Annotated in this window: 55 protein-coding genes, 1 tRNA gene, 1 other RNA gene, 1 pseudogene and 1 riboswitch (2 of these 59 only partly in view); of the genes and pseudogenes, 28 read left to right on the top strand and 30 right to left on the bottom strand. The window is 67.2% G+C overall.

What is annotated here, in order from left to right; genetic code table 11:
* The 3 genes from lnt to trmB form a co-directional block, all read left to right on the top strand.
* Window positions 1-686 carry the 3' end of an apolipoprotein N-acyltransferase gene (gene lnt, locus RLN94_RS20715; protein WP_350125603.1) on the top strand. 823 nt of this gene lie to the left of the window's left edge, so 686 of the gene's 1,509 nt are visible here — the last part of the coding sequence; the start codon falls outside the window, past its left edge; the stop codon is at window positions 684-686.
* A gap of 37 nt (window positions 687-723) precedes the next feature.
* Window positions 724-772: riboswitch (SAM-SAH riboswitch) on the top strand.
* 6 nt (window positions 773-778) lie between these two features.
* Window positions 779-1,960, top strand: a complete 1,182-nt coding sequence (metK, locus tag RLN94_RS20710; RefSeq protein ID WP_350125600.1) for a methionine adenosyltransferase — start codon at window positions 779-781, stop codon at window positions 1,958-1,960.
* 174 nt (window positions 1,961-2,134) lie between these two features.
* Window positions 2,135-2,851, top strand: a complete 717-nt coding sequence (trmB, locus tag RLN94_RS20705) for a tRNA (guanine(46)-N(7))-methyltransferase TrmB (RefSeq protein ID WP_350125597.1) — start codon at window positions 2,135-2,137, stop codon at window positions 2,849-2,851.
* Window positions 2,852-2,964: 113 nt separating this feature from the next.
* On the opposite strand, the gene argE is transcribed toward trmB, so the two are convergent.
* Window positions 2,965-4,128 (bottom strand): acetylornithine deacetylase, encoded by a 1,164-nt coding sequence (gene argE / locus RLN94_RS20700; protein WP_350125594.1) that lies wholly within the window; start codon window positions 4,126-4,128, stop codon window positions 2,965-2,967.
* A gap of 302 nt (window positions 4,129-4,430) precedes the next feature.
* Between argE and RLN94_RS20695 the strand changes: the two genes are divergently transcribed.
* Window positions 4,431-5,687 carry a M24 family metallopeptidase gene (locus RLN94_RS20695; RefSeq protein WP_350125591.1) on the top strand — a complete coding sequence of 419 codons (1,257 nt, stop codon included), beginning with the start codon at window positions 4,431-4,433 and terminating at the stop codon, window positions 5,685-5,687.
* Window positions 5,688-5,935: 248 nt separating this feature from the next.
* Here RLN94_RS20695 and rnpB read toward each other — a convergent pair.
* The 6 genes from rnpB to RLN94_RS20665 all read right to left on the bottom strand — a co-directional run bounded on the left by rnpB (window position 5,936) and on the right by RLN94_RS20665 (window position 10,304).
* An RNA gene (gene rnpB, locus RLN94_RS20690) (RNase P RNA component class A) lies at window positions 5,936-6,320 on the bottom strand.
* 13 nt (window positions 6,321-6,333) lie between these two features.
* A complete protein-coding gene (locus tag RLN94_RS20685) occupies window positions 6,334-6,945 on the bottom strand; it encodes an N-acetylmuramoyl-L-alanine amidase (protein WP_350125627.1) in 612 nt (203 codons plus the stop codon).
* Window positions 6,946-7,024: 79 nt separating this feature from the next.
* Window positions 7,025-7,789, bottom strand: a complete 765-nt coding sequence (locus tag RLN94_RS20680) for a hypothetical protein (protein ID WP_350125588.1) — start codon at window positions 7,787-7,789, stop codon at window positions 7,025-7,027.
* Window positions 7,790-7,824: 35 nt separating this feature from the next.
* A complete protein-coding gene (gatA, locus tag RLN94_RS20675; protein WP_350125585.1) occupies window positions 7,825-9,312 on the bottom strand; it encodes an Asp-tRNA(Asn)/Glu-tRNA(Gln) amidotransferase subunit GatA in 1,488 nt (495 codons plus the stop codon).
* Window positions 9,313-9,314: 2 nt separating this feature from the next.
* On the bottom strand, window positions 9,315-9,602 hold the full coding sequence (gene gatC / locus RLN94_RS20670) for an Asp-tRNA(Asn)/Glu-tRNA(Gln) amidotransferase subunit GatC (protein ID WP_350125582.1): 288 nt from the start codon (window positions 9,600-9,602) through the stop codon (window positions 9,315-9,317).
* Between the two features lie 39 nt (window positions 9,603-9,641).
* Complete coding sequence (locus RLN94_RS20665; protein WP_350125579.1) at window positions 9,642-10,304, bottom strand: ceramidase domain-containing protein; 663 nt, start codon at window positions 10,302-10,304, stop codon at window positions 9,642-9,644.
* Between the two features lie 58 nt (window positions 10,305-10,362).
* Between RLN94_RS20665 and RLN94_RS20660 the strand changes: the two genes are divergently transcribed.
* Complete coding sequence (locus RLN94_RS20660) at window positions 10,363-11,055, top strand: metal-dependent hydrolase (RefSeq protein ID WP_350125576.1); 693 nt, start codon at window positions 10,363-10,365, stop codon at window positions 11,053-11,055.
* A gap of 102 nt (window positions 11,056-11,157) precedes the next feature.
* Here the strand turns inward: RLN94_RS20660 and RLN94_RS20655 are convergent, their stop codons facing one another.
* Entirely contained in the window at window positions 11,158-11,607 is a 450-nt protein-coding gene (locus RLN94_RS20655) for a nucleoside deaminase (protein ID WP_350125573.1), read from the bottom strand.
* Between the two features lie 62 nt (window positions 11,608-11,669).
* On the opposite strand from RLN94_RS20655, the gene RLN94_RS20650 reads away from it, so the two are divergent.
* Complete coding sequence (locus RLN94_RS20650) at window positions 11,670-12,476, top strand: pseudouridine synthase (protein WP_350125571.1); 807 nt, start codon at window positions 11,670-11,672, stop codon at window positions 12,474-12,476.
* Between the two features lies 1 nt (window position 12,477).
* Here RLN94_RS20650 and RLN94_RS20645 read toward each other — a convergent pair whose 3' ends face one another.
* The gene (locus RLN94_RS20645) at window positions 12,478-13,500 is read right to left on the bottom strand and encodes a GlxA family transcriptional regulator (RefSeq protein ID WP_350125568.1); all 1,023 of its coding nucleotides are present in this window, start codon (window positions 13,498-13,500) and stop codon (window positions 12,478-12,480) included.
* Window positions 13,501-13,602: 102 nt separating this feature from the next.
* On the opposite strand from RLN94_RS20645, the gene RLN94_RS20640 reads away from it, so the two are divergent.
* The 3 genes from RLN94_RS20640 to RLN94_RS20630 are packed head-to-tail and all read left to right on the top strand — an operon-like array spanning window position 13,603 to window position 14,954.
* Window positions 13,603-13,959 (top strand): cupin domain-containing protein, encoded by a 357-nt coding sequence (locus tag RLN94_RS20640; RefSeq protein WP_350125624.1) that lies wholly within the window; start codon window positions 13,603-13,605, stop codon window positions 13,957-13,959.
* A gap of 1 nt (window position 13,960) precedes the next feature.
* Window positions 13,961-14,398: a D-aminoacyl-tRNA deacylase gene (gene dtd / locus RLN94_RS20635; RefSeq protein WP_350125565.1), complete on the top strand. Its 438-nt coding sequence runs from the start codon at window positions 13,961-13,963 to the stop codon at window positions 14,396-14,398.
* Between the two features lie 55 nt (window positions 14,399-14,453).
* Window positions 14,454-14,954, top strand: coding sequence for a DUF2244 domain-containing protein (locus tag RLN94_RS20630; protein WP_350125562.1), 501 nt, complete (start codon window positions 14,454-14,456; stop codon window positions 14,952-14,954).
* 469 nt (window positions 14,955-15,423) lie between these two features.
* On the opposite strand, the gene RLN94_RS20625 is transcribed toward RLN94_RS20630, so the two are convergent.
* Window positions 15,424-15,882 carry a GatB/YqeY domain-containing protein gene (locus RLN94_RS20625; protein ID WP_350125559.1) on the bottom strand — a complete coding sequence of 153 codons (459 nt, stop codon included), beginning with the start codon at window positions 15,880-15,882 and terminating at the stop codon, window positions 15,424-15,426.
* A 199-nt stretch (window positions 15,883-16,081) separates the two neighbouring features.
* On the opposite strand from RLN94_RS20625, the gene carA reads away from it, so the two are divergent.
* Complete coding sequence (gene carA / locus RLN94_RS20620; protein WP_350125556.1) at window positions 16,082-17,230, top strand: glutamine-hydrolyzing carbamoyl-phosphate synthase small subunit; 1,149 nt, start codon at window positions 16,082-16,084, stop codon at window positions 17,228-17,230.
* A gap of 93 nt (window positions 17,231-17,323) precedes the next feature.
* Window positions 17,324-19,243: a glycosyltransferase gene (locus tag RLN94_RS20615; protein WP_350125553.1), complete on the top strand. Its 1,920-nt coding sequence runs from the start codon at window positions 17,324-17,326 to the stop codon at window positions 19,241-19,243.
* On the opposite strand, the gene RLN94_RS20610 is transcribed toward RLN94_RS20615, so the two are convergent.
* Entirely contained in the window at window positions 19,217-19,861 is a 645-nt protein-coding gene (locus RLN94_RS20610) for a GntR family transcriptional regulator (protein ID WP_350125550.1), read from the bottom strand. The two genes, RLN94_RS20615 and RLN94_RS20610, sit on opposite strands and share 27 nt — an antisense overlap.
* Window positions 19,862-19,982: 121 nt before the next feature.
* Between RLN94_RS20610 and RLN94_RS20605 the strand changes: the two genes are divergently transcribed.
* The 4 genes from RLN94_RS20605 (at window position 19,983) to RLN94_RS20590 (ending at window position 22,837) form a co-directional block, all read left to right on the top strand.
* Window positions 19,983-20,627 (top strand): pyrimidine 5'-nucleotidase, encoded by a 645-nt coding sequence (locus tag RLN94_RS20605; RefSeq protein ID WP_350125547.1) that lies wholly within the window; start codon window positions 19,983-19,985, stop codon window positions 20,625-20,627.
* A gap of 86 nt (window positions 20,628-20,713) precedes the next feature.
* Window positions 20,714-20,929 (top strand): hypothetical protein, encoded by a 216-nt coding sequence (locus RLN94_RS20600; RefSeq protein WP_350125544.1) that lies wholly within the window; start codon window positions 20,714-20,716, stop codon window positions 20,927-20,929.
* A gap of 28 nt (window positions 20,930-20,957) precedes the next feature.
* A complete protein-coding gene (locus RLN94_RS20595; RefSeq protein WP_350125541.1) occupies window positions 20,958-22,151 on the top strand; it encodes a UbiH/UbiF family hydroxylase in 1,194 nt (397 codons plus the stop codon).
* 47 nt (window positions 22,152-22,198) lie between these two features.
* On the top strand, window positions 22,199-22,837 hold the full coding sequence (locus RLN94_RS20590; RefSeq protein WP_350125621.1) for a M50 family metallopeptidase: 639 nt from the start codon (window positions 22,199-22,201) through the stop codon (window positions 22,835-22,837).
* A 4-nt stretch (window positions 22,838-22,841) separates the two neighbouring features.
* Here RLN94_RS20590 and RLN94_RS20585 read toward each other — a convergent pair whose 3' ends face one another.
* The 3 genes from RLN94_RS20585 to RLN94_RS20575 form a co-directional block, all read right to left on the bottom strand.
* On the bottom strand, window positions 22,842-23,969 hold the full coding sequence (locus RLN94_RS20585; protein WP_350125538.1) for an aminotransferase class V-fold PLP-dependent enzyme: 1,128 nt from the start codon (window positions 23,967-23,969) through the stop codon (window positions 22,842-22,844).
* Between the two features lie 178 nt (window positions 23,970-24,147).
* The gene (locus RLN94_RS20580; protein ID WP_350125535.1) at window positions 24,148-24,606 is read right to left on the bottom strand and encodes an Lrp/AsnC family transcriptional regulator; all 459 of its coding nucleotides are present in this window, start codon (window positions 24,604-24,606) and stop codon (window positions 24,148-24,150) included.
* Window positions 24,603-25,058 (bottom strand): Lrp/AsnC family transcriptional regulator, encoded by a 456-nt coding sequence (locus tag RLN94_RS20575; protein WP_350125532.1) that lies wholly within the window; start codon window positions 25,056-25,058, stop codon window positions 24,603-24,605. Before RLN94_RS20575 ends, RLN94_RS20580 begins: the two co-directional genes overlap by 4 nt.
* A 128-nt stretch (window positions 25,059-25,186) precedes the next feature.
* Here RLN94_RS20575 and ilvC point away from each other — a divergent pair, with 128 nt between their 5' ends.
* The gene (gene ilvC, locus RLN94_RS20570; protein ID WP_350169524.1) at window positions 25,187-26,209 is read left to right on the top strand and encodes a ketol-acid reductoisomerase; all 1,023 of its coding nucleotides are present in this window, start codon (window positions 25,187-25,189) and stop codon (window positions 26,207-26,209) included.
* A 72-nt stretch (window positions 26,210-26,281) separates the two neighbouring features.
* Window positions 26,282-27,196, top strand: a complete 915-nt coding sequence (locus RLN94_RS20565; protein ID WP_350125527.1) for a DMT family transporter — start codon at window positions 26,282-26,284, stop codon at window positions 27,194-27,196.
* Here RLN94_RS20565 and folP read toward each other — a convergent pair.
* The gene (gene folP / locus RLN94_RS20560) at window positions 27,193-28,203 is read right to left on the bottom strand and encodes a dihydropteroate synthase (protein ID WP_350125525.1); all 1,011 of its coding nucleotides are present in this window, start codon (window positions 28,201-28,203) and stop codon (window positions 27,193-27,195) included. The genes RLN94_RS20565 and folP overlap by 4 nt on opposite strands.
* 146 nt (window positions 28,204-28,349) lie before the next feature.
* Window positions 28,350-29,278: pseudogene (locus RLN94_RS20555) on the bottom strand (dihydroneopterin aldolase).
* Window positions 29,279-29,941: 663 nt separating this feature from the next.
* Here RLN94_RS20555 and RLN94_RS20550 point away from each other — a divergent pair.
* A complete protein-coding gene (locus RLN94_RS20550; protein ID WP_350125519.1) occupies window positions 29,942-30,724 on the top strand; it encodes an MBL fold metallo-hydrolase in 783 nt (260 codons plus the stop codon).
* A gap of 463 nt (window positions 30,725-31,187) precedes the next feature.
* On the opposite strand, the gene RLN94_RS20545 is transcribed toward RLN94_RS20550, so the two are convergent.
* The 3 genes from RLN94_RS20545 to RLN94_RS20535 all read right to left on the bottom strand — a co-directional run bounded on the left by RLN94_RS20545 (window position 31,188) and on the right by RLN94_RS20535 (window position 33,676).
* Entirely contained in the window at window positions 31,188-31,502 is a 315-nt protein-coding gene (locus RLN94_RS20545) for an outer membrane protein (protein ID WP_350125516.1), read from the bottom strand.
* A gap of 16 nt (window positions 31,503-31,518) precedes the next feature.
* Window positions 31,519-31,827, bottom strand: a complete 309-nt coding sequence (locus tag RLN94_RS20540) for a hypothetical protein (protein ID WP_350125513.1) — start codon at window positions 31,825-31,827, stop codon at window positions 31,519-31,521.
* Window positions 31,828-32,002: 175 nt separating this feature from the next.
* Window positions 32,003-33,676, bottom strand: coding sequence for a cytochrome c oxidase subunit I (locus RLN94_RS20535; protein ID WP_350158776.1), 1,674 nt, complete (start codon window positions 33,674-33,676; stop codon window positions 32,003-32,005).
* 326 nt (window positions 33,677-34,002) lie between these two features.
* On the opposite strand from RLN94_RS20535, the gene RLN94_RS20530 reads away from it, so the two are divergent.
* Window positions 34,003-34,380 (top strand): hypothetical protein, encoded by a 378-nt coding sequence (locus RLN94_RS20530; RefSeq protein ID WP_350127931.1) that lies wholly within the window; start codon window positions 34,003-34,005, stop codon window positions 34,378-34,380.
* Between the two features lie 93 nt (window positions 34,381-34,473).
* Here RLN94_RS20530 and RLN94_RS20525 read toward each other — a convergent pair whose 3' ends face one another.
* Window positions 34,474-35,358, bottom strand: coding sequence for a DMT family transporter (locus RLN94_RS20525; RefSeq protein WP_350127934.1), 885 nt, complete (start codon window positions 35,356-35,358; stop codon window positions 34,474-34,476).
* Window positions 35,359-35,676: 318 nt separating this feature from the next.
* Window positions 35,677-36,339, bottom strand: a complete 663-nt coding sequence (gene lipB, locus RLN94_RS20520; RefSeq protein ID WP_350127937.1) for a lipoyl(octanoyl) transferase LipB — start codon at window positions 36,337-36,339, stop codon at window positions 35,677-35,679.
* Window positions 36,340-36,516: 177 nt separating this feature from the next.
* Between lipB and RLN94_RS20515 the strand changes: the two genes are divergently transcribed.
* The 3 genes from RLN94_RS20515 to RLN94_RS20505 all read left to right on the top strand — a co-directional run bounded on the left by RLN94_RS20515 (window position 36,517) and on the right by RLN94_RS20505 (window position 39,573).
* Window positions 36,517-38,121, top strand: coding sequence for a peptidoglycan-binding domain-containing protein (locus RLN94_RS20515; protein ID WP_350127939.1), 1,605 nt, complete (start codon window positions 36,517-36,519; stop codon window positions 38,119-38,121).
* 214 nt (window positions 38,122-38,335) lie between these two features.
* Window positions 38,336-38,422: transfer RNA gene (locus RLN94_RS20510), tRNA-Leu, on the top strand.
* A 248-nt stretch (window positions 38,423-38,670) separates the two neighbouring features.
* The gene (locus RLN94_RS20505) at window positions 38,671-39,573 is read left to right on the top strand and encodes a DMT family transporter (RefSeq protein ID WP_350127942.1); all 903 of its coding nucleotides are present in this window, start codon (window positions 38,671-38,673) and stop codon (window positions 39,571-39,573) included.
* A 244-nt stretch (window positions 39,574-39,817) separates the two neighbouring features.
* Here RLN94_RS20505 and RLN94_RS20500 read toward each other — a convergent pair whose 3' ends face one another.
* The 3 genes from RLN94_RS20500 to dctP form a co-directional block, all read right to left on the bottom strand.
* A complete protein-coding gene (locus RLN94_RS20500) occupies window positions 39,818-41,173 on the bottom strand; it encodes a TRAP transporter large permease (RefSeq protein WP_350127945.1) in 1,356 nt (451 codons plus the stop codon).
* A gap of 3 nt (window positions 41,174-41,176) precedes the next feature.
* Window positions 41,177-42,397 (bottom strand): TRAP transporter small permease subunit, encoded by a 1,221-nt coding sequence (locus RLN94_RS20495; protein WP_350127948.1) that lies wholly within the window; start codon window positions 42,395-42,397, stop codon window positions 41,177-41,179.
* Window positions 42,398-42,480: 83 nt separating this feature from the next.
* Entirely contained in the window at window positions 42,481-43,584 is a 1,104-nt protein-coding gene (gene dctP / locus RLN94_RS20490; protein ID WP_350127951.1) for a TRAP transporter substrate-binding protein DctP, read from the bottom strand.
* A gap of 207 nt (window positions 43,585-43,791) precedes the next feature.
* On the opposite strand from dctP, the gene RLN94_RS20485 reads away from it, so the two are divergent.
* From RLN94_RS20485 to RLN94_RS20475, 3 genes are all read left to right on the top strand, one after another.
* Window positions 43,792-44,493, top strand: a complete 702-nt coding sequence (locus RLN94_RS20485; RefSeq protein ID WP_350127954.1) for an SDR family oxidoreductase — start codon at window positions 43,792-43,794, stop codon at window positions 44,491-44,493.
* A gap of 55 nt (window positions 44,494-44,548) precedes the next feature.
* Window positions 44,549-45,790, top strand: a complete 1,242-nt coding sequence (locus RLN94_RS20480; protein WP_350127957.1) for a lytic murein transglycosylase — start codon at window positions 44,549-44,551, stop codon at window positions 45,788-45,790.
* Window positions 45,791-45,976: 186 nt separating this feature from the next.
* Complete coding sequence (locus RLN94_RS20475; protein WP_350127960.1) at window positions 45,977-47,008, top strand: sodium:calcium antiporter; 1,032 nt, start codon at window positions 45,977-45,979, stop codon at window positions 47,006-47,008.
* 43 nt (window positions 47,009-47,051) lie between these two features.
* Here RLN94_RS20475 and RLN94_RS20470 read toward each other — a convergent pair whose 3' ends face one another.
* Window positions 47,052-47,489, bottom strand: a complete 438-nt coding sequence (locus RLN94_RS20470; protein WP_350127963.1) for a c-type cytochrome — start codon at window positions 47,487-47,489, stop codon at window positions 47,052-47,054.
* A gap of 134 nt (window positions 47,490-47,623) precedes the next feature.
* On the opposite strand from RLN94_RS20470, the gene idi reads away from it, so the two are divergent.
* Window positions 47,624-48,172, top strand: a complete 549-nt coding sequence (gene idi / locus RLN94_RS20465; RefSeq protein ID WP_350127966.1) for an isopentenyl-diphosphate Delta-isomerase — start codon at window positions 47,624-47,626, stop codon at window positions 48,170-48,172.
* A 162-nt stretch (window positions 48,173-48,334) separates the two neighbouring features.
* On the top strand, window positions 48,335-50,080 hold the full coding sequence (locus RLN94_RS20460; RefSeq protein WP_350127969.1) for a sugar phosphorylase: 1,746 nt from the start codon (window positions 48,335-48,337) through the stop codon (window positions 50,078-50,080).
* 104 nt (window positions 50,081-50,184) lie between these two features.
* On the opposite strand, the gene RLN94_RS20455 is transcribed toward RLN94_RS20460, so the two are convergent.
* The 5 genes from RLN94_RS20455 to RLN94_RS20435 form a co-directional block, all read right to left on the bottom strand.
* A complete protein-coding gene (locus RLN94_RS20455; protein ID WP_350127972.1) occupies window positions 50,185-51,405 on the bottom strand; it encodes a glycosyltransferase family protein in 1,221 nt (406 codons plus the stop codon).
* 14 nt (window positions 51,406-51,419) lie between these two features.
* Window positions 51,420-52,208 (bottom strand): HAD-IIB family hydrolase, encoded by a 789-nt coding sequence (locus tag RLN94_RS20450; RefSeq protein WP_350127975.1) that lies wholly within the window; start codon window positions 52,206-52,208, stop codon window positions 51,420-51,422.
* 67 nt (window positions 52,209-52,275) lie between these two features.
* The gene (locus RLN94_RS20445; RefSeq protein ID WP_350127978.1) at window positions 52,276-53,328 is read right to left on the bottom strand and encodes a YeeE/YedE family protein; all 1,053 of its coding nucleotides are present in this window, start codon (window positions 53,326-53,328) and stop codon (window positions 52,276-52,278) included.
* A 26-nt stretch (window positions 53,329-53,354) separates the two neighbouring features.
* A complete protein-coding gene (locus RLN94_RS20440) occupies window positions 53,355-53,639 on the bottom strand; it encodes an ArsR/SmtB family transcription factor (RefSeq protein WP_350128147.1) in 285 nt (94 codons plus the stop codon).
* A gap of 68 nt (window positions 53,640-53,707) precedes the next feature.
* The gene (locus RLN94_RS20435) at window positions 53,708-54,088 is read right to left on the bottom strand and encodes a hypothetical protein (RefSeq protein ID WP_350127981.1); all 381 of its coding nucleotides are present in this window, start codon (window positions 54,086-54,088) and stop codon (window positions 53,708-53,710) included.
* Between the two features lie 78 nt (window positions 54,089-54,166).
* Here RLN94_RS20435 and RLN94_RS20430 point away from each other — a divergent pair, with 78 nt between their 5' ends.
* Window positions 54,167-54,507: the beginning of a cytochrome c biogenesis CcdA family protein gene (locus RLN94_RS20430; RefSeq protein WP_350127984.1), read on the top strand. It continues 397 nt past the right edge of the window; only the first 341 of its 738 coding nucleotides appear in the window; its start codon is at window positions 54,167-54,169; its stop codon lies beyond the right edge, outside the window.

Genomic DNA, 54,507 nt, shown 5'->3' with positions numbered 1-54,507 from the left:
GCGCGGGCCCCGCGCTCGACGCGATCTCCGAGGCGGCGGGCGAGACGCCGGTCGTCCTCGGCCTGCAACGCTTCGAGGGGCGGCGCTATTTCAACTCGCTCATCCGCCTCGACCAGGGCGGCGAGGTCACGGCGCTCTACGACAAGCATCACCTCGTGCCCTTCGGGGAATACATGCCCTTCGGGGATTTTCTTGCAAATTTCGGCATTTACGGCCTCGCCTCGAACGAGGGGAACGGCTATTCCGCCGGCCCCGGCCCGCAGGTGATCGAGCTGGGCAAGCTGGGCCTCGCCCTGCCGCTCATCTGCTACGAGGGCGTTTTCCCGCAGGATGTCGGCGCCTATGACCGGCGGCCCGACCTCCTCCTGCTGATCACCAACGACGCGTGGTTCGGCAACATCCTCGGCCCCTACCAGCACCTGGCCCAGGCCCGCCTGCGCAGCGCCGAACAGGGGCTGCCGATGATCCGGGTGGCCAATACCGGCGTCTCGGCGATGATCGACGCCAACGGGCAGGTGACCGCGCATCTGCCGCTGGGCGAGGCGGGGCTGATCGACACGGCCCTGCCGCCGGCGCTACCGCCCACGGTTTACGCCCGCACCGGCGACGCGCCGATCGCCGGATTTGCCCTTTTTCTCCTCCTCCTGTCCTTTCTCCATCACAGGCGCAGGGGCGAAACCGTTTAGGCGTTGACGCTCCGACAGGGCCAGCCTAATCAGTCTTGACCCGTCACAACGGCTTCCTGACGTGACGGGAAAATCTTAATGGAGCGTTATTCATGTCCCGTCAGAACTATACCTTCACCTCCGAGTCGGTTTCGGAGGGGCACCCCGACAAGGTGTGCGACCGCATTTCCGATGCCGTGCTCGATGCCCTTCTGGCCGAGGATCCGCTGGCGCGCGTCGCCTGCGAGACCTTCGCCACCACCAACCAGGTCGTGATCGGCGGCGAGGTGGGCCTGACGGACCAGGACAAGTTGCGCGACTACATGGACCGGATGGAGGATATCGCCCGCGACTGCATTCGCGATATCGGCTACGAGCAGGACAAGTTCCACTGGCAGACCTGCAACGTGCTTAACCTGTTGCACGAACAGTCGGCGCATATCGCCCAGGGCGTCACCGGCGAGGGCAACCGCGACGAAGGCGCGGGCGACCAGGGGATCATGTTCGGATTTGCCACCAACGAGACCGACGCGCTGATGCCGGCGCCGATCCAGTTCTCGCACGCGATCCTGCGGCGGCTGGCCGAGGTGCGGAAATCGGGCAAGGAACCGGCGCTCGGGCCGGATGCCAAGTCGCAGCTTTCGGTGCGCTACGAAGGCGGCAAGCCGGTGGGCGTGACCCAGGTCGTGCTGTCGACACAGCACCTCGACGAGAGCCTGAGCAGCGACGATATCCGCGAGATCGTGGAGCCGTATATCCGCGAGGTGCTGCCGCAGGACTGGCTGTCTGACGAGACGGTGTGGCACGTGAACCCCACGGGCAAGTTCGTGATCGGCGGACCGGATGGCGACGCGGGCCTCACGGGGCGCAAGATCATCGTCGACACCTATGGCGGCGCCGCGCCGCACGGGGGCGGGGCGTTCTCGGGCAAGGACCCGACCAAGGTCGACCGTTCGGCGGCCTATGCTGCGCGCTACCTTGCCAAGAACGTGGTGGCCGCCGGCATGGCCGAGCGCTGCACGATCCAGCTTTCCTATGCCATCGGTGTGGCCGAGCCGCTGTCGATCTACGCCGAGACCCATGGCACCGGCGAGATCCCGGAGGAGGAGATCGAGAAGGCGATCCGCGCCTCGATGAGCCTGACACCGCGCGGCATCCGAGAGCAGCTCGAGCTCAACAAGCCGATCTACCAGCGCACCGCGGCCTATGGCCATTTCGGCCGCGAGCCGGAGGCCGATGGCGGGTTCAGCTGGGAACGCACCGACCTTGTCGAGACGCTGAAGAAGGCGGTCTGACCTTTCGGAGCAGGATGCAAGGGGCGGCGCCGGGCGCCGCCCTTTTCCGTGGAGGATGCATGGGTGAAGCTGGAAAACATCAAGGAAATTGGATTAATCTCCGGATTTGTTGGCTTTTAATGTTCGGGATGTGCAATTCCCGGAGGCCGATATCCTGCAGCAGCGGGGTCGCTCATGGCGGATAAATCCCATCCCTCCGGCGCGCCGTGGCGCAATTTCTACGGGCGGCTGAAGGGCAAGTCGCTGCGGAAATCGCAAAAGGTCTATATCGACGAGGACCTCGCCGCGCTGTCACCCGGCAAGGTCGACTGGGACGTGAACCCCGAGCGGGAAGCGATTGACCTGCAAGGGCTTTTTGGCGACCGGCCGGTCTGGCTGGAAATCGGCTTCGGCGGCGGGGAGCACATGGTGCACCAGGCCGCGCGGAACCCCGGAACCGGGCTGATCGGCTGCGAGCCGTATATCAACGGCGTGGCGATGCTTCTGGGCAAGATCCGCGACGAGGGCTGCGAGAATATCCGCATCCATCCCGGCGACGTGCGAGACCTGTTCGATGTTTTGCCAGCGAAATCAGTGGATCGCGCCTTTCTCCTCTACCCCGATCCTTGGCCGAAGAAGCGCCATCATCGCCGCCGCTTCGTGACGCCCGAGCACCTGGAGCCGCTGGCTGAGGTGCTCAAACCCGGCGCGATCTTCCGGGTGGCGACGGACATCCCCGATTACGTCCGCCAGACCCTGCAGCAGGTGCCGAAACACGGGTTCGAGTGGCTGGCGGAGGGGCCGGCGGACTGGCGCGAGCCGTGGGATGACTGGCTGTCCACCCGCTACGAGCAGAAGGCCCTGCGCGAGGGCCGCGTGCCGCATTACCTGACGTTTCGCCGGGAAGGTTAGGGTTTCAGGTCAAGGGCTTGGCGGGCGGTGCTCACCCCCCCCCGTCCCGGGCCTGACCCGGGACCTCCGCGTTCCGGCAAGAGGCCCCGGGTCAAGCCCGGGGCGCGGGGCCGTCAGGCCGCGAGCTTGCCCCCCAGCCGGTCCAGCATGTCGAGGCATTGCTGCAACTGGTCGATCGAGACGAACTCGTCGGGCTTGTGCGCCTGGTCGATCGAGCCGGGCCCGCAGATCACCGACGACATACCGAATGTCTGGAAGATCCCCGCCTCGGTGCCGAAGGGCACCACGTCGACCGAGTTGGCGCCGGTCAGCTCCATCACGATGTCCTTGGCCTCGTTTTCGTCAACCGGTTCAAGGCCTTCCACCTCGCCGATCACCTCGGTGACGATGTCGGCATCGGGGCAGACGGCCTTCATCGCAGGCAGCAGGTGGGTCAGGCAATACTCCCGCAGGTCGTCCTTTACAAAATCCGCATCCGACAGCTGCACGGGCCGCATTTCCCACTGCACCTCGGCATGGCCGGCGATGACGTTATGCGCCACGCCGCCCTGCAGGCTGCCGGTGTTGATGGTGGTCCAGGGCGGGTCGAAGCGGCTGCCGGCCGGGGCGCGGGCGCGCAGGGCGTCCTTCAGCTCCAGCAGGCGGTTCACGTAGCGCACCGCGTATTCCACCGCGTTCACCCCCCGGTCGGGCGCCGAGCCGTGGCCCGCCAGACCGGAGAAGCGGGTGGTGTATTCATAGCACCCCTTGTGGCCTTCGATGATCCGCATCGAGGTGGGCTCTCCGATCACCGCAACACCGGGCCGCAACCCCTTGGCCTTCAAGCTTTTCACCAGCGATTGCGCCCCGAAACAGCCGACCTCCTCGTCATAGGTGAAGGCGAAATGCACCGGCCGGTCCTTCACCCGCTCGGCAAAGACCGGGGCCATGGCCGTTGCGGCCGCGATGAACCCCTTCATGTCACAGGTGCCGCGCCCGTAAAGCCGGCCCTCGTGCTCGATCATCTCGAACGGATCGGAGACCCAGTCCTGCGGGTCGGCAGGCACCACGTCGGAATGGCCCGACAGCACGATGCCCCCATCAACTTCGGGGCCTATCGTGGCGAAAAGATTGGCTTTATGCCCGATCTCGTCGTGAAAGATATCAACCCGGGCGCCGGCCTCTTCCAGCCGGTAGGCCAAGAAGGCGATCATGTCGATATTGCTGAGTTCGGAAACGGTGGGAAAGGCGATCAAATCGCCCAGGAGCGCCACCGTATCGGAAAGCTGTGTTGTCACGCGCACCCTCCCGGCTGTTGGAAAACCTGATCGACTGTGTTGAGGCGGGGCTGCCCCGTCAAGTCAAATCTGGACAGAAATGTACGCCAGCGGGCGGAGAGGCGGGCAGGTGACAAAAGAACCATCGCCGGGCCCGGTGGATGCTCTGCCCGCGTACCGGGCGCGCCGGCCATGTCGCATGCCCGGCCGCGCGATGTCGATCCGGGATAGGCGGGGCCGGGCGGGGCGTGTTAGAGCGGCTCCGACTTCCCCGAAGTTTCAAGAGAATTGCGCGCGCCCCGTGCCGCGCAACAGGAGACGACATGGCAGAGTTCGACTGGCACGCCGAGCGCGCCGATCTGCAGGGCCTCGCCCAGCTTGACCGCAGCCCCGAGGACGAGGGCATCGATCTCAAGGCGGTGCGCCAGTACCGCCAGGCGCAGGTCCGCCGCGAAATGGAGCGCCACGGCATCGACGCGGTGATCCTGAGCGATCCGGTGAACATCCGCTACGCCACCGGCACCCGCAACATGCAGGTGTTTTCCATGCGGAACACACCGTCGCGCTACCTTCTGCTGACCGCCGACCGCTCGATCCTGTTCGAGTTCACCGGCTGCCTGCACCTGGCCCACGGGTTCGAGACGGTGGACGAGGTGCGCCCCGCCAGAACGGCGAGCTACGTGGCCGCCGGCCCGAAGATTGCCGAGCGCGAGGTGGCCTGGGCCAGGGAGATGGCCGGGCTGGTCGAGGAGCTGGCCGGCAAGCGCGCCACCCTCGGGCTGGAGCGGATGAACGCCGGCGCCGCCATCGCCCTGCGCGATGCGGGCCTTCATATCGTCGACGCGCAGGCCCCGGTCGAGATGGCCCGCGCCATCAAGTCGGCCGAGGAGATGAAATGCGTCAACGCCTCGCTCCGCGCCACAGAGCGGGGCGTGGCCAACCTGCGCGCCGCCATCCGCCCGGGCCTGACCGAGGCGGAACTGTGGTCGGTGCTGCACCAGTCGGTGATCGCGCAGAACGGCGATTACGTCGAGACCCGGCTTCTCAACGCCGGGGCGCGGACGAACCCGTGGTTCCAGGAGACGAGCGACAAGGTGATCGGGGAAAACGAGCTGATCGCGCTCGATACGGACGTGGTGGGCTGTCACGGCTACTACTCCGACTTCTCGCGTACCTTCCATTCCGGGCCGGGCAAGCCCACGGCGGAGCAGCGCGAGCTGTATCGCGTGGCGCATGAGCAGGTGTCGCACAACCTCGGGATCCTGCGGCCGGGCATGTCGTTCCGCGATTATGCCGAGGCCGCCTGGGACATTCCGGAGAAGTACCACGCCAACCGCTATTACCTGTCGGCCCATGGCTGCGGGATGACGGGGGAGTATCCCTACCTGTACCACCGGGGTGATTTCCCGGATGCGGGCTATGACGGCGAGATCAGGCCGGGCATGACGCTCTGCGTCGAGAGCTACATCGGCGAGGATGGCGGCAAGGAGGGCGTGAAGCTGGAGCAGCAGGTGCTGGTGACGGAGAGCGGGGTGGAGTTGCTGTCGCGGTTTCCGTTCGAGGAGGAATTGCTGGGGTAGATAAGCCGCGCGATTGCCAGACCGCGGGGTGGCGACCGACAGAAGTGGATGCCACTTTATATCTCCGCCACGATGAAACCTGCCGACGAAGCGCTCACCTCTCTCAATCGCCAGCCCGGGGGGCGGCCCCCCTCTCGGCGATTGCCTTGCAATCGCCTGCCGGGCAGCGGGCGATCGTGCGGCGGTGCGCCCATGGCGCACCTTGATTCCGCACGGTGCTCTGCGCCTTGTAGTGTATGAGCTGAAATATGCGCGGAGGGCCTGTAAGCCGGATTCTGTCCCGGGTTGCCCCGGGGATGACCATTCATCTGGGCCTGCTGTCGCCAACAGGCTCGTGCTGCCAACCCGGACCGCGGGGCCAAGGCCGGCCCAAAATGCGATCCCTATTCGGCATTGCTCCCGGTGGGGCTTGCCGTGCCGGTCCGGTTGCCCGTCCCGCGGTGGGCTCTTACCCCACCGTTTCACCCTTACCCGCGTGATCCGCGAAGCGGATTGCAGGCGGTCTGTTTTCTGTGGCGCTTTCCCTCGGGTTGCCCCGGCCGGGCGTTACCCGGCACCGTCGCCTTGTGGAGTCCGGACTTTCCTCCGTGCGATCCGCGTCAGCGGATTGCAGGCGGCCATCCGGCCCTCCGCGCATCTGTGGCAGTTAGGCGCTCGGCGCGTCCCGGTCAACGGGAAAGCGGCGGGCAAGGTCCGCGGCCATCGCGGCGTCGGTTTCATCGGCCGGCCCACTGGCCCAGGGGCGAAAGCGCAGGCGGAAGGCGGCGAGGGTCGCCTCCGGCGTGGCGTCGGGCGGATAGCCGAAGCGGCGCGCGGCGTCGAGGAAGTCGCCACCGCCAGCAGGCTCCGGCCAGACCGACAACCCCGACAGCGCCAGCCGCCGCCAGTCGAAGCGCGGGCCGGGGTCGGCCTTGCGCGCGGGCGCCATGTCGGAATGGGCGATCACCCGGTGCGCCTCGATCGACCAGCGCGCCATGATGCCCCGCATCAGCTCCTCGAGCACGGCCATCTGCGGCTCGGGGAAAGGCGCGTCGCCGGTATTGACCAGCTCGATGCCGATGGAGCGCGAATTGACATCCGTCACCCCGGCCCAGTGCCCCGCGCCCGCGTGCCATGCCCGCTGCGCCTCGGGCACCAGTTGCCAGAGCTTGCCGGTCTCGGAAATCAGGTAATGCGCAGAGACCTCGGCGCCCGGGTCGCACAGCCGCTCCTGCGCCGCGGCACAGCTTTCCATGCCGGTGTAATGCAGCACGATCATATCCGGCAGGGCACCTCGCCGCCGCTCCCCGCAATTGGGCGAGGGGTGGGGGGTGGCCGACGGGTGGTCGGGCGTCACGTCAGCCGTTCACCGCGATGCGGAAGGGCGCCGGGTTCCAGGCACAGGCATAGCCGTCGCCATCGGGGTCGAGGCCCATCTTGTCGCGGTTCGGGCCGCCATTGGCGAGGAAATCGATCTGCGCGCGGTCGGCCGAGGAATACTTGGCGCAGTTGCGTTCGAACCGCGCCTGCTTGTTCAGGCCGATGCGGTTGTAGACCTTGGTGCCGACCGGGTGGTTGGTGGCCAGCGCGTATTCCACGATGTTGGGCCCGGTATCGCCCGAGCGCGCGGGCAGGGCGGTGGGCTGGATCACCTGGTATTGCTCGCGGTTGCGGGCGATCAGCGCGGCATCGCTCTCGATCGAGCGGGCGTCGCCCACGGCGTTGAAATCGTTCTCGGTCGAGATGCCGGAGGCGGATTCGACGGTTTCCGGGGGCGGGTTGTTGGGATTGGCGCGCAGCGGTTCGTCGGCGGTGCCCGTTGTGCCGGACGTGCCAGAGGTTCCGGTACGGGTCGCGGCCAGCGCGGCCTGCGTCTCGCGGGCGAGGTCCTCGCTGTTGTCGGAGGTGCCGGTGGCGATGCGGCCGGACGTGTCGGTGCTCTCGTCCGACATGGCCCCGGCCGGCGGCACGGCGCTGGCGCCGGTCAGCAAGACCTCGCGCTCCTGCCGCCTGGCCTCGTACTCGCTGTAATCGTCGAAGCCGACGCCTGCCGCACTGTCGGGAATGCCGGGCGAACAGGCCGAGACGGCCGCAAGGGCCGCGACGAGGATCGTGAAACGCATCTGCTTAAGTCCTGCCATCTATCGTTTTCGACAGTTTACCACCATTTGGCCGGTTTTGCCACATATCCTGCCGCCTGCTCGAGCGCGTAGGCCGTGTTGAGCAGATCGCCCTCTTCCCACGGCCGCCCGATCAGCTGCAGACCCAGCGGCAGCCCCTGCCGGTCGAGCCCCGCCGGCACGGCGATCCCGGGCAGCCCAGCGAGGTTCACGGTCACGGTGAATACGTCGTTGAGATACATGCTGACGGGGTCCGCCTCGGCCATCTCGCCCAGCCCGAAGGCGGCCGAGGGCGTCGCGGGCGTCAGGATCGCGTCGATGCCCTCGGCGAAGACATCCTCGAAATCCTTCTTGATCAGCGTCCGCACCTTCCGCGCCTTGTTGTAATAGGCATCGTAGAACCCCGCCGACAGCACGTAGGTGCCCACCATCACGCGGCGCTGTACCTCGTGGCCGAACCCCTCGGCGCGGGTCTTCTCGTACATCTCGGTGATGCCGTCGCCCTGTTCCAGCTTGGCGCGGTGGCCAAAGCGCACCCCGTCATAGCGGGCGAGGTTCGACGACGCCTCCGCCGGCGCGATCACGTAATAGGCGGGCAGGGCATACTTGGTGTGCGGTAGGCTGATATCGCGGATCTCGGCGCCTGCATCCTTCAGCATCGCGGTGCCGTCGGCCCAGAGCTGCTCGATCTCCTCGGGCATTCCCTCCATCCGGTATTCCTTGGGAATCCCGATGACCTTGCCCTTGATATCGCCGGTCAGCATCGCCTCGAAATCCGGCACCGGGATATCGGCGGAGGTCGAATCCTTCGGGTCATGCCCGCACATCGCCCCAAGCATGATCGCCGCGTCGCGCACCGACTTGGTCATCGGCCCCGCCTGGTCGAGCGAGGAGGCGAACGCCACGATCCCCCAGCGCGAGCAGCGGCCATAGGTGGGCTTGATGCCGGTGATGCCGGTGAACGCGGCAGGCTGGCGGATCGACCCGCCGGTATCGGTGCCCGTCGCGGCCAGGCACAAGTCGGCGGAGACGGCAGACGCCGAGCCCCCGGAAGACCCGCCGGGCGTCAGCGCCGTCTCGTCATTGCCGCGCCGCCACGGGTTCACCGCGTTGCCATAGACGGAGGTCTCGTTCGACGAGCCCATGGCGAACTCGTCCATGTTGAGCTTGCCCAGCATCACCGCGCCCGCGTCGAACAGGTTCTGCGTCACGGTCGATTCGTATTCCGGTTTGAACCCTTTCAGAATCCCGCTCGCCGCCTGGCTCGGCACGCCCTTGGTGCAGAACAGGTCCTTGATCCCAAGGGGAATCCCGCACATGGGCGCATCGTCGCCCTTCTGCAGCCGGGCATCGGCAAACTTCGCCTGCTCCCGCGCGATCTCCGGCGTGTTGTGCACGAAGGCATTGAGCGCGCCCGCGCCCTCGATGGCGGTCAGGCACGCCTCGGTCAGCTCGCTCGACGTCACTTCGCCCGCGCGCAGCTTGTCGCGCGCCTCGGCGATGGTGAGGGTGTTCAGATCGGTCATGCTTACTCCACCACCTTGGGAACCGCGAAAAAGCCTTCGCGCGCGTCCGGCGCGTTCGACAGCACCTTCTTGGGCTGGTGCCCGTCGGTCACCTTGTCCTCGCGCCGTTTGAGGCGCATGGGCGTCACGCTGGTCATCGGCTCGACACCCTCGACATCCACCTCGTTCAGCTGTTCGATGAAGCCGAGGATGGTGTTGAACTCGCCCGCCAGCGCCGGCAGGTCCTCCTCGTCCACGCGGATGCGGGCGAGCTTGGCCACGCGGGCGGCGGTTTCCAGATCGATCGACATTTCGGGCCTCTTCGCGGTGCTCGGGTCTGACGCCAGCGTTTACCGCCCGCGCGGGCGGCGCGCAAGCATGTGACGGCGATAGACCTCGATCATCCAGCCCAGCAGCAGACCGTTGAGCAGATGCCACGTGAAATGGGTGCCAACGGGCCAGCTTTCGCAGAGCGGCATGTCGAGGCTGCGCAACGTGATCGACAGGAAGAGCAGCCCCGCGCCGAGGGCGAGGCCGCGCGCGGTTTCCGGCGCCCGGCGGGCCAGCACGACCGCGTAACCGGCGATCAGCACGACCACCGGCAGATACCCGGCCGAGGCCGAGAGCACCGGCACCTGCGCGAAAAGCGGCACGAGGATCGCGGCAAAGGGAAAGAACAGCCCGACCGACACCAGCGACCACAGCTTCGACAGCCCGTGATAATCGCGGCTCGAGGCATAGAGATAGACCAGGATGAAGGCCAGGATCGGCGTGGTATCGGCCAGCGCGGCCCAACGCTCGGCATGGGTGTGGAACAGGTAGCTGCCGATCCCGATCAGCGCCAGCAGCACCACCATCGCATTGGCCAGCGGCAGCTGCGCCCCGCGCAGCCGCCATGCCATCACCGCCGCCGCCACGAGGAAAGCGAGGTTCGTGACCGCGTTCACCGGCTCGGCCCAATAGGCGGGCCCGAGCCGTTCGCAATATCCGTCGATTGACGCAAACCAGTCCATCGGGCTTTCCTCGCGCGCAGGAGTCGCTACGTTACCTGCCAAAGATAGGGAGAACATCATGCAAATCACATTCCTCGGACACGCGTCCTTCAAGATCGCCATCGGCGGGCAGGTCCTGCTGATCGACCCGTGGCTGACCGGCAACCCGATGCTGACCGAGGATCAGCATGACGCGGCGGTCGAGGGGGCGACGCATATCCTGCTGACCCACGCGCATTTCGATCACGTGGCCGACACGGTCGGCCTGTCCCGCAAGCTCGATATCCCCGTGGTCGGGCAGTACGACCTGATGGGCCACTGGGAGGAGAAGGAGAAGATCGCCACCGTCGGCTTCAACAAGGGCGGCACGGTCGACCTTGGCGGCGTCAAGGTGACGATGGTCCATGCGGTCCATTCCTCGAGCTTCGGCAGCGACAAGGGCCCCAACGTGCCCGGCACGGAATGCGGCTTCATGATCGAGGGCGAGGGGCACACGATCTACGTCTCGGGCGATACCGACGTGATGGCCGACATGAAGGTCTTCCACGACCTGCACAAGCCCGATATCGGCATCCTCTGCGCCGGCGGGCATTTCACCATGGACATGAAACGCGCGGCCTACGCGGCCAAGACCTTCTTCAAGTTCAAGACGGTCATCCCCTGCCACTACAAGACCTTCCCCTTCCTCGAACAATCGGCGGAGGCGCTGACCAAGGCGCTGCCCGACGTGAAGGTGATCGAACCCGAGGTGATGAAGACGTTTGAACTCTAGGGGAAATTCGGGGCTCTGCCCCGGACCCCGGAATATTTGGGGCAAGATGAAGCACCTCCCGAAGCGCTTTCATTGTTCCAAAAATAATCAAAATCCGACGGCTCAACGCCGCGCGGCGAAGAAGGTCCGGAGCAACGCCTCGGCTTCCTCCGCCGCGATCCCGTCATAGACCTCCGGCACGTGGTGGCATTGCGGATGGGTGAAGATGCGCGGCCCCTGCGCCACGCCGCCCGATTTCGGGTCGGCCGCGCCATAGTAGAGCCGGGCGATCCGGGCAAAGGAGATCGCCGCCGCGCACATCGGGCAGGGCTCCAGCGTGACGTAAAGGCTGTAGCCGGGCAGCCGCTCGCTCCCCGCCAGTTGGCAGGCGGCGCGCAGAACCAGGATCTCGGCATGGGCCGTCGGGTCGTTCCTCTCGCGCGTGCGGTTGCCCGCCTGCGCCACGACGGCGCCCCAGGCATCGACGAGCACCGCGCCCACCGGCACCTCGCCCCGGTCGCCCGCCGCGCGCGCCTCGGCCAGCGCGGTCTCCATATGGCTCGTGAAGGTCATGCCCTTCCATGCCCCGCGCATGACGCTTTCGCAAGCGCGGCTTTTGCGCTAAGCGGCCTTCTATGAACAGCAAGACCCCAGATGGCGAGCGCATCGCCAAGGTGATCGCCCGGGCGGGCGTGGCCAGCCGGCGCGAGGCCGAGCGGATGATCGAGGCCGGCCGCGTGACGGTGAACGGCAAGGTGATCGACCGCGTCGCGCTGAACGTGACCGACAAGGACAAGGTGACGGTCGACGGCAAGCCGCTCGACGCGCCCGAGCCGCCGCGGCTCTGGCTCTACCACAAGCCCACCGGCCTCGTGACCACCACGAAGGACGAGCAGGGCCGCGCCACCATCTTCGACGACCTGCCCGAGGACATGCCGCGCGTCCTCAGCGTGGGCCGGCTCGACATCAACTCCGAGGGGCTGCTGCTGCTGACCAATGATGGCGGGGTGAAGCGCAAGCTGGAACTGCCCTCGACCGGCTGGATGCGCCGCTACCGCGTGCGGGTGAAGGGCCGGCCCAAGGACGAGACCTTCGAGCCGCTCCGCAAGGGGCTGGAGCTTGACGGCGAGCGGTTCCAGCCGATGACCGTGACGCTCGACCGCCAGCAGGGCGCCAACGCCTGGGCCACCGTCTCGATCCGCGAAGGCAAGAACCGCGAGGTCCGCCGCGCGATGGAGGCCGTGGGCCTCTCCGTCAACCGCCTGATCCGTGTCTCCTACGGCCCCTTCCAGCTCGGCCAGCTCAAACCCGGCGAGGTGGAGGAGATCCGCCCCCGCGTGATGCGCGAGCAATTGGGGATGAAAGAGGACAGGCCCGGCAAAAGTGGCAAGCCCGACGCCAAACCCGTCCCCCAGCGCACCCGCCGCCCGAAACGCCGGTAACTCAGCCCCCCGGCACCAGCTGCGTCCACCCCTTGCGATAGGCGCTCGGGCTCTTCCCGTACCGCTTCCGGAACCGCTGCGACAACTGCGACGAACTGGTGAACCCCGTCGCCGCCGCCACGTCGGCCACCGTCATGTTGGTCTCGTTCAGCAGCGCATGCGCCCGCGTCACCCGCAGGTCAAGGTAGAACTGCGCCGGGCTTGCCCGGATATAGCGCTGGAACAGCCGCTCGAGCTGCCGTTTCGACAGCCCGATATGATCCGCCACGTCCGCCATCTCCACCGGGTCCTCGAGATGCGCCCGCATGAACTCTACCGCCGCGATCAGCCGCGGATTGCGGCTGCCGATGGCCGAGGCATAGGCCGTCCGCTGCGGCACCGCGCGGTTCTCGGACCGGCTGTGCAGGCACATGTCGGCGGTGATCGTCGCCAGCTCGCTGCCGAAATCCGCCTCGATGATCGCCAGCATCATGTCCGTCGCCGCGCTCCCCCCGCCGCAGGTCAGCAGGCCGTCGTCGTTCTCGTAGAGGTTCTCGGTCGGCTCCAGGTCGAGGAAGGTCTCGACAAAGGCCGGCTGGTTCTCCCAATGCAGGGTGAACCGCCGCCCCTCCAGCAGCCCGGCGCGCGCCAGTGCAAACGCACCGGTACAGATACCGCCCACCCGCGCGCCGAAGGTCCGCTGCCGGCTGACCCAGCCCACCGTCCGGCGCGAGGTGCTCTCGTTGGGCTCGATCCCGCCACAGACGAACGCCGCCCCGCCGCGCGGCACGTCGCGCAGGGGGGTGTCGGGCGTGATGGTCACCCCACAGGAACAGGTGACCGTGGCATCGTCCTCGGTCATCACGTACCACCGGTAAAGCTCCTTGCCCGTCACCTGGTTGGCCACCCGCAACGGCTCCAGCGCCGAGGTGAAGGCCAGAAGCGTCAGCTTCGGCAACAGCAGGAAATGATAGTCGCGGGGCGGCCCGTCATAGGCGATCTTGAGGCTGGCGGCGCCCCGGGGCACAAAAGAGCGGTCTTGCATGGCAATGGCTTAGCACCCCGGCGCGGGAAAGTGCAAAATTCCTTGCGCCTACCGGGCGGCTTGGGCATGGCTGGGCGAAACAGGCTGTTGGCGGAGGCACTTGTGGGCACGATCAACCTAGCGGAAAAACTGAAGCGGTTCACCACGCACTGGGATCCGCACGTGGTGGCCGATTACAACGACAACGACGTGATGGTGGTGAAATTCCAGGGCGAGTTTCCCTTTCACAAGCACGATACGAGTGATGATTTCTTCCTCGTGCTCGAGGGCGAGATGGTGATGGAGTTCGAGGACCGCCCGAACCAGACCCTCCGCGCCGGGGAAATGATCGTGGTGCCGCAGGGCGTGGTGCACCGCCCGCGCGCCGAGCAGGAGGTCAGCGTGCTGCTGATCGAGCCCAGGGGCGAGCCCAATTCCGGTGATGCCGATCGCGCGCCGGCCCCGAAGCCGCGGATCTGACATGCGGGCGCTGCTGCAACGGGTGGCCCATGCCTCGGTCACGGTGGAGGGCGAGGTGATCGGGCAGACCGGTCCGGGGCTGCTGATCCTCGTCTGTGCCATGCAGGGCGATGGCGAGGCGCAGGCCGATCAGCTGGCGGCGAAGATCGCCAAGCTGCGGATCTTCCCCGACGCGGCCGGCAAGATGAACCTCTCGGTGCGCGACACGGGCGGGGCCGCGCTGGTGGTCAGCCAGTTCACCCTGGCCGCCGACACCAGCCGCGGCAACCGTCCCGGCTTTTCCGCCGCCGCGCCGCCGGAGGAGGGGGAGCGGCTCTACGCGTATTTCGCGGATCAACTGGCCGCACAGGGCGTGCCGGTGGAAACCGGGCAATTCGGCGCCGACATGAAGGTCGAGCTGCTCAATGACGGGCCGGTGACCATCTGGTTGGACGTCTGAGGCCCGCGCGGATTGCCGCGTTTCCCTTTTCGCGATCCACGCTAGGATAGACCCCATGCCTTACGAGTGGAGCGCCACCACAGACCCCCGCGGCACCGTGCGCCGCCTGCGCCTCTGGCCGCACCGGTCACTGCCGCGCCGGGGGTTTGCCGCCTTCATCCTGGCGACCTTCACGCTGATCACCATCCCGCTCTACCCGCTTCTCGGCACGATCGTGCTGTGGGGGCTTCTGCCCTTCCTGCTGATGGCGGTGGCCGGGGTGTGGTGGGGACTCGAGCGGTCCTATCGCGACGCCCGGCTGAACGAGGATTTGACGATCGACGCCGAACAGATCCGCCTGACCCGCACCGACCCGCGCGGTGCGACACAGGAATGGGAATGTCAGAGCTACTGGGCCACGGCCACGATGCACGAGAAGGGCGGGCCGGTGCCGCATTACGTGACGCTCAGCGGCAAGGGCCGCGAGGTCGAGATCGGGGCCTTCCTGTCGGAGGACGAGCGCAAGGCGCTCTACGGCGAGCTCTCCGATGCGCTGCGGCAGGCGGCACAGCCGTAGGGGGGAACGCTCCCGAGGACACGCGCGCCTTCTCGTACCCCCGTCCCGGCCCGCGAGCCGGGACCTCTCGCCGGCCAGAGGCCCCGGGTCAGGCCCGGGGCGGGCAGGGATGCGCAAATGCCGTTGTACGAACGAAATCCGCAGCGTTCCAGGCGTAAGGCATATCGGGAGGACACGCGCGCCTATTCGCATCCCCGTCCCGGCCCCCGAGCCGGGACCACGCGCCGGCCAGAGGCCCCGGGTCAGGCCCGGGGCGGATAGGGTGGGTGAAACCCACCACTCTCTGGACCAAAACGCTCCGTAAACCACCGAATTCTTTAAAAGAATTCGCCCCGATATCTTTTCAAGATATCGAACCACCCCCACAACGTCCGGAAAAAACACCGACAAAATACCGACGTTATACCGACGCGATACCGACGTGGCGTTCACCGCCGAATTCGTTAACGCGGCACGACGCCCGGCCCGGTCAGGCCAGCCGTTCCTTAACCTTCGGACCCACCGCGCCGAAATCCATCTGGCCGGTGTATTTCTCCTTCAGCCGGCCCATGATCTTGCCCATGTCCCGGATCGACGTGGCGCCGGTGTCCTGGATCGCCTTGTCGATGGCGGCATCCACCTCGGCCTCGTCCAGCGGGCGGGGCAGGAACTCGGCGATGATCCCGATCTCCTGCTGCTCGCGCTCGGCCAGGTCGAGCCGGCCGCCTTCCTCGTAGGCGCGGACGCTTTCCTGCCGCTGCTTGGTCATCTTGCCGAGAATGGCCATGATGTCGGCATCGGACAGGTCGGTGTCCCCGTCGGCGCCGCGCCGGGCGATGTCCTGGTCCTTGATGGCCGCGTTGATCAGCCGCAGCGTCGCCAGACGCGCGGTGTCCTTCTCTTTCATGGCCTGTTTCAGCGCAGTGTTGACCTGCTCTCTCATTCCCATCGACGTTTTCATCCCCATGGCCGCTGGCAAGACCGTCAACCTATCGGAAAGCGCAAGGGGTGGCAACCGCGCCCGACGCCACGGCATGCGGCGCGTGGACGCGGATGGCAGCGGTGCAACAGCGCGGTTGTGCCCTTGACCCTCGGGGGCGGCGACCATAGTTTCCGGCCAATTTGCACCCCCCGGAGATTCTTTCGCCATGGCCCACTCGCCCCAAAAGCGCCCGACCGCCTGCCTTGTCCTGGCCGACGGGTCCGTCTTCTATGGCAAGGGGTTCGGGGCGACGGGGCAGGTCACGGCCGAGCTGTGCTTCAACACCGCCATGACCGGCTACCAGGAGATCATGACCGACCCGTCCTATGCGGGCCAGGTGGTCACCTTCACCTTTCCGCATGTGGGCAACGTGGGCGTGAACCCCGAGGATGACGAAACCGCCGACCCGGTGGCCGAGGGCATGGTGGTGAAATGGGACCCGACCGAGCCCAGCAACTGGCGCTCGGCCGAAAACCTGTCGGACTGGCTGGCGCGGCGCGGCCGCGTGGCGATCGGCGGGGTGGATACCCGCCGGCTGACCCGGGCGATCCGCCAGCAGGGCGCGCCGCACGTGGCGCTGGCCCATGATCCGGAGGGGAATTTCGATGTCGGCGCGCTGATCAGCCACGCCCGCGGCTTCGCCGGGCTCGAGGGGATGGACCTCGCCAAGCGGGTGAGCTGTGCACAATCCTACCGCTGGGACGAGATGCGCTGGGCCTGGCCCGATGGCTATGCCCGCCAGAAGGAGGCGCGGCACAAGGTCGTGGCGGTGGATTACGGCGCCAAGCGCAACATCCTGCGCTGCCTGGCCAGTGCCGGCTGCGAAGTGACGGTGATGCCCGCCACCTCCACCGCCGAGGACGTGCTGGCGCAGAACCCCGATGGCGTGTTCCTGTCGAACGGCCCGGGCGATCCGGCGGCGACGGGAGAGTATGCCGTGCCGATGATCCAGGGCGTGATGGACAAGGGCCTGCCGATCTTCGGCATCTGCCTCGGGCACCAGATGCTCGGGCTGGCGCTGGGGGCCAGGACGGTCAAGATGAACCACGGCCACCACGGCGCCAACCACCCGGTGCAGGAGCTCGAAACCGGCAAGGTCGAGATCACCTCGATGAACCACGGCTTCGCGGTCGACAGCCAGACCCTGCCCAAGGGGGTGACCGAGACGCACGTGTCGCTCTTCGACGGCTCGAACTGCGGCATCCGCCTCGATGGCCGCCCGGTTTTCTCGGTCCAGCACCACCCCGAGGCCAGCCCGGGGCCGCAGGACAGCTTCTACCTGTTCGAACGCTTCGCGGCCTCGATGGACCGTTAACCTTTTCGCTGATTTGGCGTTAACCCCTTGTTTACCCTTCCTTAACCAAGTCCCTGCATCCTCTTGCCTGTTTGAGACCGCCAGGAGCGGCCCATGGGCATTTCGGAACTACGTCACCTTGGTCCAGTAAGACTCGCCGCCGGCACCGCGCCGTCGGCGCTGGAACGGGATCTTCTGACCCGGGGTACCGTCAGCCGGGACGATCTCGAGCGGGCGGGCTGGGTGCGGGCGCGGTCGGACGCGTCGCTCGACCGGATCCTGAGCGCCGAGGGGCTGGCGAGCGAGGCGGAGTTGCTGGAGGCGAATGCGCGGGCGTTCAAGTCGCGCTGCCTGACGGCGAGGGAGCTGACCCGGCTCACGCAGTTTCACGTCGACACGCCGGTCGAGACGCTGATCCGGCACGCGGTGCTGCCCGTGGTGGACCGCGACGGGAAGGCTGCCATCGTCTGCAGCGACCGGCGCAGCAGCGAGGCGATCCGGCCGCACCTGCCGGTGGCGCTGAAGCCGGCGCGGGTGCTGTTCGCGCCGCGGCCGGTGATCCAGGACCGGCTGGCGGAACTGCACCGGCCTGCGCTGACGCAGGCGATGGTGACCCGCGTGCCGGAAGAGGAAAGCTGCCGCAAATGGGGGCAGCGGCGGGAAGCCCGGCTGGTGGCGGTGGCGCTGCTGTTGCTGGCGCTGGCGCTGGTGACGGTGGTCTATCCACGGCTTGTTTTCGGGATGCTGGCGGGCTGGGCGGTGGTTACGCTGATCATCTCGGCGCTGTTCAAGATGGCGGCCTTCGTGACCGGCCTGGTGGTCGGCCCGCCCGAGCCTCCGGCGCCGCAGCCATTGCGGAAGCTGCCCCTGCCGCGGGTGTCGGTGCTGGTGCCGCTCTTCCGGGAAACCGAGATCGTGCACGAGTTGGTGGCCCGGCTGACGCGGCTGACCTATCCCAAAAGCCTGCTGGACGTGATCCTCGTGCTCGAGGAGGAGGATGGCGCCACGCGTGCGGCGCTGGCGGGGATCGACCTGCCGCCGTGGATCCGGGCCGTCGTGGTGCCCGATGGCACGCCGCGGACGAAACCGCGGGCGATGAACTATGCGCTCGATTTCTGTGACGGCGATATCATCGGCATCTATGACGCCGAGGATGCGCCGGCGCCCGACCAGATCATGCAGGTGGTGCGGAAGTTCGGCGCCTCGCCGCCCGAGATGGCCTGCGTGCAAGGCTATCTCGACTATTACAACCCGCGCCAGAACTGGCTGGCGCGGTGTTTCACCATCGAATACGCCACGTGGTTCCGGCTGATCCTGCCCGGCATGGCGCGGATGGGGCTGGCGATCCCGCTGGGGGGGACAACCGTGTTCTGCCGGCGGGAGGCGCTGGAACGAGTGGGGGCGTGGGATTCGCATAACGTGACCGAGGATGCCGACCTTGGCTTCCGGCTGGCGCGGCATGGCTACCGGACGGAGATGCTGGCGACCGTGACGGGAGAGGAGGCGAATTGCCTGCCATGGCCGTGGATCAAGCAGCGCTCGCGCTGGCTGAAAGGGTACATGACCACCTACCTTGTCCATATGCGGCGGCCGCGGGAGCTGTTGCGGCAGCTCGGCACGTGGCGTTTCCTGGGGTTCCAGGCGCATTTCGTCACGGCGTTGTCGCAGGTCATGCTGGCGCCGCTGCTGTGGTCGTTCTGGCTGGTGCTGGTGGGGTTGCCGCATCCGCTTGACCCGGTGCTGCCGCACTGGGTGATGGTGGCGCTGGGCTCGCTGTTCCTGACGATCGAGGTGATCAACCTGACGATCCATGCCACGGCGGTGGCGCGCGCACGGCACAAGCACCTCATTCTCTGGACGCCGAGCATGCATTTCTATGGCCCGCTGGGGGCGGTGGCGGCCTACAAGGCGCTCTACGAGCTGGTGCTGAAACCGTTCTTCTGGGACAAGACCACGCATGGGGTCTCGCAGGGGGTCGGTCACCTCCGGCGGGCGCTGCCGCGCGGGTCAGACGGTGCTTTCGACTTCCCCTGAATCGAGCTTCAGCCGCGTCACGAACGCCTTGGAAATATGGGCGCGCAGGGCCTCTCCGGCGGTGTCGGCGTCGCGCGCCTCGATCGCGGCGACGATGGCGTCATGTTCGCGCAGCGCGTCCTCGCCCCGGCCCCGTGCGGCCAGCGAGGTGGTCGCCATCAGGGCCATCGACCGGTGCACGAGGTCAAGCTGCTGGACGAGGAAGCGGTTGTGCGAGGCAAGGTGAATCTGCTTGTGGAACCGCCGGTTGGCGCGGGCCAGCGCCTGCGGGTCGCCGAGAAGCTGGCGGTCGTCATCGACCATGTCGCGCAGCACGCGGACCTCTTCCTCGGTGGCGTGGCGGGCGGCGAGGCTGGCGGCGAGCCCCTCGAGCTCGGCCCGCACCACGTAGAGCTCGGCCAACTGGTTGTGGTCGAGCGAGGCCACGATCAGGCTGCGGCCGTCGCGGGCCAGCAAAGACTGGGTTTCAAGCCGCTGCAGCGCCTCGCGGATCGGCGTGCGGGAGACGCCGAACCGCTCGGCCAGATCGCTTTCGACAAGGCGGTCGCCGGGCTTGAAGATGCCCATGTCGATGGCTTCGAGGATGAGCGTGTAGGCGTCCTTGATCGGCGATTTCATCGGCTCTGGTGTCCCTGCGGTGCGTTGGCATTATCGTTATCCGCCGGACCTTACGCGCGGGGCTGCACGGCAATCAAGCCTTGGCGTTGCAGCGGGCGGCGCGCGGGCCTATCCTGAGGCCATGCCGAAGCAGTATTTCACACATGTCGAAACCTGGGTTTTCGACCTCGACAACACGCTTTACCCGCCCCGCGCGCGGCTTTTCGACCAGATCGAGGTGCGGATGACGCAGTTCGTGATGGACGCGCTGAAAGTGGGCCGGGCCGAAGCGGACCGTTTGCGGAAGCAATACTGGGCCGAGCATGGCACCACGCTGGCCGGGCTGATGCGGGTGCACGGGGTCGATCCGGGGCCCTACCTGACCCATGTGCACGACATCTCGCTCGATCATCTGGAGGCCGATGCCGACCTCAATTCCCATATCCGGAGCCTGCCGGGGCGCAAGATCGTCTATACCAACGGCACCGCGCCCTATGCGCAGAAAGTCGTGGAAAAGCGGGGGCTTGGCGGGGCGTTCGACGCGATTTACGGGGTCGAGCACGCGGGCTTTCACCCCAAGCCCGACCGGGCGGCGTTCGACGCGGTCTTCGCACTGGATGGCGTCATGACCGAAAAGGCCGCGATGTTCGAGGACGACCCCCGCAACCTGACCGAGCCGCACGCCATGGGCATGCGCACCGTCCACGTGGCCGAGGCGCCGCACGTGGCCGATCATATCCATCACCATACCGATGACCTCACCGGCTTCCTCGCGCGGCTGATCTGAGGGCGTGCCTGCGGCGAAACGCGCATTTCGCACGGGCGGAAAGAGCTTATCTGTGCCCCGGGACAAACGCGAAGATGGAGAGTGAAATGGCGTATCTCGAAACGGCGGACGCGGTGGACATTCAAGGCCATGCGCAGGAGAACGAAGGGCGGACGGTTGCCTTTGTCCTGCTGGGCCTGCTGCTTGTGCTGGCGGCCTGGGCCGCGGCGGTGGTAACATGGAGCCTGCCGGGGCTTTACATTCCGGCGGTGGCCATGGTGCCTGTCTGCATGTTGACCATCGTGCGGATCACGCTGGGCTAGCAGGGCAGGGCGAAAGGACGCAAACGGCATGGACGCGGATTTCCTGATCTCGGGCGGCGGTGTGGCCGGGCTTGCGGCGGCGGCGATCTTCGGCCGGGCCGGGTTCCGGGTGATCTGTGTCGATCCCGCCCCGCCGGTGACGGAGCGGGATGCGGACGGGTCGGATTTGCGGACCACGGCGTTCCTGCAGCCGGCGCAGGCGTTGCTTGAGGAGGCCGGGCTGTGGGCGCGGCTGGCGCCGCAGGCCGAGCCGTTGCAGGTGATGCGCATCGTCGATGCCGGGGGCGAGGTGGCCGAGCCGCGGATCGTCAAGGAATTCGACGCCGGGGATATTTCCGAGAAGCCGTTCGGGTGGAACCTGCCCAACTGGCTGCTCAGGCGGGAGATGGTGGCGCATCTGGAGGGGCTGGAAAGCGTGGAGTTCCGGCCCGGAACGGGGGTGGCGTCGGTCTTTACCCGCGAGGCCGAGGCGCGTGTTGGCCTGTCGGACGGAGCGCGGGTGCGCTGCCGGCTGGTGATCGCGGCGGACGGGCGGAACTCGCCGGTGCGCGAGGCGGCCGGCGTGCCGGTGAAGACCACGCGCTATGGCCAGAAGGCGCTGGCCTTCGCGGTGACGCATCCCATTCCGCATGGGAACGTGTCGACCGAGATTCACCGCTCGGGCGGGCCGTTCACGCTGGTGCCCCTGCCGGATTACGAGGGGCGGCCCTCCTCGGCCATCGTGTGGATGGAGGACGGGCCCGAGGCGGTGCGGCTGAAAGACCTGCCCGAGGCGGAGTTCGAGGCGGCGATGAACGAGCGGTCGTGCCTGATGTTCGGGCCGTTGAAACTGGCCTCGCGGCGGACGATCTGGCCGATCATCAGCCAGGTGGCGGAGCGGATGTCGGCCGAGCGGGTGGCGCTGGTGGCCGAGGCCGCGCATGTGGTGCCGCCGATCGGGGCGCAGGGCTTGAACATGAGCCTGGGCGACATGCGGGTGCTGCTGGAACTGGCGCAGGCGGCGCCGGAGCGGCTGGGCGACCGCGAGATGCTGGACGCGTATCACCGGCGGCGGCATCCGGAGGTGCGGCTGCGGGTGACGGGGATCGACATGCTGAACCGGGCGTCGATGGTGCATGCGCAGCCCTTGCGGGATGCACGCGCCATGGGGCTCAAAGCGATCTATTCGCTGGCGCCGGTGCGCAAGACGCTGATGCAGATCGGGCTGGGGGCGCGGGGCTGAGCCTGCGGGGCGGCATAGCGCTGCTGAAGGGGCATTGGCAGTTGCTGGTGCTGGTGGTGCTGATTGCCGTGCTGTGGCGGACGCCGGTGGTTATTCCCTTGAAAATACTCGTTGTTTTCCTGCACGAGCTGTCGCACGCGGTGGCGACGGTGCTGACCGGCGGGTCGGTGGTGGGAATGACGCTGGACCCGATGCAGGGCGGTTCGGTCACCTCGCGCGGGGGATGGCGGTTCGTGATCCTGAGCGCGGGCTACCTGGGGTCGTTGCTGATCGGGGTGGCGCTGTTCCTCGCGGCGGTGAAAACGCGGTGGGACAGGGTGATCCTCGGGGGCCTGGGCGTTGTGCTGCTGGCGGTGACGCTGCTGTACTTGCGGAGCCTTTTTGCCATCGGGTTCGGGGTGGTGACGGGCGTGCTGATGATCGGGGCGGCGAAGTACCTTCGGCGGGACGTGAGCGACCTTGTTTTGCGGGTGATCGGCCTGTCCAGCATGATCTACGTGCCGCTCGATATCTTCAGCGACACCATCGCGCGGTCGCACCTGCGGTCGGATGCCCGGATGATGGCGGAGGAGTTTGCCGGCCCCACCCTGTTCTGGGGCGGGGCGTGGCTTTTGCTGAGCCTCTGGGTGATCTGGCTCTGCCTGCGCCGGGGCTTGGGGCAGAGCAGCAATATCAAGTGGCGGTGAGTGGTCAGAGCACCTTGTCGATCACGGCCTGAAGGCGGGCTTTGGCGGCGTCGGTATCGTAGAGCTTGTCGAGGCCGAAGAGGCCGAGGCGGAAGGTCATGAAGCCCTCGGGTTCGTCGCAGGCCAGCGGCACGCCGGCGGCGATCTGCATGCCTTCCGCTGCGAATTTCTTGCCGTTCTGGATCTCGGGGTCGCTGGTGTAGCTGACCACCACGCCCGGCGCGCCGTAGCCCTCGGCGGCGACGGAGGTCACGCCCTTTTCGGCCAGCATGGCGCGGACGCCGTTGCCGAGACCCCATTGCGCCTGACGGAGCTTCTCGAAGCCGTACTCCTTGGTCTCGAGCATGGTGTCGCGGAAGGCGCGGAGGGCGTCGGTCGGCATGGTGGCGTGGTAGGCGTGGCCGCCACCCTCATAGGCCTGCATGATCTGGTGCCATTTCTTGAGGTCGATGGCGAAGCTGTTGGAGGTGGTTTTATCCAGCCGTTCCAGGGCCTTGTCGGAAAACATCACCAGCCCGGCGGAGGGAGAGGCGGACCAGCCCTTTTGCGGGGCGGAGATCAGGACGTCGACGCCGGTGGCCTCCATATCGATCCAGGCGCAGCCGGAGGCGATGCAGTCGAGCACCATCAGCGCGCCCACGTCATGGGCGGCCTCGGCCAGTTGAGTGATGTAGTCGTCGGGCAGGATGATGCCGGCGGAGGTTTCCACATGGGGGGCGAAGACGGCGTCCGGCTTGGCCTCGAGGATCTTGGCGGTGACCTCCTCGATCGGGGCCGGGGCGAAGGGGGATTGCGCGCCGTTGCCGGTCTGGCGGGCCATGCAAACGGTTGTTTCGGCGGTGAATTTGCCCATGTCGAAAATCTGCGACCAGCGGTAGGAGAACCAGCCGTTGCGCACGATCAGGGCGTGGGAGTCGGCGCCGAACTGGCGGGCGACGGCCTCCATCGCGTAGGTGCCGCCGCCGGGGATAATGGCGGTGGCGCGGGCGTTGTAGACCTCCTTCAGCATGCCGGAGATGTCGCGCATCACCTGCTGGAAGGATTGGCTCATGTGGTTGAGCGAGCGGTCGGTGAAGACGACGGAATATTCGAGCAGGCCGTCGGGGTCTACAGTGTCGAGAAGGGCGGTCATGGTCAGGCTCCTGTCGGGCAAGAGGGGTTTGGCGGGAGGCTTAGCAGAGGCGGCGGGCGGTCACATCCGAAAAAAGGCGGCAGGGCGGGTGCGGTTTTCGACAGCGGGCGCGGTGGGGCCGAAATCTTGAAAAGATTTCGGGCGATTTCTTTTCAAGAAATCGTGTCCGGACAGATAGTTAGCCGATGGGGCCGGGGCGGCGTTCCTCGGAGAGCATGACGTTGGCTTCGACATCGCCCACGCCCGGCAGCATCATGATCCGGCGGCGCAGGACGCGTTCGAAATCGGAGATGTCGCGGGCCACCACGCGCAGGCGGTAGTCGTAGAGGCCGAGGATGTGCTCGACCGTCTGGACCTCGGGGATGGCCGAGACGGCGCGTTCGAAATCGTCGATGCTGACCCGGCCCTTGGTGGCGAGTTTCACGCCGAGGAAGACGGTGACGCCGAAGCCCAGCTGGTCATGGTCGAGATCGAGGCGCTGGCCCTTGATGACGCCGCTGTCGTAGAGGCGGCGGATGCGGCGCCATGTGGCGGGCTGGGACAGGCCCAGCTTGCGGCCCAGCGTGCTGGCCGGTTGGGTGGCGTCCTGGACCAGTTCGCGCAGGAGGCGGCGGTCGATGGTGTCGAGCTCGATCATAGGGGCAGGATTTCGTCGGTCTTGATGCGGGCCACGTGCATCAGACCCTCGATATCGGCGATATGGGGCAGGGAGAGGATCGCGGTGCGGTAGAGGTCCTGGTAATGGGCCATGTCGCGGGCGATGACGGACAGGCGCAGGTCGACACGGCCGAGGAAGGTCTGGATTTCCACGACCTCGGGCACCTCGCGCGCGGCGGCGAGGAATGCGTCAAACGCGCGCGGCTCGGATTTTTCGAGCGTGACGCGCAAGCTGACCTCGACCTCGTATCCCAGCGCGCGCCAGTCGATCACCGCGCGGTTGGCGCGGATGATGCCAGCCCCCTTCATCCGGTCGAGCCGGCGGGCGCAGGTGGCAGGCGTGACGCCCGAGGCCTCGGCCAGGTCGGCCACGGGCTGGGCCGCGTCGTGCTGGTAATGGCGCAGGATGCGCCGGTCGATGTCGTCGAGCATGAAAATTCACGTATCCGGGTTAACGGAGAATGAATACCACGTGGTTTTTCGAAAAGCACGGGTAAATGATGTGATTTTCCACGCTGACCGGCAGAGAGTGCGGCGAGAGTGTTAAAGGAGACTGAACCATGCGTGTCTATTACGATCGCGATTGCGACATCAACCTGATCAAGGACAAGAAGGTGGCCATCCTGGGCTATGGCAGCCAGGGCCATGCCCACGCGCTGAACCTGCGTGACAGCGGGGCCAAGAACGTGGTCGTCGCGCTGCGCGAAGGCTCGGCCTCGGCCAAGAAGGCCGAAGGCGAGGGGCTGAAGGTGATGGGCATCGCCGAGGCTGCCGCGTGGTGCGACCTGATGATGTTCACCATGCCCGACGAGCTTCAGGCGGAGACGTGGAACAAGTACGTCAAGGACAACATCAAGCCGGGCGCGGCGATTGCCTTCGCCCACGGCCTGAACGTGCATTTCGGCCTGATCGAGGCGCCCGACAGCGTTGACGTGATCATGATGGCGCCGAAGGGCCCGGGCCACACGGTGCGCGGCGAATACGTCAAGGGCGGCGGCGTGCCCTGCCTCGTGGCGGTGCACAATGACGCGTCGGGCAAGGCGCTGGAAATCGGCCTCAGCTATTGCTCGGCCATCGGTGGCGGGCGCTCGGGCATCATCGAGACCGATTTCAAGGAAGAGTGCGAGACCGACCTCTTCGGCGAGCAGGCGGTTCTGTGCGGCGGCCTGGTCGAGCTGATCCGGATGGGGTTTGAGACGCTGGTCGAGGCGGGTTACGCGCCCGAGATGGCCTATTTCGAGTGCCTGCACGAGGTGAAGCTGATCGTCGACCTGATCTACGAGGGCGGCATCGCGAACATGAACTACTCGATCTCGAACACGGCCGAGTATGGCGAGTATGTCAGCGGCCCGCGCATCCTGCCCTATGACGAGACCAAGGCGCGGATGAAGGCGGTTCTGGACGATATCCAGCAGGGCCGGTTCGTGCGCGACTGGATGAGCGAATGTTCGGTCGGCCAGCCGTCGTTCAAGGCGATCCGCCGGAACAACGACGCCCACCAGATCGAGGCCGTGGGCGAGACGCTGCGCGGCATGATGCCGTGGATTTCCGCCGGCAAGATGGTGGACAATGCGAAGAACTGAGGGCTATGCCTTTCACGAGCAGAGGGGCGCCCTTGCCGGGCGCCCCTTTTTCATTCCGGGACAGGTGAGACCATGCAGGATATCAGGCCGGTCAACTGGCTTCGGATCGTCGTTCTGGCGGCGATCTGGGGGGCGTCGTTCATGTCGGTTTCCGTGGCGCTGGAAGGCGTCGGGCCGCTGACGGTGGTGGCCGTGCGGCTGGGGCTGGGGGCGGCGTTCCTGGTGGTGCTGTCCTTTGCGCTGGGGCACGGGTTGCCGCCGGTCAGGGGGCGGCCGGCGGGGCGGATCTGGGCCTTCGTGCTGGCGATGGCGGTGTTTTCCAATGCGTTGCCGTTCCTGTTGCTGAGCTGGGGGCAGCAGGTGGTGGCCTCGGGGTTTGCCGGGGTCTGCATGGCCGTGGTGCCGCTCTTGGTGTTGCCGCTGGCGCATGTGTTCGTGCCCGGCGAGGTGATGAGCCTGCGGCGGCTCATCGGGTTCTGTATCGGGACGGCGGGGGTGGTCGTGCTGATCGGGCCGGGGGCGTTCGCGTCGACGGGGGAGAGTTTCGAGAGCCTGGCAAAGCTCGCCTGCGTGGGGGCGGCGTGCTGTTACGCGATCGGGGGCATCTTCACGCGGCTCTGCCCGGCGGTGGACCTGCTGGCGCTGGCGGCGGCGGTTCTGCTGGTGGCGGCGGTGCTGTTCGCGCCGGTGGCCTTGTATGTCGAGGGGTGGCCGACGGATGTGCCGGGGTTGAGCCTGGCGGCGCTGCTGTATCTCGGGCTGTTGCCGACGGGAGTGGCGCAGATCCTGTTGGTGATGGTGATTAGGGATGCGGGGCCGGTGTTCCTCGGCCTCGTGAATTACCAGGTGCCGGTGTGGTCGGTGATCTTCGGCGTGGTGCTGCTGGCCGAGCCGCTGCCGCCGAGCCTGCTGTTGGCGATGGCGTTGATCCTCGCCGGCGTGGCGCTGAGCCAGTGGGGGGCGCTGAGCCGGTTGTTCCGGCGTTAGGGGAGGCGGCCGAGGGTCGCGGCCTGCCAGAGGCGGAGGGCCTCGGCCGTTTCGCGGACGTCGTGGATGCGGAGGAGTTGCACGCCCTGTGCCACGCCCGCCAGCGCCACGGCGACGGAGCCGGGGGCGCGGTGGCGGGCCGACTCGGAGCCGCCGATGGTGCCGATGAAGCGTTTGCGCGAGGCGCCGAGGAGGACGGCGCAGCCCAGCCCGTGGAAGAGGGCGAGGTTCTGCAGGAGCGTCAGGTTGTGCTCGAGCGTCTTGCCGAAGCCGATGCCGGGGTCGACGATGATGCGCGAACGCGGGATGCCGAGGGTTTCGAGCGCGGTGACGCGGGCGGCGAGGTGGTCGTAGACGTCGAGCGCCACATTGTCGTAGCGGGGGTCCTTCTGCATGATGTCGGGCGTGCCCTGGGCGTGCATGACGCAGACGGGCAGGTTTTTCTCGGCGCAGTAGGGGGCGAGGGCCGGGTCGAAGGTGAAGCCCGCCACGTCGTTGACGAGGTCGGCGCCGTCTTCATGGGCGGCGCGGGCGACGGGGGCCTTGCGGGTGTCGATGGAGATGGGCGTGGCCATCTCGGCCCTTATGGCGCCGATCACCGGGGCGGTGCGGCGGATTTCCTCTTCGATTTCGACTTCGGTGGCGCCGGGGCGGGTGGATTCCCCGCCGATGTCGAGGATGTCGGCGCCTTGGTCGACCATCGTCCGGGCATGGGCGAGGGCGGCGTCGGGGGAGAAGTGCTCGCCCCCGTCGGAGAAGCTGTCGGGGGTGACGTTGAGGATGCCCATGAGGCGGGGCGTGTCGAAGCCGAGCCCGGCGATCGGGGGGCGGGGTTTGGTCAGGTTTTCAAGGGCGTCGGCGGGGATGTCGGCCGCGGGGAGGAGGCGGGAGGGGGCGTCGCGGTGCAGGGCCTCGACGGTGTCGAACCAGGCCCAGCCGCCGGCGAGGGGGAAGGCGCCGGTGGGGCGGGCGCGGTCGGTGTTGGGGATGGGGCGGTAGTAGGTCATGGGGGGCTTTTTCGGGCGTGGTGTGCGCCCCGGGCCTGACCCGGGGCCTCTGTGTGTGGTTCTGGTCGGTGCGAGGCCCCGGCTCGGGGGCCGGGGCGGGGAGTTTTGTGGGTCGGGGCCCCGGATCACGTCCGGGGCGGGTATCGTTACAGCCCCGACTGGGCGATGTCCTGCACCAGCACGGGGACGGGCGGGTTGGCGGGGGGTGTTTCGCCGATGAGCAGCAGGTCGGAGGCGTCGATATGGCCGGCGAACCACGAGGCGAGCGCGACCGGATCGTCGGGGCCGGTGGTGGGGCCGTCGACCGCGTCGAGGACGATCTTCGAGGGGGCCCAGACGCTGATCTGGCCGTTTTTCATGGCCCAGTCGAGCTCGGTCCGGCTGCCCACGACGACGCAGCGGTCGTCGCGCCCCGCAAGGACCCAGGCGTTCTGTTCCAGCGCCAGCAGGTCGACGCGGCGCTGGGTCATGCGGTGGCCGGTCTGCGGGGCGGGCGTGTCGGCGTGGCCGACGCAGAGGATCACCGGCTCGGCGCGGGCCTGGAGCTGGTCGAGCCAGCGGGCGAGGTTGGGCGAGCGGATGGCGGCGTTGGTGAGGTAGACCACGTGGGGGTGCGGCGCGGTGTCGGGATGGGGGGTGACCGGCTTGGTCTTGAGGTCCGAGACGGAGCGGACGATCTCGACGCCGAGGGCGCCCGGGCCGCGGTCGAGCTTCTCGATGCGGACGAAGGTGCGCACCGCCTGCGGCTCCCACAGGATGCGCTCGGCGATGCGCTCGGCCAGTGTTTCAAGGAGGTTCAAGCGTTCCTCGGCCAGCGCGGCGTGGATCGCCTCGGTCACCTTGTCGTAGCTGAGGATGCGGTCGACATCGTCGTCGATCGGGTCGGTGAGGGGGCGCACCTCGACCACGACGTTGAAGGCGACGCGCTGGGTGGTGCCGCGCTCGGACTGGAAGGCGCCGATCTCGACCTCGACCACGTGATCGCGGACGGAAATGCGGTCGAGCGGGCCGTCGGGCGCAGTGGCGTCGGCGCGGGCCGAGGGGTGGGCAAGGCGAGGCGGATCTCGTTGGACATGGGGTGTCCTCTGGCAGGGTCGGTGAGGCGGGAGATAGCATGGGGGGCGGCGGATGGGGAGGGGCGAATGCGACGGGGCGGGAGGCGGAGGCGGCAGGTGGAGGCGATTCGAAGGTTAACGGCGTTGTTTTGAAGGGAAGGGGACGTCGGTATCACGTCGGTATTTCGTCGGTATCGCGTCGGTTTCGGGGTCTGTGAAGCGGTTGGTTGATGTGGCGTTCCGGGCGCAACAGGCGAGATGTTGTGTGGCGCGCAACGGGGGGTGGGGCCGGGCGGCGGCCGACCGCGGGTGGGCGAGGCGTTTATTGGGGCGTCTGCGCGGAACAAAGGGCTTCAGCCCGCCGCGCATCGACGGGCCGCCCCGTCGCACCGGAGGTGCGCCGCTCATGTACGGCACGCCTCCGGCGTGACGGCACGGCGATTTGGCGGGTGGAGTGGCACGCTCGCAGGTTTGATGTGCTTGGCAGGTATAAACTGCCTGCCACTCCCGTTGGTTCGCCGCACCACGGCCCGTCGATGCGCGGCTTCGCACCGGGGGTGGCCGCGCGGCGTACGGCGCGAGATGCTGCGGACGGAGGCGAAGAAGCCACGCCTCGTCACACCCGCCGATCACGCTATGCTATGCTGCAGACAACGCCACGCAACACACCGGGAGGTTCCCACATGACGACCAGACGCAATTTCCTCATTGGCAGCGCTGCCGCCGGAACGGTCACGGTTCTGCCGACGCTCGGGTTTGCGGCCGAGGACGGGACGAGCCTGTATTTCATGGACGGCAAGCTGACGATCCACCCGATCTCGCACGCGTCCTTCGTGATGGAGACGGCGGCGGGGGTGATCTATGTCGATCCGGTGGGCGAGGCCGCGGCCTATGAGGACCTGCCCGAGCCGGATCTCATTCTCGTCACGCACCGGCACGGCGACCATTTCAGCGCCGACCTGCTGGGGGTTCTGCCGAAAGCGCCGATCCTGACCAACGCGGATGTCCTCGGCATGATGCCGGAGGACATGCAGACACGGGCCAACGTGATCGACGCGGGCGACAGCACCGAGAAGATGGGCGTGGGGATCGAGGCGGTGCCGGCCTACAACCTCACCGAGGGGCGGCTGGATTTCCACCCCAGGGCGCGGGGCGATCTCGGCTTCGTGCTGACGCTGGACGGGGCCCGCGTGTATATCTCGGGCGATACCGAGGGCACCGAGGAGATGCGGGCGCTGGAGGATATCGACCTTGCCTTCGTGTGCATGAACCTGCCCTTCACGATGACGGCGGAGCAGGCGGCGGAGGCGGTCGCGGCCTTCGCGCCGGGGTTCGTGGTGCCCTATCACTATCGCGGCCGCGATGGCGGCACGCAGGACCCGGAGGCCTTTGCCAAGATGCTGGAAGAGGCGGGGGCCGAGACCGAGGTCACGATCTATGACTGGTATCACGGGGAGTTGGGTTAGGCGGTGAGGTGCATTCCCCCGGTACGGCTTGGCACTTGCCCGGAACAAGGCCGAAGGCCGCCGGGCTATCGGCGATTGCAGGCAATCGCCTGCCGCAAGTGAATTGCGGCGCAACTCACGACAGGCGAGCGCCGGCCCGTACCGACGGGCAGGCGCTTTGGCGGATGTGCCGTGACGTTCTTAGGGACGATGTACTTGGCGACATAAAGTGCCTTCCACCACCGTTGCAGCGCCTCCCCACGGGCCGGCGCTCGCCCGGCGGGGCAAAGGTAGGGCGGTTCAGGCACGATGACGGCGTTTGACCCGGCGCCTCTTGCGGCGCGAGGTCCCGGCTCGGAGCCGGGACGGGGGGCGGTGCGTTGGCATACGACGCCGGCTGCCTGCGGACCGGTGCCGGAAAAAGGGAACGCCCGCCCCGGTGAGGGGGCGGGCGTTCGCTGTGGTCGGAAAGGTCCGAAGCGGCTTACTTGCCGCCGAGCTTGAACGAGACCCGCAGCAGCGCCTGGAACGTATCCGGCGAGACGGTGTAGGGCACGTCGTATTGCATGACCGTGCTGTCGAACTCGGCCCAGCGGGCCTCGGCACCGACATGGATCCGGTCAGTCACGGCGTATTCGAGGCCGAGGCCGTAGGTCCAGCCGTCGATACCGCTCGAGTCCGCGAAGCGCGTCGCGGCGTTCTGGGTGTAGCCCGAGTATTCCATATGGGCGTAACCGGCCGTGGCGTAGACCAGCGTGCGGTCGAAGGTCACGCCGGCGCGGGCGCGCACCGTGGCCATCGAATCCATCCCGGCGTTACAGTTGAAGGCCGGGTTGAAGCACGGCACCGTGCTCGACATGTCGGCCGAGCCAGTCCGCTTCGACACCGAACAGGAAACGGTTGCTGAACTGGTAGTCGTAGCCGATGAAGACGCCGTAGACGGCATCGTCGGAGTTCGGCTGGATCAGGTTGGCGGCGTTCGAGTTCGGCTCGAGCTCGCCGTATCCGACCATGGCGCCGCCATGGAAGCCTGTCCAGTCATGTGCCGATTGTGCCTCGGCCGCCTGGCCGAGGAAGAGCCCTGAAACCAGGGCAATTGCGGTATTCGTTATTCCTTTGAGCATATCAATATCCACCCGTTTTCCGGTTCCGGAGTCCCCACTCCGCCTGGGATTATGCATCAGCAGGTCCAGTTTGTCAGAAAAAATGCTTACCCCACGTCAACAGACCCGCAGGCTGTAGCAAAAAGGCCCCGGCGCGATGCCGGGGCCTTTGTCGTCCGTCGAGCGGGTCGGGCGCCTAGTGGGCGTGGCCCTTGTCCCATTCCTCCTGCTTGGGGAGGATTTCGAACGTGTGCTCGGGCGGGGGCGAGGCCACCGTCCATTCCAGCGTGTCGGCGTATTCGTTCCAGTAGTTGTTCTGGGTCACCTTGGCGCCCCGGAACAGCGAGTAGAACACGATGCCGAAGAAGAAGATGAACGAGGCGAACGAGATGAACGCGCCGAGCGAGGACCACCAGTTCCAGACCGCGAAGGCCTCGGGGTAGTCGATGTAGCGGCGCGGCATGCCCTGGCGCCCGAGGAAGTGCTGCGGGAAGAAGGTCAGGTTCGCGCCGAGGAACATCGTCCAGAAGTGCAACTTGCCCGCCCATTCCGGGTATTGCCGCCCGGTCATCTTGCCGAAGTAGAAGTAGACCCCGGCGAAGATGGCGAAGACGGCGCCCAGCGACATCACGTAGTGGAAGTGCGCCACCACGTAGTAGGTGTCGTGATAGGCGCGGTCGATGCCGGCCTGCGACAGCACGATGCCGGTCACGCCGCCCACGGTGAAGAGGAACAGGAAGCCGAACGCCCAGAGCATCGGCGTCTTGAACTCGATCGAGCCGCCCCACATCGTGGCGATCCACGAGAACACCTTCACCCCGGTCGGCACGGCGATCACCATCGTGGCCAGCATGAAGTAGGACTGCTGGGTCAGCGACATGCCCACGGTGTACATGTGGTGCGCCCACACGACGAAGCCGAGAAGGCCGATGGCGATCAGCGCCCAGACCATCGGCAGGTAGCCGAAGATCGGTTTGCGCGAGAAGGTCGCGATCACGTGGGAGATGATGCCGAAGCCGGGCAGGATGATGATGTACACCTCCGGGTGGCCGAAGAACCACAGGATGTGCTGATACAGGATCGGGTCACCGCCGCCGGCCGGGTCGAAGAAGGTCGTGCCGAAGTTCCGGTCGGTCAGCAGCATGGTGATGGCGCCCGCCAGGACCGGCAGCGACAGCAGGATCAGCCATGCGGTGACGAAGATCGACCACGAGAAGAGCGGCACCTTGAAGAGCGTCATGCCCGGGGCGCGCATGTTCAGGAAGGTGGTGATCATGTTGATCGCGCCGAGGATCGAGGAGGCGCCGGAGACGTGGACCGCGAAGATCGCGAGGTCCATCGACATGCCCGCCTCGGTCGAGGAGAGCGGCGGGTAGAGCACCCAGCCCACGCCCGAGCCCAGCTGGCCGTTGCCGCCCGGCGAGAGCAGCGAGGCCACGCCCAGCGAGGTGCCGGCCACGTAGAGCCAGAAGCTGAGGTTGTTCATGCGCGGGAACGCCATGTCCGGCGCGCCGATCTGCAGCGGCATGAAGAAGTTGCCGAAGCCGCCGAAGAGGGCGGGGATCACCACGAAGAACATCATCAGGACGCCGTGATAGGTGATCATCACGTTCCAGAGGTGGCCGTTCGGGGTACATTCGCCCGCCGCCGCCGCGATGAAACGCGCGCCTTCGAGGCACATGTACTGAACGCCCGGCTCCATCAGTTCCATCCGCATGTAGACGGTGAACATGACCGAGATCAGCCCGACGATGGCCGAGGTGATCAGGTAGAGGATACCGATATCCTTGTGGTTGGTGGACATGAACCAGCGGGTGAAGAACCCGCGGTTGTCTTCATGGCCGTCGCCGTGAATGGCCGCATCTGCCATTGGCTGCCTCCTGCTGCATCTTACTGTGGCGCGTCACCGGTCGAGTCACGCACCGGCAATTGTTGCAGGTTTTAGAATGCATCCGTCACAGGGGCAATGCATGAGTTTGATATGCATCAATGAATATTGTCGCACCCCCGTCCGGCCGGTTCCGCGTGATCACGCGGATTTGTGCGGCGGACACGAAGCGGTGAGACCGGGCCCGCAGGCGCCGATTTGCGTTTGTCATCAGCGCGATGCGCCACAGGTGTCAGGGCACAGGTCCGGAACAATCCCATGCGGGCCACGTTGAAGGTTCACGAGATAAAAACTTGAGAGGAGTTACTATGAGACATTGGAACACGATTACCAAGGCCGGCGCAGCCGCCACGGTCGCGCTGCTGGTCGGTCTTCCCGCAAACGCCATGACCTGCGAGGAATTCACCGCGATGAGCGAAGACAGCCAGCGCGGCTGGATCATGGGTCTTGACGCCGGTCGCATGGAAGCGCGCGAAATGGCGCGCGGCGACATGGCGGACGCGTCGGCCGAAGGCGTGTCGACCAAGCAGGACGACAGCACCGATGGCGGCCGCGAGGAAGCGCGCGAAGACGCCCGCGGCGCCCCTGACGTGTATGTTCAGGTCGTGGAAGATTGCCAGGGTTCCCCCGGCATGAACGTGACCGAGGTATTCCCCATGGCGGATCCGAAGGGGATGGGCGAGTAACGCCCGACTGATCCGTCGCTTTTTCAAGGTTGCCGGCCCTTTCGCACGACTGTGCGGAAGGGTCGGTTCTTTTTGGGGGGTCATTTTGCGGGATCAGTCGGCGGTTCGCTTGGCGCGGGCGTCCAGCAGGATGAGCCCGAGGCCGCCCGCCGCGATGATTCCGGCGCCGAGCCAGACTGGCCAGCCCGGCACCGTGCCCCAGACCACCCAGCCGATCAGCGCCGCCCAGAGCAGCGCCGTGTAGTCGAAGGGTGCGACCGCCGCCGCATGACCGATGCGGAAGGCGTGGGTGATGAGCGCGATGGCCAGCGTGCCGGTGACCGCCATCGCCGCGAGCAGGGCGATGGCGGCCGGGCCGGGCGGGGACCAGTCGAGCGCGAGGGTGGCCGCGCAGAAGAGGCCCGAGAAGAGGGTCATCCAGAAGGTCATCGTCCAGAACCCGTCGCGCGGGTCGATCAGGCGGGCCGAGAGCATCACCAGCGCGTTGACCAGCGCCGCCGCCAGCGCGAGGAGGGCGGCGGGCTGCATCGTCTCGGCGCCGGGGCGGATGGCGATGAGGGCGCCGAGGAAGCCCAGCCCGATGGCCGCCGCGCGCAGGGGGCCCACATGCTGGCCGAGCAAGGGCGCCGACAGCAGCGCCACGAAGATCGGCGCGGTGAAGATCAGCGCCGTCGCCTCGGCCAAAGGCAGGTCGGCGAAGCTGCGGATGAAGAGCCAGGTGGCGCCCACGGCGAGGGCCGCGCGGACGGCGTGAACGCGCAGGCAGGTCGAGCGCAGGCCGCCCGGCCCGTCGCGCCACAGGATCACCGCCGCGATCATCGGCAGGGCCAGCGCGCTGCGCAGGAGGAGGATCTGGAACGGGCCGAACGTGGCCACCAGCAGCTTGGCGATGGCGTCGTTGATCACCAGCAGCAGCACGCCTACGCACATCACGAGGATCGCGCGGCGGTTGTCCTGCGGCGGGGCGGGGTGGGTCATCGGGCGGGCAACCCCGGGTTGGTTCGAGAGACACGATAGCCGGGCGGGGGAAGGGTCGCCAGCCGAAACGGCGCGGTCAGGCTGTAAGGGTTCGCCACTGGCCCGGAGCAAAGCCGCGCCTTGGCGCGGCGCCGGGCAGCGCCCGACCGCCCGGACGGGCGGGCGCTTCTGCAACGTGGCCATGCAGAGCAATCGTCGGATGTGTGCGGGACGATAAAGCAACCATCTCCAATGTTGGCGCGCCCACCCGCGGTCGGGCGCTGCCCGGCGGGGCAAACGTCCGGCAGGGAAGCGGCATAGGCCGGGCGCAGGCCGTGTTCAGGCCGGGGCGAGGGCCGGGAAGATCGCGGGGAAGGTCTTTTTCAGCGCCGTGTCGACATCGCCCATCTCCACGGGCAGGCCGAGATCGACCAGCGAGGTGACGCCGTGCTCGACGATGCCGCAGGGGACGATGCCCGAGAAATGCTCGAGATCCGGCTCGACGTTGATCGAGATGCCGTGGAAGCTGACCCACCGGTGCATCTTTATGCCGATGGCCGCGATCTTGTCCTCGGGTTTTTCGCCGGTGGCGGTGAGCGGCCCGTCGTCGCGGGTGACCCAGACGCCGACCCGGCCGGGGCGGATTTCGCCCTTCACGTTGAACTGGTCGAGCGTGGCGATGACCCAGGTCTCGAGCTGTTCGACGAAGCGGCGCAGGTCGCGGCCGCGGCGGCCGACATCGAGCATGACATAGACCACGCGCTGGCCCGGCCCGTGATAGGTGTATTGCCCGCCCCGGCGGGTCTTGTGAACCGGGAAGCGGTCGGGCGCGCGCAGGTCGGCGGGGTTGGCCGAAGGGCCGGCGGTGTAGAGTGGCGGATGTTCGACCAGCCAGACTGCCTCGTCGGCGCGGCCTTCGGCGATGGCGGCGGCGCGCGCCTCCATCTCGCGGCAGGCGTCGTCATATCCGGTCAGGCCGGGGGAGGTGATCCAGTTCACCATGGTGTGGCCAGCCCCTTTGCTGTGACCGGCGATTCGCCGGTTCTTGCCCCTCGGGAATGGAGTATCGCATTGAGCCGAAAGTGCAAATTGGCGCGCAAAAAAGCGTGACGGAATCGCGAAAGCCCATGATAGCATGGCCGGCATCAAGGAATTTTTGAACCTGGAGGGATAATTACAATGACTTTCAAGAGGATCACGGGCGCGGCGGTGATGACCGCCATGCTGATGGTGCCGGTCGGGCGCGCCCAGGCGGACGAGTTCGTCGGCGGGCTGGTCGGCGGGATCATCGGCGGGGCGATCGGCAGCGGCCTCGCCAACCAGCAGCGCAACAAGACCCGCACGACGCGCACGCGCACCGTCTATGTCCAGCCGCGCGCCACCTCGGCGCAGCGGCAGCAGGCGCGGGAGATCCAGACCTCGCTGAACTATTTCGGCTTCAATGCCGGCGCGGCGGACGGGGTTCTGGGCGGGCAGTCGCGGGCGGCGATCTCGCGCTACCAGGGGTACATGGGATACCCGGCGACCGGGCAGCTTTCGGAATACGAGAAGACCATGCTGCTGGGCGCCTATCACCGGGCGCTGGCGGGCGGGGCGGAGGTCAACCAGCTCATCGCCAAGTCGAACGAGGGTGCGCGGGCGGTGCTTATCGCGCAGCGTGACGGCACGACCGGCACGCGCACGACCGGCTATGCCGGGCTGCCGATGGCGGTGTCGGAGGCGGTGGACGAGGTGGCCGACAGCTCCGACCCGTCGGCCGAGCAGCTTCTGCAGCGCTCGGGCTTCATCCAGCTGGCCGACCTCAACGGCGACGGCAGCACCGATTACATCATCGACACGGCGCTGGCCGGCAGCAGCTTCTGGTGCAACGCCTCGCAGTGCAAGACCATGGTCTTCGCCTCGACCTCGGACGGGTACCGGCGCAACGACCTGCTGCTGCACGCGCCGAAGCCCGACAGCTTCGACTGTATCGGCGGCACCTGCCAGGTGAAGGCGGCGCCCGCGGCGCAGCCCGAGGCCAACACGATGATGGCCAAGGCCGAGGAGCCCGAGACCGGTGCCACCGCCGGGCTGACCCTGCCGGTGTTCAATACCGCGCCCAAGCAGAAATCGCTGTCGAGCCATTGCAGCAAGGTCAACCTGCTGACCAGCGCCAATGGCGGGTTCACCACGGTGGCCGATGTCAGCAACCCGGATTTCGCGCTGAGCGAGCAGCTTTGCCTGACGCGGACCTATGCCGTGGCCCGCGGCGAGGACATGATCGCCTCGGTCCAGGGGGCGAGCCAGGCGGCGATCGAGCAGCAATGCGACGCGTTCGGGGCCAGCATGTCGGTGCATCTGGGCGCGCTGGGCTCGAAGCCGCCCAAGGCGGTGCTGAACGATGTGAGCGGGCTGGTGCTGGAGAGCGGCATGACGCCGGAACAGCTTCGGACCACGGCGCAGATCTGCATGGCGAGCGGCTACCAGTCGGACAAGATGCCGGCGGCGCTGGGCGGGGCGCTGCTGCTGACCGCGCTGGGCGAGCGGCCCTATGCCGAGCTGGTGGGGCATCACCTGCATGGCGGGTTCGGCACGGAGGGCGATGCCGACATGGCGCTGGCGTGGTACGAGGTGGCGATCTCGGCGCTGGATGGCGGGGCGGCCCCTGTCTTTGCCCCGAGCCAGGCCGACCGGGTCGAGGTGCTGCGCAAGGCGGCGCTGGGGCTGGCGGGCGGCGACGTGGCGATGCCGGTGCCGGCGTCGAGCACCGGGTCGTCGATGCCGGTGTTCACGCTGTCGGAATAACGATCGCAGCCGGGAGGGCGCTCCTGTGTAACCCGGCTGTAGCCTGTGCGCCGCGGGGCTTCATGCTAGCGGCCCCGCGGAGGGCACAGGCGATGCGCGGCATGGGGGAAACCCCGTGCCGCGTCTTCGTTTGCGTGCGGACGAAAAAGGCGGAATTTTCCTCTTCACAAGGGGGCGGCAATTGCGTATACGCCGCGCACCTACCTGATCACGTGCGGTCGTGGCGGAATTGGTAGACGCGCAGCGTTGAGGTCGCTGTGGGGTAACACCCGTGGAAGTTCGAGTCTTCTCGACCGCACCAGTCACTCCCTGACATCGAGGAAGCTTGACGCGCTTTCGGCGCGGGTGAGGCGTTTTCTTCGAAGAAAACGGGCCGGAATTTTGCAAAATTCCGGTTGGGCCGCGCGTCAGGGGCTCGTGTCGTCCGAGGCGTCGGGTATGCGTTTTCCGGTGGCGATCTGGGTGGGTGATGTCGGGCGGGCAACCTGTGGCTCGACTATCCCCGCCAAACATGCTTCCTGACCAAGGGTAGCGTGTGCGAGGGCCGGGATGACGGGCAGGACCGACAATGCCGTTCTGGGCATTCTGATCAGCATCGTGGCGCTGGTGCTGTTCGACCTGATGGGCCTGATCATCAAGGCGATGTCGGTGCGCTATGGCGCGGCGGAGCTGTCGGCCTATCGCAACCTCTTCGGGCTGGTGCCGAGCGCCGTGGCATTGTGGATGACGGCGGCGTGGCGGCGGGGCGACCGGAGCCTGCGGATGCGGCAGTGGCGGCTGGCCGTGGGCCGGGGGCTGGCGGTGACGCTGGCGCAGCTTCTGTTCTACATGTCGCTGGGGCTGATGGCCTTTGCCACGGCGACGACGATCTCCTACACGACGGCGCTCTTCACCACCGCTTTGGCGGTGCCGCTTCTGGGCGAGCGGGTGGGGGCCATTCGCTGGCTGGCGGTGGCCATCGGGTTCGTGGGCGTGGTGCTGATCATGCGGCCGGGCACGGTGGATTTCGCCTGGGTCATGCTGCTGCCCTTCGGAGCCTCGGCGCTTTACGCCTATACCGGCGTGACCGCGCGGCTGGTCGACGAGGGCGTGCCGACACCGCTTTTCAACCTCTATTCCTCGGGCGCGGCGGCGGTGGGGTCGGTCGTGCTGGCCCTTGCGCTGGGCGGGTTCACCCCGCTGGCGAGCTGGCAGGATGCGGGGATGATCCTGCTGATGGGGATCTTCGGGGGCTCGGCGGTGCTGTGCCTGGTGATCTCGTTCCGTATGACGGAGCCCAGCAACCTGGCGCCGTTCAGCTATTTCGGGATTCCCATCGCGTTCGTCTTCGGCTGGGTGTTCTTCGACGAGGCGCCGTTCGACACGCTGATGCCGGGGGCGCTGTTGATCGTCGGCGGGGGGTTGATGATCGTGGTCCGCGAGCGGCGGTTGCGGCGGGGTGGGGGTGCTTAGGGGCGCCTAGCGCGGAATCCAGGGCGTAAGCCCGCCGCGCATCGCTGGGCCGTCCCGACGGCACGGCGATTTTGCAAGTGGAGTACCACGCTCTTGGGTTGGATGTACTTGGCGGGGATAAAATGCCCCTCACCAATGTTGGCTCGCCGTACCACGGCCCGTCGATGCGCGGCTTCTCACCGGCGCATAAAGAAAGGGCCGCCACGGTGGTGACGGCCCTTTTCGTATCGCAAGTCGGCCCTGCCTACCCGTAGACCAGCCTTGGCAGCCAGGTGATGATCTGCGGGAAGAGCATGCAGGCCGCCAGACCCACCACCTGCAGGAACAGGAAGGGCAGGGCCGAGCGGAAGATGTCGCCCATCGGGATCTCGGGCGGGGCCACCCCGCGCAGGTAGAACAGCGCATAGCCGAAGGGCGGCGACAGGAAGCTCATCTGCATGTTGACGAGGTAGAGCACCCCGAACCACAGCACCAGGTCGCTGTCCGAGCCGAGGCCGAAGGCCTGCGCCCCCAGCGCCTTGATGATCGGCACGAAGATCGGCACCGCCAGAAGCAGGATGCCGACCCAGTCGAGGAACATGCCCAGCAGGATCAGGATCACCTGCATCAGGATCAGGATGCCCCACGGCCCGAGGCCGAGGCCGGTCATGGTGTCCTCGACGAATTGCTGGCCGCCCTCGAGCACGTAGAGCCCGACGAAGATGGTGGCGCCGAACATGATCCAGATCACCATGGCCGAGGCCTTGAGCGTGGTCAGGCAGGCCTCGCGCACGGTGGCCCAGTCGAGCTTGCGGTGGATGGCGGCGACGATGAAGGCGCCGAAGGTGCCGATGCCGGCGGCCTCCACCGGCGTGGCGACGCCGGTGAAGATGACGCCGAGGACCACGGCGATCAGCGTGAGCGGTGCGGCCATGTTGCCCAGCAGGCGCATCTTCTCGGCGGTGCTGACCCGTTCCTCGACCGGGATGGGCGGGCCCTTCTGCGGGTTCACGTAGCACATCACCGTGACGTAGAGGATGTAGAAGCCCGAGAGCATCAGCCCCGGCAGCACCGCGCCGATGAACAGCTCGCCCACCGATTGCTCGGCCACCACCGCGTAGATGATGGCGAGGATCGAGGGCGGGATCAGGATGCCCAGCGTGCCGCCCGCCATGATCGAGCCCATGGCGATCTTGGGATCGCAATGGCGCTTGAGCATGGCCGGGAGCGCGATGATGCCCATGGTCACCACCGCCGCGCCGATCACGCCCACCATGGCCGCAAGGATCGTCGAGGCGATGATCGTGGCCGAGGCGAGCCCGCCCTTCACGCCGCCCAAGAGCTTGTAGATGACGTCGAACATCTCGTTGATTATGCCCGCCCTTTCCAGCATCGCGGCCAGGAAAATGAAGAGCGGGATGGCCGAGAGCTGGTAGTTGGTCATCAGCGGGAAGATGCGTGACGGCACGATGTTGAGCGTGCGTTCGTCGCCCAGGATGAACAGGAAGACGCAGGCCAGCCCGCCGGTCACGAAGGCCAGCGGCAGGCCGGCCATCAGGAGCACGATGAGGCTGCCGAACATCAGCAGCGTCAGCCATGCAATGTCAATCTCGATACCCATGGCTTACCCCGCCTGCATGCTGTGACGAACGGTTGCGACATCGCGGGCGAGCTTGGCGACCCCTTGCAGGATCAAGAGCACCGCGCCAACGACGATGGCCCATTTGAAGGGCCAGTAGGCGATCGTCCATTCCGAGAAGGAAATCTCGTTCACCACGGTCGCGTCCATCGCGAAGATCCAGCCGGTGACCAGCAGGGTGCCCGCGAAGATGAAGAAGAAGATCGAGGTGAAGAGATCGACCAGCGCTTTGCGCCGCGGCGACCATTCGGCATAGAACACGTCGACCTTCACATGCGCGTCGGTCATCGCGGCATAGGCGCCGGCGATGAGGTATTGCATCCCGAACATCAGGAACATCCCTTCGTGCACCCAGATGGTGGGCGAGTTGAAGACGTAGCGGGCGACCACCTCGAAATAATAGGCGAAGACCGCGATGACCGCCCAGTAGGAGACGAACTCGCCGCAGAAATAGGAGAGCCGGTCGATCGCCCCGGTCCAGCCGGTGCCGATATGGTCGTGGTCCTTCTTCTCTTCCTCATGCTCGATATGTTCGAGCCGGGCCTCGGCCGGGGCGGCGCGGGACGGCTCGGCATCGGCGCGGGCCTGGGCCTTGCGGACCATGCCGGGGATCAGCAGGGCGTCGATGGCGATGAGCGCGCAGAGCAGCATCAGGGCGTAGAAGGCGAAGTCGGACCATTGCTGGCGGGCGGCGCGGGCGTCGTCGAGCGCGGGGCCGGCGGCGTCGAGATCGGCCTGGGCCTTTTCGAAACGCTCGGCGTCGGTGACCTTGGCGGCCTCGGCCTTTTCCAGCTCCTTCTCGGCGCGGATCTGGGCGAAGGAGCCTTCCTCGGCCTCCTCCAGCTCGGTCCGGAGCCGGGCGATGCGGTCGTCGGCGCCGGTGACCTTGGGTTCGAGTCGGTCGACGATGCGCTGGGCGCTGGCGACCTCGTTGGCGGTTTGGCTGACCACCTCGCGGGCCTCGCGGCCTTGCGCGTTGAAGACGAGGATGGCGAAGAAGATCGGCAGGAACACCAGCCCCCACAGGTTGCGGAGGTAGAGCCGGTGCAGGCCGAGCAGGCCGCCGGTGACGAGGATCATGTAGGCGATCGGCACGGAGTAGCCCCGTGTCCGGGTTCGGCGGGCCATCACCATGGCGACCAGGGGGAAGACGATAAGGCCCCCCCAGTACAGCCAGTGCGGCAGGATGAAATCTATGCTGGGCATTGTCTATCCGCTTGTAAGCGCAGGCCGGGCCCCCGCGCCGTGGCGGGGGCCCGATGTTTCAGTCCGTCACGGCAGGCCGTGGCTCAGAGATCGAGTTCCTGGCCCTCGACCATCTCGGGGGTGACGTAGCCCAGTGAGCCCGACATCATGTAGTCGAGCTGGGTTTTGAAGACGCGGGCCGCGTTCTTGTCGCGGTTGGCGTACTTGTACCAGATCGGCACGGCGACCTCGGTCATGATCTCGACATCGGTCTGGCTGAGGCGGGTGACCTCGGTGCCGTCTTCCTCGAATTTCGCCCAGGCTTCCTGGTCGGCCTTCTGGATGGCGGCGTGGTGCGCGTCGGAATAGGCGTGCACCTCCATCTCGACGAATTGCTTCATCTCGTCGGACAGCGCGTTCCAGCTTTCCATGCCCACCGTCAGGTCCATCAGGTCGACGGGCTGGTAGACCGACATGAAGCCCGGCGGGCCCATGGAGATGTAATCGGTCACCTGGCTGAAGCCGAGGGCGTAGTTCACCGCCGGGCCCACGTAGTCGGCCACGTCGATGGTGCCCTTTTCCAGCGCCGGGAAGATTTCCGAGCCGGGCAGGAGCGTGGTCTTGGCGCCGAGCGCCGAGAAAAGCTCGGCCACCATGCCGCCGGGCGCGCGCATCTTGCGGCCCGAGAAGTCGTCGACCGAGCGGATCGGCACCTTGGAGTGGATGATGTTGGGCCCGTGGTGGATGGGGCCGACGAAATGCATGTTCTGTTCGGCATAGAGCTCGCGGGCGATCTCGAGCCCGCCGAGGCCGTAGTAGAACACGTCGAATTCGTGCGGGTTGCGCAGGCCCATCGGGTAGCTGGTCAGGAACATGGCCGCCGGGATGATCCCTTGCGCGTAGATGGTGAAGGGGTTCACCGCGTCGAGCACGCCGTTCTTGACCGCGTCGTAAAGCTGGAAGTCGCCCACGACGTCATTGGCGCCGAAGGGTTCGAAGGCCAGCTCGCCGCCGCTCTTTTCCTGGATCGAGGCGGCCCAGTCCTTGAAGATCTGCAACCCGATGCCGCCGGGCCAGGATGTCTGGATCTTCCAGGTGGTGGTCTGGCCCTGCGCCGTGGCGATGGCCGGGGCCGAAAGCCCGGCCGCGCCCGCCGTGGCAAGCCCGGTCAGCGCGGCGCGACGTGAAATCGTCTTGTCGTGTGTCATCATATCCTCCCTGTTGTCTGGCAAGCTGCGCAAGGCGCCCTCCCAGACGCCGGCCGCAGGCCTTGCCGCGTGGCCCAAACTAAAGCCTCACTCGAATTGGTAAAGGTTTTTTTCCAATTTGGGGGTCTCGCGTGGCGGGCAAGGGCTCTGGCGGCGGTCGGGTGGTCTGTTAGCGTGCGGTGAAATGGAATCGGAAAGGAACGGGACGTGGTCAAGAAGGTATGCATGATCATCGGCGGGGGCCGCGGCATGGGCGCCGCCACGGCGCGGGAGATGCACGGGCGGGGCTATCGGCTGGCGCTGATGTCGCCGTCGGAGAGCTGCGAGGCGCTGGCGGCGGAGCTGGGCGGCGTGGCCCGGCGCGGCAAGGCGGAGAACGCCGAGGATACGCAGGGCCTGTTTGATCTGGCGATGGAGACATATGGCCGGATCGACGCGTTGCTCATTCACGTGGGCGGACCGCCCAAGGGCGACCTTCTGGAGATTGCCGAGGAGGAGTGGGACCGGGCGCACGAGATGGTGCTGAAGCCGGTGATCCGGATGGCCAAGCTGGTGACGCCGGTGATGGAGCGCCAGGGCGGCGGCTCGATCGTGGCGATCACCACGTTTTCGGCCTTCGAGCCGAGCCTGACCTTCCCGACCTCGAGCGTCTACCGGGTGGGGGTGTCGTCCTTCGCCAAGCTCTACTCCGACCGGTACGGGCCGGCGAATATCCGGTTCAACTGTCTTCTGCCGGGCTTTACCGACAGCCTCGACCTGCCGCAGAAGTTCGCCGAGATGTCGGCGCTGGGGCGGCTGGGAAAGGCCGAGGAGCAGGCCAAGGCGGCAACCTTCCTGCTGAGCGAGGACAGCGGGTTCATCACCGGCCAGTCGCTCAGGGTCGACGGGGGCGTGACGCGGCATATGTGATGGGGCAGCGGGGCCGGCCTGGCTGGCCGCCCGCTCATGGAAGGAGAGAGTGCCGATGATCCTGCGCGCGTTTGTTTTGCTGATGATGCTGGCCGGCCTGCCGATGGCGGCGGGCGCGGTGGACCGGGCCGCGGTGGAGCGGCAATACCAGAACTGGCTGGAACAGGTGGTCTGGCCCCGCGCGCAGGCCGAAGGCGTGGCGCGGGGCACGTTCGAGGCGGCGTTCCGGGACGTGACGCTGGACTGGGACCTGCCGGACCTCGTGCCGCCGGGCAGCGCGGCGCGGACGCCCGAGACGCAGTACCAGGCCGAGTTCGGCGTGCCGGCGGCCTATTTCGGGCGCGGCAAGGTCGAGGGCGCGGCCGAGGTCGGGCGGGTGATGGCACGGCGTCATGCCGGGGCGCTGGCCGCGGCGGAGGCGGCGACGGGCGTGCCGGGGCGGATCGTGCTGGCCGTCTGGGGCCGCGAGAGCGGCTATGGCCGGGTCGCCATCAGGTACGATGCCTTCGAGGTGCTGGGCACCAAGGGGTTCATGAGCACGCGGGCCGAGTATTTCACCGACGAGCTGATCGCCGCGCTGAAGATCGCCGAGGCGGGCCATGCGCCGGGCGACGGGCTGAAGAGCAGCTGGGCCGGGGCGCTGGGCCAGCCGCAGTTCATGCCCTCGCGGTACCTGCAGTTCGCGGCGGATGGCGATGGCGACGGCAAGGCGGATATCTGGGGGTCGGAGGCGGACACGATCGCGTCGATCGCGCGCTACCTTGAACATTTCGGCTGGGTGCCGGGGCGCGACTGGGGCTTCGAGGTGGCGGTGCCGGCGTCGGTCTCCTGCACGCTGGAGGGGTCCGACCAGGGGCGGCCGATTGCCGAATGGGTCGAGATGGGCGTGACCCGCGTGTCGGGGCGACCGTTTCCGGAGCACGACATGGCGGGCGAGGGGTTCCTGATGATGCCCGCCGGGCGGCAGGGGCCCGCCTTCATCGTGACGCCGAATTTCTACGTGCTGAAGAAGTACAACGAGAGCGATCTCTACGCGCTCTTCGTGGGGCATGTGGGGGATCGCATCCAGTACGGGATCGGCGATTTCCGGGGCGACTGGGGCCGCGTCGGCGGGCTGAAACGCTCGGACGTGGCGGCGATGCAGGCTGCGCTGGTGGAGATGGGCCACGATGTCGGCGGGGTCGACGGGCTGGCGGGGTTCAAGACGCGGCGGTCGATCGGGCGCTGGCAGGAGGCGGAGGGGCAGAGGGCGACATGCTTTCCGGAGGCGTCAATGAAAGGGGCTTTGGTGCGGTAAGTGGCCGTTTTCTTTAAAGAAAACGGGCCGAAATCTTTTGAAGATTTCGGGGCCGGCGCGCGGGATGGCAAAGGTTCGGGCCATTGTGGCGCCCGGGGGCCGGCCGCATGAGGCAGACCGCAGCCGGAACGCGGCGGCCGCGGCCGCGTTGGGGTAGCATTGCAACGCGGGTTTGGGGCCGTCGCCATGTTCGAATCCTTGTCGCTTCCGCTGGTCTTCGGCGCCTTCGCGCTGGCGGCGCTGGTGGTGCTGGTGCTGGGCACGAAGATGGCCGGGCTGGCCGACCGGATCGCCGACACGACCGGGCTGGGCGAGGCGGTGACCGGCGGGCTTCTGCTGGGGGCCGCGACCTCGCTTTCGGGCACGGTGGTGTCGCTGACCGCGGCGCTGGACGGGCGCGCGGGGCTGGCCTTTTCCAACGGCATCGGCGGGATCGCGGCGCAGACGGCGTTCCTGGCGCTGGCGGACACGGTCTATCGCAAGGCCAATCTCGAGCATTCGGCGGCGGATGTGACCAACGTCTTCCAGGCGGCGCTGCTGTCGCTGATGCTGGTGGTGCCGCTGGGGGCGGTGCTGACGCCGGACATGTCGGTCTGGGCGGTGCACCCGGCCTCGGTGATCCTGCTGGTGATCTACCTTCTGGGCGCCTACCGCACGGCGGACATGAAGGAGAACCCCATGTGGCGCGCGGTCGACACCAAGGAGACCCGCCACGACACGCCCGACAAGGAAACGCAGGCCAGGGAAAGCCCGGTGGCGCAGATCGCCCTCTTCGTGGCGATGATGCTGGTGCTGGGCGTGGCGGGCTGGGTGATTGCCCAGTCGGCCGAGCAGATCACCGACCGGATGGACCTGTCGGCGGCGCTGGTGGGGGCGTTGATGACGGCGGTGGTGACCTCGCTGCCGGAACTGGTGACGACGCTGGCAGCGGTGCGGCGCGGCGCGCTGCAACTGGCCGTGGGCGGGATCATCGGCGGCAACAGTTTCGACGTGCTGTTCCTGACCCTGTCGGATTTCGGGTATCGCGAGGGTTCGCTCTACCACGCGATCGGGCAGGGGGACCTGTTCTGGCTGATCGTCGGGCAGGCGATGACGGCGATCCTGCTGCTGGGCCTGATCGTACGCGAGCGGCAGGGGCCGGGGGGGATCGGCTGGGAAAGCGTGCTGATGCTGTCGATCTATGGCGGCGCGGTGGGGTTCCAGGCGTGGTCGGGGTGAGGGGCGCCGGCGGGCGGCGCGCCTCCCTGCTGGCGCTACGGGCTCAGTTTCCGCCGTCGGCGGCGGGGCTGACCGAGACGAGGTAGGCCCACAGATCCTGTGCGTCCTCGGCCTTGCGGACCTTGAAGGTCATCTTGCCGCGCCCGCTTTCGCCGGTGGCCTCGTTGAGCCAGGCGGTCGGATCCTGCACGTAGCCGGCGAAGCTGTCCGCGTCCCATGTGACGCCCTGCTGTCCGGCGGTGACGAGGAGGTCGGAATAGCGGAAATCCTCGACCGAGCCGGCCACCCGGCCCGGCAGGCCGTAGAGGTTGGGCCCGGTGCGGCCGCCGCGGAGGATGGTCTCGTCGGCCGAGGCGATGGTGTGGCAGGCCTTGCACTGGCGGAAGGCCTTTTCCCCGGCCGCCGCGTCGCCGGCCGTCTCGGCATGGGCGGGCAGGGCAAGGGCGATGGTGGCGGTGAGGGCTGCAATCGTGGATTTCATCGGGATGCCTCCTGGCTTTTGATGGCCGGAGTGTTCGCGGCGGGGGCCTGCCCGTCAACGCAACGCGGTGTCGCAGGTGCTGGCATCCGGGCGGGATGGGCGTTACATGGCGGCGGAACGTGAATTGCAGGACGATGACCGACGCCATGGCCGCAGCAGAGACAGTGACGCCCGACATGATCCCCGCCTGGGTGGAGGGGGAACTGGTGCCGGTGGAGAAGATCGAGGCGCATCGCCGGGGCCTCCTGCACAAGGCGGTGTCGGTCTTCGTGCTGTGCGGCGAGGAGGTGCTGATCCAGCGGCGGGCGCTGGGCAAGTACCACACGCCGGGGCTTTGGGCGAACACCTGCTGCACCCATCCGCATTGGGACGAGGCGCCGGAGGCCTGTGCCCATCGCCGGCTGCGGCAGGAGCTGGGACTGGAGGGGCTCGACCTTTTGCACCGCGACCGGGTCACCTATCGCGCCGATGTGGGTGGCGGCCTGACCGAGCACGAGCGGGTGGATATCTTCGTGGCGCGGGTGGCCGAGAAGCCCGAGCCGGTGCCGAACCCGGCGGAGGTGATGGCGGTCGACTGGGTGGCGATGCGCGACTTGACGGACCAGACCCGCAAAACGCCGGAGCTGTTCACGCCGTGGCTGCGGATCTACCTGGCCGAGCATGCCGACCAGATATTCGCCTGAGCCCTGCGCCTGCCCAATCTTCGGGCCAAGCGGCGGCCGGGGTGGCGGCTTCGCGCGGTTTGCGGCACCGGTTGTTTGACATGATCGCTAAAACCTTGAAAAACAAGGCTTGACCCAAGGCGCCCCGGGCGGGCGCGGCACAGGCAGGAGGCAAGCGGGCACGTGCCCAGCAGACCCAACCCATTCGATGCACGGCTGCGCGCGCTGGTCGGCCGGATCTACCCCGAGGCCGATCAGAGGGCCATCTGCGCGCAAATCTGCGAGGCGTTCTGGCCCGAGGGCACGCACCGGCGCAAGCGGTCGCGGGCGCCGTCGAACCGGCTCTGGTCGGAACAGGACGCGGTGCTGATCACCTATGGCAACTCGATCGTCGACGGCTCTCACAAGCCGCTGGACCTGCTGGAGGATTTCCTGACCGAACGGATGCGGGGGGTGGTCAACGGGGTGCATATCCTGCCGTTCTTCCCGTTCAGCTCGGATGACGGGTTCGCGGTGACCGATTACCGCGCGGTCAACCCGCAGCTTGGCGACTGGACGGACATCACCCGCATCGCCCGGCGGTTTCACCTGATGTCGGACCTGGTGCTGAACCACGTGTCGAGCCAGGGGACATGGTTTCACGACTACCTGCAGGGGCGCGAGCCCTATGACCGGTTCTTTTACGAGGGCAGGCCGGAGGACGACCTGAGCCAGGTGGTGCGCCCGCGCACGACGCCGCTTCTGCGCGAGGTCGAGACGCGGGACGGGGTGAAACATGTCTGGTGCACCTTCAGCCATGACCAGGTCGACCTCGATTTCACCAACCCCGAGGTGCTGCTGGAGATGCTGCGCATCATCCGGATGCATATCGATCGCGGCGTGCGCATCCTGCGGCTGGATGCGGTGGCCTTCCTGTGGAAGGAGCCGGGCACGCCCTGCATCCACCTGCCGCAGACCCACGCCATCGTGCAGCTCATGCGGCTTCTGTGCGATTACGCGACCGAGACGGTGGTGCTGCTGACCGAGACCAACGTGCCGCGCACCGAGAACCTCAGCTATTTCGGCAACCGGAACGAGGCGCACGCGGTCTACAACTTCCCGCTGCCGCCGCTGATCCTGCACGCGGTGCAGTCGGGGACGGCGCGATTCCTGCATCGCTGGCAATCGGCGATGCCGCCGGCCCAGCTTGGCTGTGCCTATCTCAACTTCACCGCCAGCCATGACGGGATCGGGATGCGCCCCGCCGAGGGCGTGCTGCCGCCCGAGGAGCAGGCCCGGATGATCGAGGCGGTGACCGCCGCGGGGGGCCTCGTGTCGATGCGCACGCTGCCTGACGGGCGCGAGGCGCCCTACGAGCTGAACTGTTCGCTCTTCGATGCCATGCGGCAGACCTTCCACGGCGAGGACGCGTATCACCACGACCGTTTCCTGTGCTCGCAGACCATCGTGATGTCGCTGGAGGGGATCCCGGCCTTCTACATCCACGCGCTGCTGGCCACACCCAACGACCACGACGCGGTGGCGCGGCGGGGGATGAACCGGGCGATCAACCGGCACCGGTGGCATTACCCCGATCTGCTGGAGAAGCTGGGCGACGCGGGCTCGGACCAGGCGAGGGTGATGGCCGGCATGGCCGAGCGCCTGAGGCTGAGGGCGAAGCAGAAGGCGTTCCACCCCAACGCCACGCAGTTCACGCTGGCGCTCGACGAGCGGCTCTTCGGGGTGTGGCGGCAGAGCCTCGACCGGCACCAGTCGATCTTCGCCATCCACAATGTCAGCGCCGAGGAGGTGCGGGTGAGCCCCTACCGGTTCAACATGATCGAGGGCGAGCGCTGGGTCGATCTGCTGTCGGGCGAGGATATCGTGACCGAGGGCGACGACATCGTCTTCGCCCCCTACCAGTGCCGGTGGATCTCCAACCGGGGGTAGCGCGCCCCTGCTTCTTCTTGGCCCAAATACTCAACCGGAATTCCCGGAATTCCGGCAGGAAAACCGCGTTTTCCTGATCGTTTTCCGTTCGGAGAACGACCCCCTCAGGCAAACTCCGCCGCGTCCTCGTTGCCGGCCTGCCGGAGGTCGCGCAGGAAGGCCGGATCGGCGGCGTGGACGCGGTTCCAGGTGGGGATGAAGGGGCTCTCGTTGGGGTTCTCGAGGAAGATCTGCCCGGCGCGGATGATGTTCTCGGCAAACAGCTCGACCGATTTCTCCTCCTTGTGGCGGTCGACGCGCAGGCCGTTCATCTTGGCGTCGTTGTAGTAGCTTTCCAGCAGGTCGAGCGCCTGGCGGTAATAGGTGGCCTTGAGCGTGCGGAAGAGGTTGGGCGTGAACACCGTCCCGTCGGAGGCGAGCTTGCGGAAGACCGCCTTGCAGATGTCGGTGGACATGCGGCTGAGGCCCTTGCTTGCATCCTCTTCCGAGAGGTCCTGGTGCTTGTGGTCGTAGGCGTCCGAGATCTCGACCTGGCAGACCGATTGCGGGGCGAGGTTGCGCCACGCTTCGGAGAGGACGCCGATCTCGAGCCCCCAGTCGGAGGGGATGCGCAGGTCGGGCAGGGTCTGCGTGCGCATGGCAAACTCGCCCGAGAGCGGGTAGCGGAAGCTGCGCAGGTAATCGAGGTAGTCGCGGTCGCCCACCACCTTCTTGAGCGCGATGAGCAGCGGGCTGACCAGCAGGCGCGTGACCCGGCCGTTCAGCTTGCCCTCGCCGATGCGGGGATAGTAGCCCTTGGCCATCTGGTAGGGGAAGGTCGGGTTGGCGACCGGGTAGACCAGCGAGGCCAGCATCGAGCGGTCATAGGTGAGGATGTCGCAATCGTGGATCGCCATGACCGAGCTGTCGGCGCAGGCGATGAGGTAGCCCATGCAGGTCCAGACGTTCTTGCCCTTGCCGGGCTCCTGCGGGTAGAGGCCGTGTTCCTTCAGCCGGTCGCCGAGGGCCAGCATCCGCGGGCTGTCGTTCCAGAGCACCGTGTGGTTCTGGGGCAGCTCCGAGAAGAACTCGCGGGCATGGCGGAACTGGGTCTCGTCGGCCTGGTCCAGCCCGACGACGATGCGGTGCAGGTAGGGCACGGTCTTGAGCTCGTTGAGGATGTTGGGCATCGCCGGGCCTTCCAGCTCGGAATAGAGGCAGGGCAGGACCAGCGTGATGCGGCGGCTTTCGGCAAAGGCCTGAAGCTCGTATTCGAGGTCGTCGAGGTTGCGGGTGCGCAGGTTGTGGAGAGTGGTGATATTGCCGTTCTGGTGGAAGTCGCTCATGCCCTGACCTGCTTTCAGTTATGGGAGTATTCAAGCCCGAGCTTCTGCATCAGCGCAAGGACGGCGTGGCACCAGCCTGTCGGGCCTTCCTCGGCGGTGCGGCGGATGCGGCCCCCGGCCTCGCCCGGCAATTCGGGCAGGGGCGGGGCGGCGTCGTTGCGGATGATGACGCCGAAATCGGCGCGTTCGAGCATTTCGGTATCGTTCGGGGCATCGCCGAGGGCGATGGTGTGGCGGGGGCGGTAGGTGTCGATGATCTCGTCCATGCGGCCGGCCTTGGTCCCTCCGAAGGAAAATGTCAGGAAGCGGCCGCCGCGCCGGGCGGAGAGGCCGGCCGCCTCGGCGGCTGTGAGGAAACGTTCGAGGCCGGCGTCGGTTCCCGTCCAGACGCCCGGTTCGGAGAAGCGGCGCTGCCGGGCCAGCGCAGCGGCGGGTTCGGGCAGGCCGGTTGCCTTGGCCACCTCGGCCGCGTCCATGTCGCCGAAGCCGCGGAAGCCTTGTGGCAGCGCGGCGAGGCGCGCGCGGAGGTCGGTATAGGGGCTGTCGCCGGTCTCCGTCACCGCGTCGCCGGGGGGCAGCAGGCCGCTGCCGTTCTCGACGATGGCGGGCCAGTCACTGAGCCCCATCTCGGCCCGGAGCGGGGCGATTTCGGCGGCGGTCTTGCTGCTGGCGAGGATGACGCCACAGCCGCGCGCCCTCAACGCGTCGAGGGCGGGTCGGGCGGGCGCCCAGGAATAGTCGTCATGCCCCAGCAGGGTGCCGTCGAGATCGGAGAAGACCAGAAGGTCGGGGGTGTTCATCATGCCGTCTTGCTGTCTTGCCTGTCGGGGAGGACGATAGCCCGGCCCCCACCGGAGCGTAACCGGATTCTCAGGAAACGGCGAAGCCGGTGATGAGCTGGCGCAGGCCGATGGCGGCACCGATGAAAATTGCGGCGAAGGTGACGGGCGCCGAGAAGGCCAGCACCGAGAAGGCCGAGAGCCCCTGTCCGATGGTGCAGCCGAAGGCCAGCACCGAGCCGAAGCCCATCAGCACCGCGCCCAGCACCTGGCGGCGGAGTTCGCGGGGGTCCTCGCAGGCTTCCCAGCGGAAATGGCCCTTGATCAGGCTGCCCGCGAAGGCCCCGGCGAGCACGCCCGCGACCGACCCCACCCCGAAGCTGAGCCCGCCGCCGCTGGAGGTCATGACGTAGAGCAGGGTTTCGCCCAAGGGGGCCGAGTAGGTGTGCGAGACCACGGGCAGGGCGCTGAGATGGCTTTGCACGACGGCCGACGTGCCCCACCAGCCCGAGACGATGGCGAGGCCGACGAGCGCGCCCCAGACAAGCGGGGCGGGTCTGGAAAGGGCGTCCTTCGAGGCCAGCGCGGCCACGGTGATGGCAAGGCCGGCGACGAGGCCGGGGCCGATGGCGCCGCCGCCCGCGATCTGGCCGATGACGCCAGCGATGGAGAGGGTGTCGAGGCTGACCTCCGTGCCGGAGATCAGCGCCACGCGGGCGGCGGCAAGGGGGCCCGACAGCATGATGTAGGCCGAGATGCCCATGACCAGCACGATCACGAAGGCGCGGAAATCGCCGCCGCCGGTGCGGGCCAGCGCGCCGAAGCCGCAGGTGCCGGCGATGGACATGCCGTAGCCGAAAATGAGCCCGCCGAGGATGCTGGCGACGGGCGACCATGGCGAGGCGAGGTAGAGGGTTTCCGAGAGGTCGATCGCGCCCAGCCCGGCGAGGAGATGTACGCCGGTGGCCGCCACGCCGATGGCCAGCACCCACATGCGCAGGCGCAGGGCGCTTTGCTGGTAGAGGACATCCTCGATGGCGCCGAGGGTGCAGAAGCGCCCCAGCCGGGCGGCGAGGCCCAGCAACCCGCCGCCGAAAAGGCCCACGAGGGCCATCAGCGCCGCATCGGAGATGCCGTCGAACACGTTTTCCTCCTCCCGGTGCCCGGACCTCAGCGCTTGCGGCAGAAGAGATCGTGGACAGTGTCGAGTATTCGGATCGCGCGGTCGTCTGTCAAACGGTAGTAGATCGCCTTGCCCTCGCGGCGCGGGGCGACGAGGCCTTCCGCGCGCAGGCGCGAGAGCTGTTGCGACACCGCCGCCTGCCGGGCGGAGAGCAGCCGTTCCAGCTCGGTCACCGATTTCTCGCCCGTGGCGAGGTGGCAGAGGATCATCATCCGCCCCTCGTGGCTGATCGCCTTGAGGAAGGTGGCCGCCTCGGTGGCGCTTTGTACCATGCGGTCGAGCTCGGCCTGCGTGGCCGGGGTCTCCGTCGCGCCGGTGGTATCGGAGGGCAGGCCGGGGCTCACGAGCCTTCCCCGGTGGCGTCGGGGTGGGCGTCGAGCAGTTGGGTCAGCATCGGCCAGAAAAAATGTTCGCCCGGGTAGCCCTCGATCCGGCCGAGTTCGGCGCCGTCGTCGACCAGCACGAAGGTGGGGGTGTAGACGGGGGTGGTGGCGAAGTCGATTTCGGGGGGCAGGTCGCCGATGCGGACGCGGCGGAGGGGCGCGCGGCTTGCCTCCTCCGTCTTGTCGTAACTTGCGCCGATTTCCTCGTGCCAGAGCTGGCACCAGTGGCAGCCGGGCCGTTCGACCATGACCAGCTCTGCCGCTTCGACCGCGCGCAGGGGCAGAGCGGTGATGACGGCCAGACCAAGGGCCGTGACAATTGCGGGGCGAAAGGGCATGAAGGCTCCGGTTGACGGGATCGCGACATATAAAATAGTTTGAATATGAACCGCGATCAAGAATGACGGGCGTGGATTATGCTGGATGTTTCGCTGATTGGCGCCTTTCTTGGCGGGTTGATCGTTTTCTTCTCGCCCTGCGTGCTGCCGATCGTGCCGTTCTACCTGAGTTACATGGCCGGCGCCTCGATGCAGGAGATCAGCGGCGCGGGCGAGCTGGCGCCGGGTGTGCGGCGGCGGGCGTTCTGGGCGTCGGTGATGTTCTCGGCCGGGATCATCACGGTCTTCGTGCTGCTGGGCGCCGCGGCCTTCGGCCTGAGCCAGGCGTTCCGGTCGGTGCAGACGGAGTTCCGGCTGGTGGCGGCGCTGATCGTGTTCATCCTCGGGCTGCATTTTTTGGGCGTGCTGAAGATCGGGTT

It is taken from the genome of Roseovarius sp. (genome assembly GCF_040223625.1).
In the GTDB taxonomy this organism is placed as follows: Bacteria; Pseudomonadota; Alphaproteobacteria; order Rhodobacterales; family Rhodobacteraceae; genus Roseovarius.
Note: the sequence above shows the minus strand (reverse complement) of the source record. Positions and strands in the feature narration are given on the sequence as shown.

Bases quoted from the DNA above. Each gene is read 5' to 3' on its own strand.
- RLN94_RS20625 (WP_350125559.1), bottom strand. From the start codon at position 15,882: ATGGGAATGAGAGAGCAGGTCAACACTGCGCTGAAACAGGCCATGAAA.
- RLN94_RS20450 (WP_350127975.1), bottom strand. From the start codon at position 52,208: ATGATGAACACCCCCGACCTTCTGGTCTTCTCCGATCTCGACGGCACC.
- RLN94_RS20610 (WP_350125550.1), bottom strand. From the start codon at position 19,861: ATGAAATCGCCGATCAAGGACGCCTACACGCTCATCCTCGAAGCCATC.
- metK (WP_350125600.1), top strand. From the start codon at position 779: ATGTCCCGTCAGAACTATACCTTCACCTCCGAGTCGGTTTCGGAGGGG.
- RLN94_RS20655 (WP_350125573.1), bottom strand. From the start codon at position 11,607: ATGACCTTCACGAGCCATATGGAGACCGCGCTGGCCGAGGCGCGCGCG.
- RLN94_RS20680 (WP_350125588.1), bottom strand. From the start codon at position 7,789: ATGCGTTTCACGATCCTCGTCGCGGCCCTTGCGGCCGTCTCGGCCTGT.
- RLN94_RS20665 (WP_350125579.1), bottom strand. From the start codon at position 10,304: ATGGACTGGTTTGCGTCAATCGACGGATATTGCGAACGGCTCGGGCCC.
- RLN94_RS20595 (WP_350125541.1), top strand. From the start codon at position 20,958: ATGGACGCGGATTTCCTGATCTCGGGCGGCGGTGTGGCCGGGCTTGCG.
- RLN94_RS20530 (WP_350127931.1), top strand. From the start codon at position 34,003: ATGAGACATTGGAACACGATTACCAAGGCCGGCGCAGCCGCCACGGTC.
- RLN94_RS20500 (WP_350127945.1), bottom strand. From the start codon at position 41,173: ATGGGTATCGAGATTGACATTGCATGGCTGACGCTGCTGATGTTCGGC.
- RLN94_RS20660 (WP_350125576.1), top strand. From the start codon at position 10,363: ATGCAAATCACATTCCTCGGACACGCGTCCTTCAAGATCGCCATCGGC.
- RLN94_RS20495 (WP_350127948.1), bottom strand. From the start codon at position 42,397: ATGCCCAGCATAGATTTCATCCTGCCGCACTGGCTGTACTGGGGGGGC.
- RLN94_RS20565 (WP_350125527.1), top strand. From the start codon at position 26,282: ATGCAGGATATCAGGCCGGTCAACTGGCTTCGGATCGTCGTTCTGGCG.
- dctP (WP_350127951.1), bottom strand. From the start codon at position 43,584: ATGACACACGACAAGACGATTTCACGTCGCGCCGCGCTGACCGGGCTT.
- gatC (WP_350125582.1), bottom strand. From the start codon at position 9,602: ATGTCGATCGATCTGGAAACCGCCGCCCGCGTGGCCAAGCTCGCCCGC.
- RLN94_RS20645 (WP_350125568.1), bottom strand. From the start codon at position 13,500: ATGCAAGACCGCTCTTTTGTGCCCCGGGGCGCCGCCAGCCTCAAGATC.
- RLN94_RS20550 (WP_350125519.1), top strand. From the start codon at position 29,942: ATGACGACCAGACGCAATTTCCTCATTGGCAGCGCTGCCGCCGGAACG.
- RLN94_RS20605 (WP_350125547.1), top strand. From the start codon at position 19,983: ATGCCGAAGCAGTATTTCACACATGTCGAAACCTGGGTTTTCGACCTC.
- RLN94_RS20435 (WP_350127981.1), bottom strand. From the start codon at position 54,088: ATGCCCTTTCGCCCCGCAATTGTCACGGCCCTTGGTCTGGCCGTCATC.
- RLN94_RS20585 (WP_350125538.1), bottom strand. From the start codon at position 23,969: ATGACCGCCCTTCTCGACACTGTAGACCCCGACGGCCTGCTCGAATAT.
- RLN94_RS20580 (WP_350125535.1), bottom strand. From the start codon at position 24,606: ATGATCGAGCTCGACACCATCGACCGCCGCCTCCTGCGCGAACTGGTC.
- trmB (WP_350125597.1), top strand. From the start codon at position 2,135: ATGGCGGATAAATCCCATCCCTCCGGCGCGCCGTGGCGCAATTTCTAC.
- RLN94_RS20600 (WP_350125544.1), top strand. From the start codon at position 20,714: ATGGCGTATCTCGAAACGGCGGACGCGGTGGACATTCAAGGCCATGCG.
- RLN94_RS20455 (WP_350127972.1), bottom strand. From the start codon at position 51,405: ATGAGCGACTTCCACCAGAACGGCAATATCACCACTCTCCACAACCTG.
- RLN94_RS20475 (WP_350127960.1), top strand. From the start codon at position 45,977: ATGTTCGAATCCTTGTCGCTTCCGCTGGTCTTCGGCGCCTTCGCGCTG.
- lipB (WP_350127937.1), bottom strand. From the start codon at position 36,339: ATGGTGAACTGGATCACCTCCCCCGGCCTGACCGGATATGACGACGCC.
- RLN94_RS20695 (WP_350125591.1), top strand. From the start codon at position 4,431: ATGGCAGAGTTCGACTGGCACGCCGAGCGCGCCGATCTGCAGGGCCTC.
- dtd (WP_350125565.1), top strand. From the start codon at position 13,961: ATGCGGGCGCTGCTGCAACGGGTGGCCCATGCCTCGGTCACGGTGGAG.
- RLN94_RS20535 (WP_350158776.1), bottom strand. From the start codon at position 33,676: ATGGCAGATGCGGCCATTCACGGCGACGGCCATGAAGACAACCGCGGG.
- RLN94_RS20515 (WP_350127939.1), top strand. From the start codon at position 36,517: ATGACTTTCAAGAGGATCACGGGCGCGGCGGTGATGACCGCCATGCTG.
- RLN94_RS20505 (WP_350127942.1), top strand. From the start codon at position 38,671: ATGACGGGCAGGACCGACAATGCCGTTCTGGGCATTCTGATCAGCATC.
- RLN94_RS20650 (WP_350125571.1), top strand. From the start codon at position 11,670: ATGAACAGCAAGACCCCAGATGGCGAGCGCATCGCCAAGGTGATCGCC.
- RLN94_RS20480 (WP_350127957.1), top strand. From the start codon at position 44,549: ATGATCCTGCGCGCGTTTGTTTTGCTGATGATGCTGGCCGGCCTGCCG.
- RLN94_RS20630 (WP_350125562.1), top strand. From the start codon at position 14,454: ATGCCTTACGAGTGGAGCGCCACCACAGACCCCCGCGGCACCGTGCGC.
- idi (WP_350127966.1), top strand. From the start codon at position 47,624: ATGACCGACGCCATGGCCGCAGCAGAGACAGTGACGCCCGACATGATC.
- RLN94_RS20440 (WP_350128147.1), bottom strand. From the start codon at position 53,639: ATGGTACAAAGCGCCACCGAGGCGGCCACCTTCCTCAAGGCGATCAGC.
- RLN94_RS20470 (WP_350127963.1), bottom strand. From the start codon at position 47,489: ATGAAATCCACGATTGCAGCCCTCACCGCCACCATCGCCCTTGCCCTG.
- carA (WP_350125556.1), top strand. From the start codon at position 16,082: ATGGCCCACTCGCCCCAAAAGCGCCCGACCGCCTGCCTTGTCCTGGCC.
- gatA (WP_350125585.1), bottom strand. From the start codon at position 9,312: ATGACCGATCTGAACACCCTCACCATCGCCGAGGCGCGCGACAAGCTG.
- ilvC (WP_350169524.1), top strand. From the start codon at position 25,187: ATGCGTGTCTATTACGATCGCGATTGCGACATCAACCTGATCAAGGAC.
- RLN94_RS20525 (WP_350127934.1), bottom strand. From the start codon at position 35,358: ATGACCCACCCCGCCCCGCCGCAGGACAACCGCCGCGCGATCCTCGTG.
- RLN94_RS20540 (WP_350125513.1), bottom strand. From the start codon at position 31,827: ATGCTCAAAGGAATAACGAATACCGCAATTGCCCTGGTTTCAGGGCTC.
- RLN94_RS20545 (WP_350125516.1), bottom strand. From the start codon at position 31,502: ATGGCCACGGTGCGCGCCCGCGCCGGCGTGACCTTCGACCGCACGCTG.
- folP (WP_350125525.1), bottom strand. From the start codon at position 28,203: ATGACCTACTACCGCCCCATCCCCAACACCGACCGCGCCCGCCCCACC.
- RLN94_RS20615 (WP_350125553.1), top strand. From the start codon at position 17,324: ATGGGCATTTCGGAACTACGTCACCTTGGTCCAGTAAGACTCGCCGCC.
- RLN94_RS20575 (WP_350125532.1), bottom strand. From the start codon at position 25,058: ATGCTCGACGACATCGACCGGCGCATCCTGCGCCATTACCAGCACGAC.
- RLN94_RS20685 (WP_350125627.1), bottom strand. From the start codon at position 6,945: ATGATCGTGCTGCATTACACCGGCATGGAAAGCTGTGCCGCGGCGCAG.